The sequence below is a fragment of the Pseudocitrobacter sp. CD920760 genome, from assembly GCF_057782505.1.
Window position 1 is genome coordinate 1,383,718 of record NZ_CM173490.1, and the last position, 57,671, is coordinate 1,441,388.

General features: G+C 49.6%; 51 protein-coding genes, 1 tRNA gene, 9 pseudogenes and 1 riboswitch (2 of these 62 only partly in view). Of the genes and pseudogenes, 34 read left to right on the plus strand and 27 right to left on the minus strand.

Features of this window, described 5'->3' with window-relative positions:
* The 3 genes in view from AC1MKH_RS06185 to sfmF are tightly spaced (at most 10 nt apart) and all read left to right on the plus strand, a layout consistent with a single transcriptional unit that may run on beyond the window.
* Window positions 1-451: the 3' end of a fimbrial biogenesis usher protein gene (locus tag AC1MKH_RS06185; protein WP_276218593.1), read on the plus strand. 2,117 nt of this gene lie to the left of the window's left edge; 451 of the gene's 2,568 nt are visible here — the last part of the coding sequence; its start codon lies beyond the left edge, outside the window; it ends in the stop codon at window positions 449-451.
* Window positions 452-455: 4 nt separating this feature from the next.
* Window positions 456-1,460, plus strand: a complete 1,005-nt coding sequence (fimH, locus tag AC1MKH_RS06190; RefSeq protein ID WP_276218591.1) for a type 1 fimbria D-mannose specific adhesin FimH — start codon at window positions 456-458, stop codon at window positions 1,458-1,460.
* Between the two features lie 10 nt (window positions 1,461-1,470).
* Window positions 1,471-1,989 carry a fimbria assembly protein gene (gene sfmF, locus AC1MKH_RS06195; protein ID WP_327621806.1) on the plus strand — a complete coding sequence of 173 codons (519 nt, stop codon included), beginning with the start codon at window positions 1,471-1,473 and terminating at the stop codon, window positions 1,987-1,989.
* Between the two features lie 38 nt (window positions 1,990-2,027).
* Here sfmF and fimZ read toward each other — a convergent pair whose 3' ends face one another.
* Both fimZ and AC1MKH_RS06205 read right to left on the minus strand, forming a co-directional pair.
* Entirely contained in the window at window positions 2,028-2,660 is a 633-nt protein-coding gene (gene fimZ / locus AC1MKH_RS06200) for a fimbria biosynthesis transcriptional regulator FimZ (RefSeq protein WP_276218588.1), read from the minus strand.
* An 809-nt stretch (window positions 2,661-3,469) separates the two neighbouring features.
* The gene (locus AC1MKH_RS06205; RefSeq protein WP_276218586.1) at window positions 3,470-4,186 is read right to left on the minus strand and encodes a DNA-binding response regulator; all 717 of its coding nucleotides are present in this window, start codon (window positions 4,184-4,186) and stop codon (window positions 3,470-3,472) included.
* A 309-nt stretch (window positions 4,187-4,495) separates the two neighbouring features.
* Here AC1MKH_RS06205 and AC1MKH_RS06210 point away from each other — a divergent pair.
* From AC1MKH_RS06210 to AC1MKH_RS06245, 8 genes and pseudogenes are all read left to right on the plus strand, one after another.
* Window positions 4,496-4,572 (plus strand) — tRNA-Arg (locus tag AC1MKH_RS06210).
* 174 nt (window positions 4,573-4,746) lie between these two features.
* Window positions 4,747-5,958 (plus strand): tyrosine-type recombinase/integrase, encoded by a 1,212-nt coding sequence (locus AC1MKH_RS06215; RefSeq protein WP_065806339.1) that lies wholly within the window; start codon window positions 4,747-4,749, stop codon window positions 5,956-5,958.
* Between the two features lie 859 nt (window positions 5,959-6,817).
* Window positions 6,818-6,979: a hypothetical protein gene (locus AC1MKH_RS06220; protein ID WP_040216727.1), complete on the plus strand. Its 162-nt coding sequence runs from the start codon at window positions 6,818-6,820 to the stop codon at window positions 6,977-6,979.
* 234 nt (window positions 6,980-7,213) lie between these two features.
* Window positions 7,214-7,993, plus strand: a complete 780-nt coding sequence (locus tag AC1MKH_RS06225; RefSeq protein ID WP_080490680.1) for a hypothetical protein — start codon at window positions 7,214-7,216, stop codon at window positions 7,991-7,993.
* Window positions 7,994-8,067: 74 nt separating this feature from the next.
* Window positions 8,068-8,550: a hypothetical protein gene (locus AC1MKH_RS06230; protein WP_047683739.1), complete on the plus strand. Its 483-nt coding sequence runs from the start codon at window positions 8,068-8,070 to the stop codon at window positions 8,548-8,550.
* 465 nt (window positions 8,551-9,015) lie between these two features.
* Window positions 9,016-9,114: pseudogene (locus AC1MKH_RS06235) on the plus strand (IS5/IS1182 family transposase); the annotation flags it as partial.
* 426 nt (window positions 9,115-9,540) lie between these two features.
* Window positions 9,541-10,623, plus strand: coding sequence for a hypothetical protein (locus tag AC1MKH_RS06240; protein ID WP_014837235.1), 1,083 nt, complete (start codon window positions 9,541-9,543; stop codon window positions 10,621-10,623).
* An 88-nt stretch (window positions 10,624-10,711) separates the two neighbouring features.
* Window positions 10,712-11,923: pseudogene (locus tag AC1MKH_RS06245) on the plus strand (IS3 family transposase).
* A gap of 96 nt (window positions 11,924-12,019) precedes the next feature.
* On the opposite strand, the gene glgC reads toward AC1MKH_RS06245, so the two are convergent.
* Window positions 12,020-13,300, minus strand: a complete 1,281-nt coding sequence (gene glgC, locus AC1MKH_RS06250; protein ID WP_021314389.1) for a glucose-1-phosphate adenylyltransferase — start codon at window positions 13,298-13,300, stop codon at window positions 12,020-12,022.
* 166 nt (window positions 13,301-13,466) lie between these two features.
* Window positions 13,467-15,650, minus strand: a complete 2,184-nt coding sequence (gene glgB, locus AC1MKH_RS06255; protein ID WP_031285560.1) for a 1,4-alpha-glucan branching enzyme — start codon at window positions 15,648-15,650, stop codon at window positions 13,467-13,469.
* Between the two features lie 235 nt (window positions 15,651-15,885).
* Between glgB and AC1MKH_RS06260 the strand changes: the two are divergent.
* Window positions 15,886-16,208: pseudogene (locus AC1MKH_RS06260) on the plus strand (transposase); the annotation flags it as partial.
* 211 nt (window positions 16,209-16,419) lie between these two features.
* Here AC1MKH_RS06260 and AC1MKH_RS06265 read toward each other — a convergent pair.
* The 6 genes and pseudogenes from AC1MKH_RS06265 to AC1MKH_RS06290 form a co-directional block, all read right to left on the minus strand.
* A pseudogene (locus tag AC1MKH_RS06265) lies at window positions 16,420-16,624 on the minus strand (IS3 family transposase); the annotation flags it as partial.
* Window positions 16,621-17,745 (minus strand): ABC transporter permease, encoded by a 1,125-nt coding sequence (locus tag AC1MKH_RS06270; RefSeq protein WP_021314392.1) that lies wholly within the window; start codon window positions 17,743-17,745, stop codon window positions 16,621-16,623. The pseudogene AC1MKH_RS06265 and the gene AC1MKH_RS06270, both read right to left, overlap by 4 nt.
* On the minus strand, window positions 17,745-20,474 hold the full coding sequence (rbbA, locus tag AC1MKH_RS06275; RefSeq protein WP_021314393.1) for a ribosome-associated ATPase/putative transporter RbbA: 2,730 nt from the start codon (window positions 20,472-20,474) through the stop codon (window positions 17,745-17,747). Before rbbA ends, AC1MKH_RS06270 begins: the two co-directional genes overlap by 1 nt.
* Entirely contained in the window at window positions 20,471-21,538 is a 1,068-nt protein-coding gene (locus AC1MKH_RS06280) for an HlyD family secretion protein (protein WP_028016386.1), read from the minus strand. The genes rbbA and AC1MKH_RS06280 overlap by 4 nt, the downstream gene beginning before the upstream one ends.
* 385 nt (window positions 21,539-21,923) lie before the next feature.
* Window positions 21,924-22,727, minus strand: a pseudogene (locus AC1MKH_RS06285) (IS5 family transposase).
* A gap of 347 nt (window positions 22,728-23,074) precedes the next feature.
* Window positions 23,075-23,242: pseudogene (locus tag AC1MKH_RS06290) on the minus strand (integrase); the annotation flags it as partial.
* 95 nt (window positions 23,243-23,337) lie between these two features.
* Between AC1MKH_RS06290 and AC1MKH_RS06295 the strand changes: the two are divergent.
* Window positions 23,338-23,901, plus strand: coding sequence for a DUF6387 family protein (locus AC1MKH_RS06295; protein ID WP_021314398.1), 564 nt, complete (start codon window positions 23,338-23,340; stop codon window positions 23,899-23,901).
* On the opposite strand, the gene AC1MKH_RS06300 is transcribed toward AC1MKH_RS06295, so the two are convergent.
* A protein-coding gene (locus AC1MKH_RS06300) for an IS5 family transposase (protein ID WP_115723444.1) occupies window positions 23,898-24,742 on the minus strand; the annotation gives its coding sequence in 2 pieces (ribosomal slippage) (window positions 23,898-24,400 and window positions 24,400-24,742; 846 coding nt in all). The two genes, AC1MKH_RS06295 and AC1MKH_RS06300, sit on opposite strands and share 4 nt — an antisense overlap.
* A 233-nt stretch (window positions 24,743-24,975) precedes the next feature.
* Between AC1MKH_RS06300 and AC1MKH_RS06305 the strand changes: the two genes are divergently transcribed.
* Window positions 24,976-25,206, plus strand: coding sequence for a YgdI/YgdR family lipoprotein (locus AC1MKH_RS06305; RefSeq protein ID WP_021314400.1), 231 nt, complete (start codon window positions 24,976-24,978; stop codon window positions 25,204-25,206).
* 287 nt (window positions 25,207-25,493) lie between these two features.
* Here AC1MKH_RS06305 and AC1MKH_RS06310 read toward each other — a convergent pair whose 3' ends face one another.
* The 3 genes and pseudogenes from AC1MKH_RS06310 to AC1MKH_RS06320 form a co-directional block, all read right to left on the minus strand.
* Complete coding sequence (locus AC1MKH_RS06310; protein ID WP_021314401.1) at window positions 25,494-25,736, minus strand: YfdY family protein; 243 nt, start codon at window positions 25,734-25,736, stop codon at window positions 25,494-25,496.
* 160 nt (window positions 25,737-25,896) lie between these two features.
* A pseudogene (locus tag AC1MKH_RS06315) lies at window positions 25,897-26,079 on the minus strand (IS3 family transposase); the annotation flags it as partial.
* A 164-nt stretch (window positions 26,080-26,243) separates the two neighbouring features.
* On the minus strand, window positions 26,244-27,275 hold the full coding sequence (locus AC1MKH_RS06320) for an IS630 family transposase (protein WP_031285562.1): 1,032 nt from the start codon (window positions 27,273-27,275) through the stop codon (window positions 26,244-26,246).
* A gap of 244 nt (window positions 27,276-27,519) precedes the next feature.
* Here AC1MKH_RS06320 and AC1MKH_RS06325 point away from each other — a divergent pair.
* Window positions 27,520-28,214: pseudogene (locus AC1MKH_RS06325) on the plus strand (IS5 family transposase); the annotation flags it as partial.
* 166 nt (window positions 28,215-28,380) lie between these two features.
* Here AC1MKH_RS06325 and AC1MKH_RS06330 read toward each other — a convergent pair.
* From AC1MKH_RS06330 to AC1MKH_RS06345, 4 genes and pseudogenes are all read right to left on the minus strand, one after another.
* Window positions 28,381-28,797, minus strand: coding sequence for a site-specific integrase (locus AC1MKH_RS06330; RefSeq protein ID WP_228258689.1), 417 nt, complete (start codon window positions 28,795-28,797; stop codon window positions 28,381-28,383).
* Between the two features lie 294 nt (window positions 28,798-29,091).
* A pseudogene (locus AC1MKH_RS06335) lies at window positions 29,092-29,214 on the minus strand (transposase); the annotation flags it as partial.
* Between the two features lie 260 nt (window positions 29,215-29,474).
* Window positions 29,475-29,681: a helix-turn-helix transcriptional regulator gene (locus tag AC1MKH_RS06340; protein ID WP_080491308.1), complete on the minus strand. Its 207-nt coding sequence runs from the start codon at window positions 29,679-29,681 to the stop codon at window positions 29,475-29,477.
* 303 nt (window positions 29,682-29,984) lie between these two features.
* Complete coding sequence (locus AC1MKH_RS06345) at window positions 29,985-30,194, minus strand: helix-turn-helix transcriptional regulator (RefSeq protein WP_080491305.1); 210 nt, start codon at window positions 30,192-30,194, stop codon at window positions 29,985-29,987.
* Between the two features lie 124 nt (window positions 30,195-30,318).
* Between AC1MKH_RS06345 and AC1MKH_RS06350 the strand changes: the two genes are divergently transcribed.
* Window positions 30,319-31,041, plus strand: a complete 723-nt coding sequence (locus tag AC1MKH_RS06350) for a hypothetical protein (protein WP_080491304.1) — start codon at window positions 30,319-30,321, stop codon at window positions 31,039-31,041.
* 344 nt (window positions 31,042-31,385) lie between these two features.
* Here AC1MKH_RS06350 and AC1MKH_RS06355 read toward each other — a convergent pair whose 3' ends face one another.
* Entirely contained in the window at window positions 31,386-32,831 is a 1,446-nt protein-coding gene (locus AC1MKH_RS06355; RefSeq protein ID WP_080491303.1) for a YfjI family protein, read from the minus strand.
* Between the two features lie 235 nt (window positions 32,832-33,066).
* Window positions 33,067-33,699, minus strand: a complete 633-nt coding sequence (locus tag AC1MKH_RS06360; protein WP_072032909.1) for an inovirus Gp2 family protein — start codon at window positions 33,697-33,699, stop codon at window positions 33,067-33,069.
* A 537-nt stretch (window positions 33,700-34,236) separates the two neighbouring features.
* Here AC1MKH_RS06360 and AC1MKH_RS06365 point away from each other — a divergent pair.
* The 8 genes from AC1MKH_RS06365 (at window position 34,237) to AC1MKH_RS06400 (ending at window position 38,326) form a co-directional block, all read left to right on the plus strand.
* Entirely contained in the window at window positions 34,237-35,061 is an 825-nt protein-coding gene (locus AC1MKH_RS06365; protein ID WP_065805884.1) for a DUF932 domain-containing protein, read from the plus strand.
* Entirely contained in the window at window positions 35,058-35,315 is a 258-nt protein-coding gene (locus tag AC1MKH_RS06370; RefSeq protein WP_044349282.1) for a DUF905 domain-containing protein, read from the plus strand. The genes AC1MKH_RS06365 and AC1MKH_RS06370 overlap by 4 nt, the downstream gene beginning before the upstream one ends.
* A 79-nt stretch (window positions 35,316-35,394) precedes the next feature.
* Entirely contained in the window at window positions 35,395-35,838 is a 444-nt protein-coding gene (locus tag AC1MKH_RS06375; protein WP_065805885.1) for an antirestriction protein, read from the plus strand.
* A gap of 11 nt (window positions 35,839-35,849) precedes the next feature.
* Window positions 35,850-36,329, plus strand: coding sequence for a RadC family protein (gene radC, locus AC1MKH_RS06380; RefSeq protein ID WP_065805886.1), 480 nt, complete (start codon window positions 35,850-35,852; stop codon window positions 36,327-36,329).
* A gap of 13 nt (window positions 36,330-36,342) precedes the next feature.
* Window positions 36,343-36,564 carry a DUF987 domain-containing protein gene (locus tag AC1MKH_RS06385; protein WP_065805887.1) on the plus strand — a complete coding sequence of 74 codons (222 nt, stop codon included), beginning with the start codon at window positions 36,343-36,345 and terminating at the stop codon, window positions 36,562-36,564.
* A gap of 24 nt (window positions 36,565-36,588) precedes the next feature.
* On the plus strand, window positions 36,589-36,948 hold the full coding sequence (locus AC1MKH_RS06390; protein ID WP_065805888.1) for a type IV toxin-antitoxin system YeeU family antitoxin: 360 nt from the start codon (window positions 36,589-36,591) through the stop codon (window positions 36,946-36,948).
* A 56-nt stretch (window positions 36,949-37,004) separates the two neighbouring features.
* A complete protein-coding gene (locus AC1MKH_RS06395; RefSeq protein ID WP_065805889.1) occupies window positions 37,005-37,394 on the plus strand; it encodes a TA system toxin CbtA family protein in 390 nt (129 codons plus the stop codon).
* A gap of 86 nt (window positions 37,395-37,480) precedes the next feature.
* A complete protein-coding gene (locus tag AC1MKH_RS06400) occupies window positions 37,481-38,326 on the plus strand; it encodes a DUF4942 domain-containing protein (RefSeq protein ID WP_065805890.1) in 846 nt (281 codons plus the stop codon).
* A gap of 170 nt (window positions 38,327-38,496) precedes the next feature.
* On the opposite strand, the gene AC1MKH_RS06405 is transcribed toward AC1MKH_RS06400, so the two are convergent.
* Window positions 38,497-39,399: a DHHA2 domain-containing protein gene (locus AC1MKH_RS06405; RefSeq protein ID WP_276218584.1), complete on the minus strand. Its 903-nt coding sequence runs from the start codon at window positions 39,397-39,399 to the stop codon at window positions 38,497-38,499.
* A gap of 75 nt (window positions 39,400-39,474) precedes the next feature.
* A riboswitch (Fluoride riboswitch) is annotated at window positions 39,475-39,544 on the minus strand.
* Window positions 39,545-40,061: 517 nt separating this feature from the next.
* Here AC1MKH_RS06405 and AC1MKH_RS06410 point away from each other — a divergent pair.
* The 5 genes from AC1MKH_RS06410 (at window position 40,062) to AC1MKH_RS06430 (ending at window position 45,434) form a co-directional block, all read left to right on the plus strand.
* Complete coding sequence (locus tag AC1MKH_RS06410; RefSeq protein ID WP_276218582.1) at window positions 40,062-40,727, plus strand: helix-turn-helix transcriptional regulator; 666 nt, start codon at window positions 40,062-40,064, stop codon at window positions 40,725-40,727.
* Between the two features lie 463 nt (window positions 40,728-41,190).
* The gene (locus AC1MKH_RS06415; RefSeq protein WP_276218581.1) at window positions 41,191-42,927 is read left to right on the plus strand and encodes an FAD-dependent oxidoreductase; all 1,737 of its coding nucleotides are present in this window, start codon (window positions 41,191-41,193) and stop codon (window positions 42,925-42,927) included.
* Between the two features lie 14 nt (window positions 42,928-42,941).
* Window positions 42,942-44,057: an NADH:flavin oxidoreductase/NADH oxidase gene (locus AC1MKH_RS06420; RefSeq protein ID WP_276218579.1), complete on the plus strand. Its 1,116-nt coding sequence runs from the start codon at window positions 42,942-42,944 to the stop codon at window positions 44,055-44,057.
* The gene (locus AC1MKH_RS06425) at window positions 44,054-44,377 is read left to right on the plus strand and encodes an NIPSNAP family protein (RefSeq protein WP_276218577.1); all 324 of its coding nucleotides are present in this window, start codon (window positions 44,054-44,056) and stop codon (window positions 44,375-44,377) included. The genes AC1MKH_RS06420 and AC1MKH_RS06425 overlap by 4 nt, the downstream gene beginning before the upstream one ends.
* A 160-nt stretch (window positions 44,378-44,537) precedes the next feature.
* Window positions 44,538-45,434 carry a helix-turn-helix domain-containing protein gene (locus AC1MKH_RS06430; RefSeq protein WP_276218574.1) on the plus strand — a complete coding sequence of 299 codons (897 nt, stop codon included), beginning with the start codon at window positions 44,538-44,540 and terminating at the stop codon, window positions 45,432-45,434.
* A 20-nt stretch (window positions 45,435-45,454) separates the two neighbouring features.
* Here the strand turns inward: AC1MKH_RS06430 and AC1MKH_RS06435 are convergent, their stop codons facing one another.
* Window positions 45,455-46,273: an SDR family NAD(P)-dependent oxidoreductase gene (locus tag AC1MKH_RS06435; RefSeq protein WP_276218572.1), complete on the minus strand. Its 819-nt coding sequence runs from the start codon at window positions 46,271-46,273 to the stop codon at window positions 45,455-45,457.
* Between the two features lie 223 nt (window positions 46,274-46,496).
* Here AC1MKH_RS06435 and AC1MKH_RS06440 point away from each other — a divergent pair, with 223 nt between their 5' ends.
* Genes AC1MKH_RS06440 through AC1MKH_RS06450 form a run of 3 tightly spaced genes read left to right on the plus strand, consistent with a single transcriptional unit; the run spans window position 46,497 to window position 48,777 of the window.
* A complete protein-coding gene (locus AC1MKH_RS06440) occupies window positions 46,497-47,264 on the plus strand; it encodes a basic amino acid ABC transporter substrate-binding protein (RefSeq protein ID WP_015965461.1) in 768 nt (255 codons plus the stop codon).
* Window positions 47,265-47,303: 39 nt separating this feature from the next.
* Window positions 47,304-48,068 (plus strand): amino acid ABC transporter permease, encoded by a 765-nt coding sequence (locus AC1MKH_RS06445; protein ID WP_015965460.1) that lies wholly within the window; start codon window positions 47,304-47,306, stop codon window positions 48,066-48,068.
* Window positions 48,055-48,777, plus strand: coding sequence for an amino acid ABC transporter ATP-binding protein (locus AC1MKH_RS06450; RefSeq protein ID WP_276218569.1), 723 nt, complete (start codon window positions 48,055-48,057; stop codon window positions 48,775-48,777). The genes AC1MKH_RS06445 and AC1MKH_RS06450 overlap by 14 nt, the downstream gene beginning before the upstream one ends.
* Window positions 48,778-48,807: 30 nt before the next feature.
* Here the strand turns inward: AC1MKH_RS06450 and AC1MKH_RS06455 are convergent, their stop codons facing one another.
* The 4 genes from AC1MKH_RS06455 to AC1MKH_RS06470 are packed head-to-tail and all read right to left on the minus strand — an operon-like array spanning window position 48,808 to window position 52,800.
* Window positions 48,808-49,581 carry an ABC transporter ATP-binding protein gene (locus tag AC1MKH_RS06455; protein WP_276218567.1) on the minus strand — a complete coding sequence of 258 codons (774 nt, stop codon included), beginning with the start codon at window positions 49,579-49,581 and terminating at the stop codon, window positions 48,808-48,810.
* Window positions 49,582-49,591: 10 nt separating this feature from the next.
* A complete protein-coding gene (locus AC1MKH_RS06460; protein ID WP_276218565.1) occupies window positions 49,592-50,554 on the minus strand; it encodes an ABC transporter substrate-binding protein in 963 nt (320 codons plus the stop codon).
* 52 nt (window positions 50,555-50,606) lie between these two features.
* Complete coding sequence (locus AC1MKH_RS06465) at window positions 50,607-51,443, minus strand: ABC transporter permease (RefSeq protein ID WP_276218564.1); 837 nt, start codon at window positions 51,441-51,443, stop codon at window positions 50,607-50,609.
* 10 nt (window positions 51,444-51,453) lie between these two features.
* Window positions 51,454-52,800: an LLM class flavin-dependent oxidoreductase gene (locus AC1MKH_RS06470; RefSeq protein WP_276218562.1), complete on the minus strand. Its 1,347-nt coding sequence runs from the start codon at window positions 52,798-52,800 to the stop codon at window positions 51,454-51,456.
* Between the two features lie 461 nt (window positions 52,801-53,261).
* On the opposite strand from AC1MKH_RS06470, the gene AC1MKH_RS06475 reads away from it, so the two are divergent.
* Entirely contained in the window at window positions 53,262-54,482 is a 1,221-nt protein-coding gene (locus tag AC1MKH_RS06475) for an HD domain-containing phosphohydrolase (protein ID WP_276218560.1), read from the plus strand.
* Here the strand turns inward: AC1MKH_RS06475 and AC1MKH_RS06480 are convergent.
* Window positions 54,472-55,311: a DMT family transporter gene (locus tag AC1MKH_RS06480; RefSeq protein ID WP_276218558.1), complete on the minus strand. Its 840-nt coding sequence runs from the start codon at window positions 55,309-55,311 to the stop codon at window positions 54,472-54,474. The genes AC1MKH_RS06475 and AC1MKH_RS06480 overlap by 11 nt on opposite strands.
* Window positions 55,312-55,532: 221 nt before the next feature.
* Here AC1MKH_RS06480 and AC1MKH_RS06485 point away from each other — a divergent pair, with 221 nt between their 5' ends.
* Window positions 55,533-57,671 carry the 5' portion of a TonB-dependent receptor gene (locus AC1MKH_RS06485; RefSeq protein ID WP_276218556.1) on the plus strand. 66 nt of this gene lie beyond the right edge of the window, so only the first 2,139 of its 2,205 coding nucleotides appear in the window; its start codon is at window positions 55,533-55,535; the stop codon falls past the right edge of the window.

Sequence of the window (57,671 nt, forward strand, 5' to 3'; positions counted from 1 at the left end):
CGAAAACCAGACCGGGGTGAAAACCGACTGGCGCGGTTACGCCGTCATGCCCTACGCCACGGTGTATCGCTATAACCGCGTGGCGCTCGATACCAACTCTATGAATGACCATACGGACGTGGAAAACAACGTCAGCAGCGTGGTGCCAACCCGTGGCGCGCTGGTGCGTGCAGCGTTTGATACGCGAATCGGCGTGCGTGCGTTGATCACCGTACGCCGAGGCGATCGCGTGGTGCCATTTGGCGCGATTGTGCGTGAAGTCAACAGCGGCGTCACCAGCATGGCGGGAGAAGAGGGGCAAATTTACCTTAGCGGCCTGCCATTGAGCGGCGAGTTGCTTATTCAATGGGGCGACAGTGCGCAGGAACGCTGCCGGGCGACCTATACGCTCCCGCAGGAGAGTTTAAATCAGGCGATTACCATGATGGGAGCACGCTGTGAACGTGAATAAGAGTATGAAAAGCACCCTTGCACTGGCGGTGGCGTGTCTGGGAATGACGGCGCTTCCTGCCTGGGCAACGGTGTGCGCGAACTCGGATGGTATCTCAAAGGATATTGCCTATGATCTGACCGATGTTTTTACGAGTGCGAATAATCAGGTGGGGCAAGTGGTGACGCTATCGCAAAAAACAGGGCTGGTGGGAGTGAAAGCCACCTGTCCAAAGGGCACTAGCGGTAATACAACGATGCGAAGCTATCGCACGGATTTACCTATCACCAGCGTTGAAGACCGCTTTCAGTATGTAAAGCTGAATGAATATCTCGACGGCGCGATGAAAATCAACGATGACTACGCTGGTGATTTTTATCCGCCAGCCGATTACATCCAGATGGGGACACACCCTAATGTCTCCAAAAATCAGCCCTTCCCGGTGAATGACTCCAAGTTGGTTTTCCGCCTTAAAGTGACGCGTCGCTTTATCAATATGGTGGTGATTCCGCAGCAGACAATGTTCCGGGTATACGTCACCACCACAAAATCGGACCCGCTTACCACCGTCGTTTACACCATCAGCTATAGCGGCACCATTGAAGTGCCGCAAAGCTGTGAAATTAACGCCGGGAATGTGGTCGAATTTGATTTTGGCGACATTGGCGCATCGCTCTTTTCGCAGGCGGGTGCCGGGCAGCGTCCGCCGAGCGTACCTGCGCAGAGCAAAACTATTGGGATTAAATGTACCAACGTGGAAGCCAATGCGTACCTGACGATGCGTATTGAGGCTGAAAAAGTGTCGGGTAATGCATTGGTTTCCGATAATCCGGATTTAGGTTTCGTGGTAGCCGATGCAAGCGGCAATCCGCTAACGCCGAATACGCTAGGCAGCACCATTCCGTTCCGTCTGGATGATGCCGCGCAGGCGCAGGTAGGCATTCGGGCCTGGCCGGTCAGCATTACCGGTAATAAACCAGCAGAAGGGATATTTACATCGCGAGGCTATCTGCGTGTTGATTACGATTAAGAGAGGCAAGATGCCACGTCATTTCACCTATGCCCTGTCATTGCTGGCGATGATGAGTACTGTGCAGGCGGCAACGCCGTTGGGTGAAATCAACATCGAGTTGCACGGTAATATCGTGGACTTAAGCTGTGTGGTAAACGCCAGTGACAGCGCGAAAGAAGTGCAGTTGGGATCGTGGCCAACGAAACAGTTGCAAACCGCGGGCAGCAAAACCCAGGCGATGCCGTTTTCGATTCGCTTAACCGGCTGCCCGCCAGGTGCCGTATCGATAACTTTTGCCGGAACGCCCGACGATCAGGACAACACCCTGCTGGCGCTGAATGGCGCAAGCCAGGCCAGTCGTGTTGCGGTGGAGATCCTCGATGAGGACAAAACTCGCTTACCGTTACAACAGGAGAGTAAAGAGGTGGCTATTGACGCACAAGGGGATGCCACACTGGCGTTTTACGCTAATTACATCTCCACGGCAGATAACCCTCAGCCGGGCAGCGCCGATGCGGATGCGACCTTTACGCTTAACTATAACTGACTTCCCGGGCCCGTTTCGGGGCCGGGATTCATGAAAGGCTAAAGTAATTCGTGGGCTTTCGCATAATCAATCAATTCAACGATAGTATGTACGCCAAGCTTGGTGAAAATATTTGATTTATGCGCGCTAATAGTTTTATTGCTCAACAATAGTTGGGCTGCTATCTCTTTATTAGATAAACCATTAGCAAGATAACGTAGTACGGTAATTTCTCGGTTAGATAACGGCATGTCGGTAAACTTATTACTACGCATGTTCCCGCCACCGAAGATATTCATAGAGTCTGCCGGGAAGAACGAATATCCGGCGAGAAGCATCTCCACCGCTTTATAGATATCACACAGATCCTTCCGTTTGCTGACGAAACCATTTGCGCCAGCCCTGATCGCCCGACACGCATAGAACGACTCAGATTTGGATGACAAGAAAAGAACCTTAGTGCTTTCACTGATGTTCTTTATCCGCTTAAGTAATGAAAACCCGTCTGAACCGGAAAGTTCGATATCGAGTATCACCATATCTACATTATTATTTCTAATATATTCAATGACTTCATGACTGTTGTCTGACTTCAGAACAACCTGTACCTGTAGGTTTTTTTGCAGCAGGACCTCGATCGACATTCTGACTATAGGGTGTTCGTCCATAATGATAACGGATGCCGGTTTCATCTTTATATGCCTCAGACTGGTGGAATAGTTACGTGGGATTCCTTTACGGAAACTATTACAAGTCGAATGGATAAATAAAAAGTTTTAATTTTTAGCTTACTTCCAGAGGAGTTATCTATCCCTACTTGTACCATTATAAAGTGACAATTCTGTCCGGTACTTAAACAATGCCTCAACCCTTGAAAAAGGCTTTTCTTATAACACGATAAGTACATGGCTATTATACTTGCTATGAATTGTCCGAAAAGCATTATTAAAGTCGCAACAATCAGTAATTAATATGATGTTCTAGTCAGAAAGTTTATTCAAATTATTTTTGGTATTTACCTCCAGGTGTTTAAAATCCTGTAGAGGAGTTAACTTTTTTCTCTGGCATAAATATAAATAGATGCTAAATGTTGAAAACGTGTTAATTGATATGGCGCAATTATTGGGGAATAATCGATCGGTAAACATATCCGGAATGGCGCAATTCAACGATTATTCCACAAAAAATTCCTTTTGATCTCAACTCAAGCTATGGGGAGGGCTTAAGGAAAATATTTTATCAGCACAATGCAAAACCCTACTATATCTGGTGGTTACCGACTGACAGCCCTACAAATAGCGCTAATCAGGAGGTTCCTGCCTGAATGTGCGACAGAGTAATGCTCTTTAGAGACCTTTTTCCATAGTGATTTTTGCTATCCAAATCCGGGTCTTAGGAATAGTTATAAACTTTGCAATATTGTTTAAATTTAACAAAAAAAGATCATTTTGATTAAGTAATTTCTTAAAACAATCTAAGATTTAAGAGGTTAATGAAATTGTCAGTTTGAACTAGCAGAAAGATTTTGCAGCAAGTGAATAAGTTCTGAGCGATGCTGAAGCTTGAGCCGTTCCACCATGCGCCCCAGACGATAGATAATCCTGTGGTAATCTTTGTCGTGATCGCTGGCAATAGATTTCAACGAACGCCCCTGGGTCAGCGCCATCAGAATAAGCCACTCATCGCGCGAAAAATGGCTTTTCCGGTTGAACTGTATCGGCTGAGGCATGAGCAGTTTTTTACGCAGGGTACGAAACGGCGAATGTCGACTGATTATCCGAAGTGCCGTCACTGCTTTCATAAAGCGCAGGGCTTTTTTATCCTGTGTCGGCGCAATCAGATGAATATAATTTTGTGGATACTCGAAACTGATGCGGCGCAAGCGATCCAACGTTTCGATGGCTGGCGCATCGGTGTAGTAAATATCGACCAGCAACTGCACGCCCGGTGCTTTGGGGAGCAGGTCCAGCGCATTATCCAGCGTTGACGTTACCCAGCCGTTGCTTAACGGATAAGGGGCGAAACGAAATCCTTGCCGCAAGAATTGATCGCTGCTGACCAGAATAAAATGAGGGGAGTCGGTTTTGTGCGTGAGGGCAAGTGAGTGAGTCAGGCGTTCGAGTCTATCAAAAAACGGGGGCCAGGCGTGTGGATTCTTAAATCCGGGGTGATCGGTGCCTGAACGACGCCTCCTTTCTCTGCGAATTGCGATGCGCATGCTTCTCTTCCTGGCGCCGTCACGCGCGTCTTCACTTATAGCTTATCTAACGATGCGGTCAAACAGCCAGTTGCAGACATTGTGACACCAGAGGCAGGTTCTTCTCTAAGGCAATACTTAAAGTTAGGTAAGGGTTTTCGCAGCGCCAGGGCTGCTATAAGAAGAGTGGTTAAAAAAAAGACAAGGGCTGTTCGCGTTATGCTCATCCTAACGAACAACCCTGATTTCACATTGAAATGGATTGACTCACCGCCCGGTGACCGTATAATTCCTCGCGTTTCACCCCCATGAAGTAACAACTTCTTCAGTGCGCCCTTAGCTCAGTTGGATAGAGCAACGACCTTCTAAGTCGTGGGTCACAGGTTCGAATCCTGTAGGGCGTACCATTTTCAAGTCAACACACCTCTACTGAATTCTCTTTTTATCCTTTATAATCCCTGATATTACTGGATTTTTCTGTCACGAGTTCTATCGAAGTCAACTCAGTTCTACCTAAATCAAGTGGTAGCTGGGGGCCTTTGAGGGGGCTCATCTCGTTCAATGGAAATTAGGGGCCCCATATGCCACTAAATGCACGACAGATAGACACTGCAAAACCAAAGGAGAAGGAATACAAACTTACTGATGGTGGTGGGTTGTATTTGCTGGTAAAACCTAACGGCGCAAAGTATTGGCGTTTGAAGTACCGATTTTTTGGGAAAGAGAAAAAGCTTTCTATCGGTGTTTACCCAGATATCTCTTTGGCTGATGCTCGCCTGAAGCGAGAAGAAGCACGGAAGGTTATTGCTTTGGGTGGTGACCCGGGAGAAGAAAAGAAAGCAGAAAAATTGGCTAAAAAAGCCAGTGTTGAAAATACCTTCAAAGCGATTGCGCTGGAATGGCATGAATACAAGCGTCCTAACTGGTCGAAAGGCTACGCTGAAGATCTGATGGAAGCGTTTGAGAACGATATTTTTCCTGATATCGGTAAACGACCCATTGCTGAGATTACGCCGCTAGAAGTGCTCAATTCGCTCCGTAAATTAGAAAAGCGAGGCGTCCTCGATAAGTTGCGTAAAATTCGTCAGGCCTGCAATCAGGTTTTTCGCTATGCCATTGTCACTGGCAGGGCTGAAACAAACCCAGCCTCTGAACTAGCCAGCGCACTGACTGCGCCTAAGTCTACCAATTATCCCCACCTGCTAGCTGGTGAATTACCTGATTTCTTACAAGCTCTTGCTGCGTATTCAGGTAGCCCGATAACTCGGCTTGCCACACGCATTTTGATGCTGACTGGCGTTCGCACTATCGAGCTTCGTCAGGCAGAGTGGAAGGAGTTTGATTTCGGTAAGCGAGTGTGGGAGGTGCCAGTAGAAAGGATGAAGATGCGCCGCCCGCATTTGGTCCCCTTATCTGATCAAGTTGTGGCGTCACTTCGTGAAATTCAGGCAGTTACTGGTCGTTACAATCTGGTTTTCCCTGGTCGTAACGACATCACAAAACCAATGAGTGAAGCGAGCATCAATCAAGTACTAAAAAGAGTTGGTTATCACGGAAGGGCTACCGGGCATGGTTTCAGGCATACGATGAGTACGATCTTGCACGAAAAGGGCTATAACACGGCGTGGATCGAGTTACAGCTTGCACATGTTGATAAGAACACTATCCGTGGTACTTACAACCATGCTCAATATCTGGAGCAGCGTAGGGAGATGTTGCAGTGGTATGCAAATTATATTGACTCTTTAGCAAACAGGACTGTGATGCAAGGAGTGTTTGATAAAACAGCGTGAAAACCCAATTGATTATTTAATTACTAAATAACCATTAACGATAAAATTACCTATGAGAAGGCATCCGTTCAGTAACGTTCGGATGCCTTTTTGCTTTTAACAACTGTAAATCAGGAGAATAAGAAATGACTACGATATGCCCGGAATGTGGTTCTGACCGTGTAAGTGAACGTAATATTGGGAGGAAGGCAGGAAGTATCGCTGGAGGTGTGGCTGGAGCACTTAGCGGCGCAGGTACAGGGGCTGCAATCGGCTCTGTTGTGCCAGTTCTGGGGACTGCGGCCGGGGCCGTTATTGGTGCTGTGTTTGGGAGATTTGTGGCTGGTGCAACTGCAGGAGCAGTTACCGGCTCAGCCCTTGATGGACTCGTGTTTGACAGATATGAGTGTGGCGATTGTGGTCATACCTTTGACTAGAAGGTTATGAGAAATGTCATATCCTTATGTTTTTAATGAATAAAAAATACCCACTACTTGCCTCATCAATTTTAATACACCACATGCCCCGCATAAACCGATCTACAAAAACGATCGATATCATTATAATGATAGTTGCAAGCTATCAAATATATAAAATTGATCGTTTATATCGATAGATTACGCAGATCAATTATTGAAATTCGATCGGTAATAACAATTTTACCTGCACTCGTAACCTCCCTATCTTAGAAAGGATTTGATTAGAATCAGGCCAGGATTCTCATCGGGTGACAATTAGGAGATGCACCATGCGCCTATAGCAAGGATGTTTCAATGCGGCAGGTATAAGTCTGCCCATCCATTCAACATGTTTATCGGACAAAGTGACGGCATTAAACCACCACTTCAATCATTTATTGCTATTTTTCAAGGAGCCAACGATGGCATTTATTCTTTTACTTTTGTGGATCGGAGCATCGATAGTTATTGGTAAATTGGCTCAGGCCAGTGGCCGTTCGTTCTTCATATGGTTTGTTATCAGTATGCTTATAGACCCCATATTTGGTGCGATTCTTTTTGCTGTAGTCGTGAGGTCAAAATGAAGCCAGAAAGAATTAAGAGGCTTTTTAAAGCCTATCTAGGCATTGGTGTTTTATTCATGTTGCTTGTTTGTATAGGGATTGTTGTTTTGTTATGTTTATAAGGGAAGTGATTACGTATTTTAATAATTCTTTTATATCTACCGCTATACTCACTTCCTGTTCAACACTCTTGAAGTATATCAGTTTAACGTTCTCTGTAATATTTTGGCTATTATGTAAAGATAAGGAATTATCATGATAAACTATTATGAATATCTTGAGCTGGATATGAATGTCAGCTTTGATGAATTAAACCATGCGATACAAAAAGTAAGTGAGCGTGATGATGCAGATTTAAAATTAATCCGTGAAATGAAGTCCATTTTGTTAAACGATGAAGCCAGGGTACTGTATAATAATAAATTGATTTCTTTTATTGTTGGCGATAGAAAAAAGTCTGATTTTGTAAGCGCTGAGAATATCCGTAAATTATTAAATATAGACAGCTCGTCTTTACATGAAAAATATATCTGGATTGCAACGGGATTGTTTGTTGTCGGCGTTTTATCCGCATGTTTGTTTAGTTTAGCTGTCAACTATACGGTTAATCTGTTCGTTATGATTGCCCTGGTTATTTTGTTCTATATGGACTGGAAGCTACTGGATAAACATGGTAAGGCAAGTTTTTCAAAATGGTGGATTCTTTTTTCGCCAGTTTATATTGCTAAACGTTGTAAAGCCGTTGGTCAGGGGAAAATGCTGTTGCTGGTCTGGCTTGGGATCTGGGTTGTATATGGCATCGGGAACTTTGCGTTCAATGGTAGCAAAGCGATGCTGGAACGTACAGCATGCGAGGTGGTAACGGATATCTATCATAAACAGTTACGTCAATACTCACAGCAATGTGAGAACGTAACGTTAACTGAAAGTGAAGGGAAACAGCACTATGGATTTGCTCAACTTAGTGATGGTACAACTAAAGATATTACCGTGACAGAACAATCAGATGGTAAGATTGTTGTATATATTGAATAGGCATTTTTGAGGCAAAGTACTTACCTTTGGGGTAAGTGCTTTTTATTTATTATTTATTTTTAGAGGGGATTTGTATGAGGTTTTTAAATGGAATTAAATATGTGACTGCTCTGGGAGTAATTACTATCTCCTGTTCAGTAATGGCATCACCTTATGGAGATTCAGATGTTCTGTTCGGATGTGTCATAAAAGGTAAAACCACTAAAGAGGTGGCTGTGTTAAGAAATAATAATGAGGTCGCTTATTTATTCGGTAAGTCGGATATTAACGGAGATGGTGGGGTTATTCCTGAAATCACTTTGGTGAAAAATGTGAGCCAGTTAAGTCAGGCCTGGAATTACAGTAGGGCTGAGGGTGTGTCGATACATACATTGAACATACCAGAAAACGAGTATACTTACTCTGTTTCCTATATCGATGATGGAAAAAATACTGATGGGGAAATAACTGTTTTAAAACAGGGAAAAGAAATCAGTACGATAAAATGCGATGATGTCTGGGAACAACATCTGGGTGACAGCAATATGATGCATGGTATCCCCGATGAGTCAGAGTGATGTATCTGATATGTACTGTACCAGTTCACATGAGTGTTAACTGGTACAAAATATAGAAATATCAACTTAGGTAACGGTTTAATAGTGGCAATTAATAACCACCTCCTATGGAGGTGGTCAAGAAAACTAAAAGGGTAACTGACCATTCTATCAGCATTTTTCAACTATCGAAGAAAGAAATCCACAGTCATGTGGCTTATCAAAACCAGAGCTACTTTTCAGATATTCAGTAATCAGCGCTCCAATAATCTTAACCGACTTTTTGTTAGTTGTTATAAAGCCCAATGGCATAGTCACTGGCAAAGTTTCAGGTTGAGAAATATGGTAGATAACAACAGATAATTCATTCTCGAGATGGAGGATCCCATTGTTTACCTTGACTGTATCGTCGGCTTTGTTGAATAAATCGAACTTTCAGGAGATGGGCGGATCTGATCGTTACAGACGTTTCAGCATCAGGTCCCCATGGCAAAGCAAAAGTTTAAAATCACCAACTGGTCTGCCTACAACAAAGTGCTCAGGCAGCGCGGTTCGCTGACGGTCTGGCTTGATGAGTCTGCCATTACTGATCTTGCCCAGCAACGGCAGACACAATCTTGGACAGACTGGTGCATAACGCGCAAAGAGTGGTTCTGCAGGGTAAATTTACGAGAAAAAACCGCCAGTAGTGGAAAGCGGCGAAAAAACAGGTTAAAAAGTAGAATGAAAAGTTAAGTTCCCAGTTGATAGAATGGATGAGAAACTCTGATAGAACTTCAATGCCAATCCGTAACCGAATAGAGCGAAATACTCAGTGAGAAGCACTGATCGGAAAAATGTATCAATATTAGTCTATTGTATTAGACTGAACCTTCCTTTTAAATGATTTGCGCATTCCTAAAATCATTATTTAGTGATAATATTAGGGGCATGGCATAGAGAAGATTCGTGGTCCTAGCTATTAGTCGCACTCAGGTTTACTGGATGAGAGGTATTTTTAGGAGGAGTAAAATGGAAAAAAAATCCTTAAGAAAAATAAAAAAATGGATAATCGCGGCTGCAATATTTACTCAGACTTTAGGGTCTGCATATGGAAATTTAAACTTCCAAGCAGGAGCAATGGAGGATGGAACGTTTCTACTTACCGTAAATGGAAGTATTTCTTCAGGAGATGCATACATTTTCGCAAAACAAATCGACTCATTTAAGCAAGATAACATGCCACTCAGTCAGATTTGGTTAAATAGTCTTGGTGGTAATGTTGCCGACGCCTTAAAGATGTCATTGATTATATCAAGTAATAATTTAACAACGGTAGTGCCAAATAGATGGGAGTGTGTTAGTGCTTGCGTTCTTTTATTTGGCGCGGGAATACGACGCCATGCTTTTCCCGAAAGTATAATTGGTGTTCATCGTATAAGCATTAATGAAATTGATAATGACCAAGCAAGATCATTATCACTTGATATGGACACTGTATACACCGCAATGAACTTCCCAGAAAACATTAAATACAAAATGTTAACGACGCCCCCTAATGACGTATATTATCTAACAACAATAGACAAAAAGAACATATCAACGACATACTCAAATACTAAGCAGGTTGATACATCGTATAGAAACTCTGGAATCTCAGCACCACGGGTAATAATCACTAAAAAAGATCGTTCAGAATCAAGAGCGCTAAATCAAAAGGCTATTATACAAATTAGGTCAAATCAGTTCATTTCTGCTATAGCTAATCTTGAAACAGCAAAAAAAATATACCCGTCAGATGCTGAAGTATTAGGGAACCTTGGATATGCATATTACATGATCGGCGATTATACTGCAGCACAAATGAATCTGACATCATCACTTAAACTAGCTCCACGTAGAGGTTCATCATGGAATAACCTTGGATTAGTTTTAGCATCGACTAATCAAATAGAATGGGCCGTAAATTGCTTTATAAATTACTGGAACTTTTCAAAAAATAAAAAAGCGGCAACAAATCAGTTCTTTTCATGGGAGCAAGAACGTCCAGGAACTGGTATTGATATAGCATCAAAAAGAGCTCGTTCTACCCTTGGGATTTATTCACCCGAGTGATGTCGCCCCCTGAAACCCCAGACTGTAGCTGTATCCCCAGATAAGAGATAGGCTTGAATATATGTCTAACACTAACGCCAATTTTGAGATGACCAGAATCCTGTTAGGGCAAGAAGTCCGTAAACGTAAACTCCTCAGGAGAAGATCGCCATTATCCAGCAGACGATGGAGCCGGGCATGAATGTCTCCCACGTCACACGCCTGCACGGTATTCAGCCCAGTTTGCTGTTCAAGTGGAAGAAGCAATACCAGGAAGGCAGCCTTACCCCCGTTGCGGCCGGAGAGGAAGTCGTTCCAGCTTCAGAGCTTACTGCTGCTCTGAAGCAGGTCCGGGAGCTTCAGCGCCTTCTGGGCAGGAAGACGATGGAAGTTGAGATCATGAAAGAAGCCGTGGAGTACGGTGTATCCCGAAAATGGATAGCGCATGCGCCCTTGTTGCCAAAGGACAAGGAATAGCACAGGTCAGCCGCACCATGGGCGTGTCGCGTGCGCAATTATCACTTCGGGTTAATCGTTCCGCCGACTGGCAGGATGGGCGGTGTAACCAGCGCGATGAAGAAGCGGATGCGGCGCTGCTATGGCGCATACTGGTGGTTATCGCCGATATGCCGTGTTATGGCTACCGCCGGGTCTGGGCGGTGCTGCGGCGTCAGGCCCGCGATGAGGGGCTTGCGCCGGTGAATGCTAAACGGGTTTATCGGGTGATGAGCGAAAACAGCCTGTTGTTGCTGCATGACAGGCCGCCGCGCCCGGTGCCGGGTCGGGAACACAACGGTAAGGTGGCGGTGGCGCAGAGCGATCAGCGCTGGTGCTCTGACGGCTTCGAGTTCGGCTGCGACAATGGCGAGAAACTGCGGGTAACGTTCGCGCTGGACTGTTGCGACAGAGAAGCCATAGACTGGGCGGCGAGTACCGGTGGCTACGACAGTTCGACCGTGCAGGATGTAATGCTGAGGTCGGTAGAAAAGCGCTTCGGCGATAAGTTGCCGGACACAGCGGTGCAGTGGCTGGCGGACAACGGTTCCGCGTATACCGCGCATGAAACGCGGAGGTTCGCCTGAGAGCTGAATCTGGAGCCCTGCACAACAGCGGTGAGCAGCCCGCAGAGTAATGGCATGGCCGAACAGTTCGTGAAGACGATGAAGGAAGACTATATCGCGTTCATGCCAAAACCGAATGTGAGAACAGCCCTGCAAAACCCTGCAGCAGCAGCGTTCACGCATTACAATGAACCCCGCACAGTGCGCTGGGATATTACTCCCCTGGGGAATACCGGCGACAGCGGGCATCGTTAACTTAAGATACAAAAGCTGTCCGGGGATGGCAGGGTAAGATCAGTCCGGGCTAGAGATTGTCACCATGATCTCTGCGGAATGCCTTTCAGGAGATCCGTTCATTATTCAGGCCTCCTCAGCATTTCTTTAGTGACAAGAACGATCCCTTCTTCAGAACGATAAAAACGACGGGCGTCCTCGACAGCATTCTCACCAATGACCGTTCCTTCAGGGATCACACATCCACGATCAATCACACAGCGTCGTAACCGACAGGAACGTTCTACCCACACACCGGGTAATAAAACAACCGAATCAATATTGCAAAAAGAGTTAATCCGTACGCTGGAGAATAAAACTGAATGAACAACGACAGAACCAGATATAATGCAGCCGCCGGAGACCAGTGAATTCATGGTCATTCCATGACTGCCTGTGCGGTCCTGAACAAATTTTGCGCTCGGTAAAGACTCTACATAAGTATGGATCGGCCAGTTGCGATCATAAACATCTAGTTCAGGTACCACGGAAGCTAAATCAAGGTTCGCTTTCCAGTAGGCCTCCAGAGTTCCGACATCACGCCAGTACGGTTCTGCATTATTATCTGTCTGCACACAGGAGCGCGGGAAAGGATGTGCCCAGGCTTCTCCGGATACCGTAATTGCTGGAATAATATCTTTGCCGAAATCGTGGCTGGACTGTTCATCCCGACCATCTTCATCCAGTAGCTGATAGAGGTATTCAGCATCAAATACATAGATCCCCATACTGGCAAGCGATTTGGTTTTATCCCCCGGCACAGTAGGAGGATTAGAAGGTTTTTCAATAAAATCAATGATTTTATCATTTTCATCCACAGCCATGACACCAAAAGCACTTGCGTATTCCACAGGTACAGGAAGGCAGGCCACAGTACACCGGGCTCCTTTTTTAACATGGTCAATCAGCATCCGGGAATAATCCTGTTTATAGATATGATCACCCGCTAGAATAACGACATATTCCGCACCATAGCGTCGAATAATATCCAGGTTCTGTGTGACAGCATCGGCAGTACCCCGGTACCAGTTCTCACCATGCACGCGTTGCTGGGCGGGTAATAAATCGACGAATTCATTCATCTCTTCATTGAGGAAAGACCAACCGCGCTGGATATGCTGAACCAGGGAATGTGATTGATATTGTGTAATGACCCCAATCCGTCTTATCCCGGAATTAATACAGTTTGATAAAGCAAAATCAATAATCCTGAACTTGCCACCAAAATGTACCGCCGGTTTTGCCCGGGTTGCTGTCAGGTCTTTTAATCGTGTCCCTCGACCTCCCGCTAGGATCAGCGCCACAGATTTAAGCGGTAACTGGCGTGCCAGCATGACATTGTCATTATATTCATGTTTACTCATAGTGATGTCCTGCCATTAAAATAAAAACAACAAAAGGAAACAGCGAATAAAAAATATTCTTCTGTAAATTAATTCAGAAGAGACCACCTCCGGGAATAACTCAACTACCATGGCACTACTATTTAAATGAATAACCCCACCGCCGGGTAGTAGAAACCTCCGAAGTTTATTGATTATCAGGCACCCTTGTAAGCCAGATCGTCGCCAGCGGCGGTAGCGTAATGGAGAGGGAATGCTCGCGACCATGGCTGGCAATGACATCGCTTTCAACGATGCCGCCATTACCGGTATTGCTGCCATGATAGTGCATTGAGTCAGTGTTCAGCTCTTCGCGCCAGCGGCCAGGCTGGTTGATGCCGAAACGATAATCATGGCGCGGTACCGGGGTGAAGTTGCTGACGACGATAATTTCGTTACCCTCCCTGTCGCGACGCACAAAGACAAACACCGAGTGCTCATGATCGTCGACCACCAGCCATTCGAAACCGTAGTGGTCGAAATCCAGCTCATGCAGCGCTTTGTGGCGACAATAGGTATGGTTGAGATCGCGCACCAGTCGCTGAACGCCGTGGTGCCAGCTGTCTACGCCCTCAAGCAGACGCCAGTCGAGGCTTCCGTCGTGATTCCACTCACGTCCTTGTGCAAACTCATTGCCCATAAACAGCAGCTTTTTACCCGGGAAGGCGAACAGCCATCCGTAGTAGGCTCGCAGGTTAGCGAACTTCTGCCAGGCATCGCCCGGCATGCGGTCGAGAATGGATTTTTTGCCGTGCACCACTTCATCATGAGAGAGTGGCAGGACAAAGTTTTCGGTGTAGTTGTAGAGCATACCGAAGGTCATCTTGTTGTGATGAAAACGACGGTATACCGGATCCAGTTTCATATAGTCGAGGGTATCATGCATCCAGCCCATGTTCCACTTGAACCAGAACCCCAGACCGCCAGTGGAGGAAGGACGAGAAACGCCAGCAAAATCGGTCGACTCTTCCGCCATCGTTACCGCCCCCGGCGTCTGTTCGCCCAGCACGCGGTTGGTATTACGCAGGAACTCAATGGCTTCAAGGTTTTCCCGGCCGCCAAATTCGTTCGGTACCCACTCACCTTCTTTGCGGCTGTAGTCGCGATAAATCATTGATGCCACCGCATCGACCCGCAGCGCATCAATGCCAAAGCGTTCAATCCAGTACAGCGCATTACCAACCAGGAAGTTGCTGACCTCGCGGCGGCCGTAGTTGTAAATCAGGGTGTTCCAGTCCTGGTGGTAGCCTTCGCGCGGGTCGCAGTGTTCATACAGCGAGGTGCCGTCAAACGAGGCGAGCGCAAAGTCATCCGCCGGAAAATGGCCTGGCACCCAGTCCAGAATAACGTTAAGCCCCGCGGCGTGCGCGGCGTTGATAAAGTAGCGGAAATCCTCCCGGGTGCCGAAGCGACGGGTGGGCGCGTACAGCCCGGTCGGCTGATAGCCCCAACTGCCGTCAAACGGATGTTCGTTAACCGGCAGCAGCTCCAGATGAGTAAAGCCCATCCATTTGGCATACGGGACCAACTGGTCGGCAAGCTCGCGATAGCTCAGCCAGAAGTTATTATCGGTGTGGCGGCGCCAGGAGCCGAGGTGCACTTCATAAATCGATATAGGCGCATCAAACTGGTTAGCCTGCTTGCGCGCTGGAGGCTGCTCGACCTTTTCCGGCAACCCGCAGATAAGCGAGGCGCTTTCCGGGCGCATTTGCGCTTCGAAGGCGTAAGGGTCGGACTTCACCCGCAGATTGCCGTGGGCATCAATAAGCTCGAATTTGTACAACTGACCGTTAAACGCGCCGGGAACAAACAGCTCCCAGATGCCGGACTCTTTACGTAGTCGCATCAGATGGCGACGACCATCCCAGTAGTTAAACTGGCCAACGACCGACACCCGGCGGGCATTAGGTGCCCAGACCGAGAAGCGCGTACCGACAACATCGTCTATCGTATCGGGATGCGCGCCCAGCGTTTCATAGGGGCGAAGATGCGTGCCTTCCGACAGCAGCCAAATGTCCAGTTCCTGTAACAGTGGGCCAAAACGGTACGGGTCATCAATCAGATGCTGCTGTCCGTGCCAGGTGGCGGCCAGCTGATAGCGAAAAGGATTTTTACGACGCGGCAGAACGCCGCTAAAGAAACCGCGCAAATCAAGGCATTCCAGCTTGCCGACTTTGCGCCCGTTTTTTGGTTCAATGACCCACACATCGGTGGCATCAGGTAATAATGCACGAACTTCCAGTCCGGCGTCGGTACAATGCATACCAAGTGTAGAGAATGGATCCGAACAGCAACCAGTAAAAAGTGCTTCAATCACTTTTTTTTTCATCATGCCTCCCTACTATCATCTCTTATCGGCTATCTGTAAATATATGGCTGCTAACAGCCTGCGTGAACAACCCCAATAAGTAAATGATGTTTTTAATATTTATCTTTAGATTAATTATCTCTTAATCTTTTTCTGTGAGTAAACCGTCACTTTTGGGTCGTAATGCAGATTAGACTGGCCCCATGAATCACCAGACACTTCGACCCACTTTAAATTAATGACTAGTCGGGAGATAAGCATGATCGAAGAGTTGCTGGGACCAGAGCGCCACAGGCGCCGTTGTCCACAGGAAAAGATTGCCATCGTTCAGGAAACGCATCGCCTAGCATGACCATTTCCCATGTTGCACGGCTTCATAGTGTGAATGCAAACCAGATCTTCGCCTGGCGAAAGCAGTACAAGGAAGGTAGTCTCACCGCGATCATGGCTGGCGAAGATGTTGTTCCCGCCTCAGAACTTGCGGCGACGGTGAAACAAATCAAAGAGCTACAGCGCTTGCTGGGTAAAAAGACCATGGAGAATGCGCTGCTGAAGGAAGCCGTTGAGTATGGTCGGCAAAAATGAACCACCCCGTGAATCCTGGAGAGATTTCAGGCTGACAACTTTTCCTGAAGAACCAGCAGCGCTGCCATTTGCGCCAGTGCTTTATCTTTCCGGCGTAACTCTTTTTCAAGCGCCCGGATGCGGCTTTTCTCTGTGCGGGTCGCTCGTTGCTCGTCGACCAACTGGCGATGCTTCGGCTGGTTGGCGATCAGACAGTTTGGCTTCCATTCAGCGACATGTTCAGGATAAAGGCCATTTTTACGGCAGTATTCAGACAGCTCATGCTTAGAAAGTGCAGCTGTTTCAAGCAGAATAGTAAAAATTTGCTCTGCCTATTGTTCCACACCGGGTTTCACTTTTCGGATGATCAAGCCCTCAAGTTCCAGTTGTTTTCGCCAGCCATGTACCGTGGCAGTTCCAACGGCATCGTTCAAGCCATCTCTCCAATCGTCTTACGAAAACGTAGCAGTGCAATCGTAAAAAATACGCCACCGATAGCCAGCAGCGTCAGAAACTGCGGCCAGACAATCGCAAAATCTGCGCCTCGATATAGAATTGCCTGCGCCAGGCTGACGAAATGAGTTGTCGGCATGGTGAGCATGATGTCCTGCACCGCCTGCGGCATACTTTCTCGTGGCGTTGATCCCCCGGATAGCATCTGAAGTGGTAGCAGCACTAGAATCATCAACAGCCCTAACTGCGGCATCGAGCGGGCCACGGTTCCCATAAATATTCCAATTGAGGTAGTAGCAAACAGGCTCAGGGCTACTCCAAGCATAAACAGCGGTATAGAGCCTTCAATCGGCACCTGCAACACTCCCTGGACCATCAATATAAGCGATAATCCAGAAACGACCAGCACCACCAAACCCATTGACCAGATCTTTGCCATCATAATTTCAAACGGCGTCACCGGCATCACCAGCAGGTGCTCCACGGTTCCATGCTCTCGTTCACGTATCAACGCCGAACCGGTAAGCACGATGGCCAGCATAGTAATATTGTTGATAATCGCCATTACGGCCCCGAAACGTTCCTGTTCCAGATTCGGGTTAAAACGCATCCTGACGGCTAGCTCGACTGGCAACGAGCTGTTATCCCGATAGCGGGCGACAAAGCTATTTACCTCACCAGTGACGATATTCTGGATATAGCTATTGCCGGTAAACGCCTGGCTCATTCGCGTCGCATCAACGTTTACCTGCAGCTCCGGCTGGCGTCCGGCTAAAACATCACGCTGGAAGTTAGGGGGAATATTGATCGCGAATGTATATCGCCCGGCATCCAGCCCTGCGTCCATTTCATCAGCGGTAATCAGCTCAGGGGGTAAAAACCAGGGGCGATAAAAACCGTTGATAATGCGCGATGAGAGCTGCGATTTATCCATATCCGCAATAGCGATAGGGGCTAAATGTAACGACCCCGGCATAACGGTAGCGGAGGAGTAAACCGAGACGGTAAAGGCGAAGACAATTAATGTCAGCATCGCCTTATCGCCAAGCAGGCTGCGTAGCTCTTTCATGCCTAAATTATAAATATTGCGTAATCCGCGCATTATCCCTCCTGTTTTTTCAGCAGCCACACGCTCAGGCCCAGCACCAGCGGAACCGCAATAAGCAGTGGTATGAAGGATGCCCACAGGTCCGTCAGATTTAGCGCTTTGGAAAACGTTCCTCGCGCAATGGTCAGAAAGTGGCTGGTTGGATAAATCTGGCCAATCCAGCGGCCCGGCCCTTCCAGAGAAGCGACGGGATCGATCATCCCCGAGAACTGCGTCGCCGGGATAAGCGTAATAATCGCGGTACCGAAAATCGCCGCAATCTGGCTTTTCATAAAGGTTGAGATCAGTAGGCCAAGCCCGGTGGCAATCGTGACATAGAGCAGTGCGGCCAGCATAAGCGTCAGGAAGCTCCCTTTATGCGGTACGCCAAAGACAAACACCGACAGTGCACATAGTAGAAAGAAGTTAAACATCCCCAGCACGATATACGGCACCTGTTTGCCCAGAAGAAATTCACTGCGGGTGGTCGGCGTCACGTACAGATTGATGATCGAGCCCAGCTCTTTCTCACGCACTACGCTGAGCGCGCTGAGCATTGCCGGGATCATCATCAACAGCAGCGGAATAACTGCTGGAACAATCGCTGGCAGACTCTTCACGTCCGGGTTATAGCGATAGCGGGTTTCAATAGAAATCAGTGAGGTATCGCGATTGGGGCTGGCCTGGCGACCGGCCATCTCCTGAAGCCAGGCCAAATGCATCGCCTGCACGTAGCCGCGCACCGTTTCCGCCCGGTTTGGCATTGCGCCATCCACCCACACGCCGATTTGCGCTGGCGTTCCCCGAGCGATGTCGCGGCCAAAATTAGGCGGAATTTCGATAGCCACCGCCAGCTCGCCGTTGCGCATCCGCCGGTCCAGTTCACTGTAGCTTTGCAGCGGCGGCTGTTCGATAAAATAGCGTGAACCGGCGATATTCTGCGACCAGCCCTGGCTGCTGACGGTTTGATCGCGGTCGAGTACCGCAAATCGCAGATCCTCGACGTCCATACTGATCCCATATCCCATAATAAACATCAGGATCACCGTGCCCAGCAATGCCAGAGTCGATCGTACCGGATCGCGACGTAGCTCCAGCGCTTCGCGACGGCTGTAGCTAAACAGGCGGCGCAAGCTAAACGCCTGACGCGGAGCAATGGTTTCGGTTTTGTGTTCAATCATGGGAATCGGCGCAGCCTCAGCAGCAGGCGGCTGTGCGGCATCTGCTGCCTCCTGTAGCCAGGCGATAAAGGCCTCTTCGAGGCTGGCCGACCCGCGCTGTTCGACCAGCGCCTGCGGCGTATCGCTGGCCAGCACTTTGCCAGCATGCATCAGTGAAATGCGATCGCAGCGCTCGGCTTCATTCATAAAGTGGGTGGAGATAAAAATCGTCACCCGATCCTGGCGGGCCAGATTGACCATCAATTGCCAGAACATGTCCCGGGCCACGGGATCGACGCCGGAGGTGGGTTCATCAAGAATTAACATTTCCGGACGGTGAATGACCGCGACCGCCAGCGATAGCCGCTGACGAATACCTAACGGCAGCGAGGCGGGCAGGGTGTCTTCAACCTCTTCCAGCATAAAGCGCTGACTCATCTCGGCGACCCGACCGGGGATCTCCGCATCCGGAATATGGAACAGACGGGCATGTAGATCGAGGTTTTGCCTAACGGTCAGTTCACTGTAGAGGGAAAAGGCCTGCGACATATAGCCAACGCGGCGGCGGGTTTCAATATCCTTCGGGTCGACCGGTTGGCCAAATAGCCAGGCCTCGCCTTCGCTGGCCGGTAACAGCCCGGTCAGCATTTTCATGGTTGTTGATTTACCACAGCCGTTGGAGCCGAGGAAACCGAAGATTTCGCCACGGGCGATACGAAAGTTCACGTGATCAACGGCGACAAAATTGCCAAAGCGCATCGTCAGGCCGCGAGCTTCAATGGCGATTTCGCTCTCCTCTGCGTTGCGCGGTGGAATGATCACCTCTTTATGCGCCAGGCGCTGGGCTTCAGGAAGCAGGGCGATAAACGCCTGTTCCAGCGTCTGGCTCTTCGTTTGCGCCCTGAGTTCGTCTGCGCTGCCGGTCGCCAGTACTTCCCCCGCATTCATGGCGACCAGCCAGTCAAAACGTTCCGCTTCTTCCATATAGGCGGTGGCGACCAGCACGCTCATCTCCGGCTGGCGCTGACGAATGCTGTCGATCAGATCCCAAAACTGTGCCCGGGAGAGAGGATCAACGCCCGTGGTCGGTTCATCAAGGATTAACAGCTGCGGATCGTGAATGAGCGCGCAGCACAGGCCGAGCTTTTGCTTCATCCCGCCGGAAAGTTTCCCCGCCGGACGGTCGCGAAACGGCGCGAGTCCGGTGCTCTGGAGCAGCTCATTGATTCTGCTCTCACGCTCGGCCTTATCATGGCCGAACAGGCGGGCAAAGAAGTCGACGTTTTCATAGACCGACAGGGTATGGTAGAGGTTCTTCCCTAGCCCCTGAGGCATCCAGGCAATTTTCGGGCACACATCCTGGCGGTGGCGAACATCGCTCATGTCGCCGCCGAGCACGACCACATTGCCGTGCTCAATGACCCGTGCGCCGGAAATTAATGACAGCAGGCTGGACTTGCCGACGCCGTCTGGCCCGATCAGGCCCACCATACAGCGGGCGGGAATGCTCAGCGTAATGTCTTTTAGCGCGGTGGTTGCGCCAAAGTGCTGACTGACGTTCTCCAGGCGGGCGATCGTGTTCATTGTGGCAACCTCACCGTCAGCGCTTCAGGCCACGCCTGCTGGTTATCCAGACGCACCCAGGCCATACCTGGCAGGCCGGTTTTCACATACTCAAGGTGCTGTTCCAGCAGCTCCGGCGGAATGCGGGCTTTGACGCGGAACATCAGCTTCAGCCGTTCATCGCTGGTTTCCACCGTTTTGGGGGTAAACTGCGCCACGCTGGCGACAAAACTGATATTGGCAGGAATGGCCAGATTGGGTGCGGCATCAAGGATAATTCGCGCTTCGCTGCCCAGCGCCAGCAGGCCAGCTTGTTCAGTAGGCAGGAAGAAGGTCATGTAGACATCGGACAAGTCGACCATATTCAGCACCCGCCCGCCTGCCGCCAGCACTTCTCCCGGTTCAGCAACGCGATACTGAATACGACCATCGCGGGGCGCTTTCAGTTCGCTATCATCGATATCGGCGATAATCCGACGCTCCGTGGCCTGAGCTGCTTCAACGCGGGTTTGTGCCTGAATAATGCTGGTTCTTGACGCCTCAATAGCCGCTCTGGCGGCAGAGACCTGGGCTTTTGCTGATTCCAGCACTGCTCTGGCGCTTTCCGCCGCCGCCAGGTCGTCATCAAGCTGCTGAGCGGAGACCGCGCCGCGCTGTGAGAGTGTGCTGGAACGGCCGTAGCGTTTGGCGGCGGAGTTTAATTCAGCCTGCCGCTGCTTCACGACCGCCTCAGCGGCGCGCATTTCGCCTTGACGCTGATCGAGCAGCGCTTTCGCTGCGGCAATCGAACTTTCAGCTTCTTTAATTTGTGCGGCGGCTTCCAGCCGTTGTTCGTTGAGCACCCGGATATCCATGCGGGCTAAGACTTCACCCTGGCGGACAAACTGCCCTTCTTTGACCAGAATGGTATCGATACGTCCGGCGGTTTTGGTGGCGATATCGACCTCTGTGGCTTCAATTCTACCGTTGCTGCTGGCAAAGCCTGCCGGGAGTCCCGGTGGGCGCAGCATCCACCATGCGGCGGCGGCAATCACCACCAGTAAACCAATAACGTAGACTGCCCAACGCCGTTTGATTTTGTCCATACGCGACTCGCTTTGTTCCATTTGCTGAGTGGTGCGCGTTTCTCCTCCGCATAGCGAAGTATCGTCTCTCCAGGAAAGGAAGGTATGGGGGATAAGGCCAACCGGCGCATGACGCCTTCAGCGCTGCTAACCGGTCAGAAAGAGGTGCGATTAATGTGGTCATCATCAGCAATCCTCGCCTTAAATGAAACACGCATATTTATTGCTACTGTCAATGCAATACTAACACCCGCAACAAATATGTCCATATACAAAACATGGACTTGTCGTAGAGTTAACATAAAAAAACAGCTGAGGCACGGTGAGGCAATATTACCCATGATGCTTATTGGGTTTAATGCTCCGGGCCTTGCTCATACAATCTTCATCGTTTTTCATTAAGAGCCTATCCCAGTCGGATTTTATTCCAGACAATGACGCCGCAGGAAAAATATAGCATCGCTTCATAATTTTCGATTTTCTGTTCCCTGCGCGTCAGGACGCGGCGGTAGCAATTCATCCAGCAGTGTGTTCTCTCCACACCCCAGCGATGAGCCTTAAAATCTGTGTTTTTAATGGTTTCTGCTCCCTCTTTCCGTGACCGGATATGAGGTTCATAGCACCGGATTTTCAGATACGCCTCCAGCTATCCGGCTTCATACCCCTTATCCATGCAAAGGCGGAGTCTTCTGCCGGGTCTGCCCGCCTGAAGAGCGTCGAGGGTATCTGCAACCAGCTTTATGTCGTGGGTATTTGCACCGGCGACAGCCAGTGCAAGCGGAAGCCCGTTCGCGTCAGTCATCAGGCTGCGTTTTACTCCCTGTTTACCGCGGTCTGTGGGGTTGCGGCCTGTTTTTTTGAACCAGCCAGTGGTGATTTGGTCATACATCCATCGAGCGACAGCCACGACCAGTCAATAGCATCCAGATGTTCACAGGCAAGCAGGCCGTTCTGCCAGAAGCGTTCAAATACTCCGGCATCCCGCCATTCCTGAAAGCGCCGGTGAGCGGAGTTGGACGAACAAATCCCTGTGGCATTCAGGGCATTCCACTGGCAATCTTTCTGAACATAAAGAAAATGGCATTCATGCCGCACGATTATCAACGCGCTTGCGATGCGTACACAGTGGGGGGTGAATTTTGCGTTCCAAGATGAGTCGGGCCATTTTCTCCCAGAGTTCATCGCTGATCTGCCACTTGTTGCCCGCCATACTTTGATCTCAGAAATTTCCATCATTTATTACCTGACAATCCCTTTTGGGATAGGCTCTTAGCATCATTAACACTTTGTTAACTTGAGCTGGTTTAAGTTAATTTAAATTTGATAAAAAGATAAGGGTGCATGGCCTGTATGGACGCTAACCCGGTAACGTCTTTTGACGAATAATGCAGCAGTATTTTTTATGTTTTTTAACACATTGATTTAAAATAGGAATAATATTTGTAAGGAAGTTTGAGTTACTTATGGGTTACTTCTTGTGGGATTAAAAAACGTACAGAATGAAGGAGAGATTTAAAGTAACACTCGAACAAAACAATGTCGAGTGTTAACGAGGCGTATACTTTCTCTGAAAAGCCTTGCTTGCCTGATATCTTTCGTGGCTATGGATTTCATGTTGTAGCGCTTACAGTTGAAGTAAGGCTTCATGTAGGACGGTATAACGATTCGCACCATGTAAACCCCGCAATGAGCGAGAAGCAGATATCTGTCGCGCTTGTAAGTCATGTAAACCCCTAATATTTTGTCGGGACAGTTGACCATTGGCTGAAATCCGGTTGTTGCATATAGTGATTACCTGTCTGTTGATCATGAGATCGTTGATGCCAAAGATAACCCAAAAACAAAAGGTAGAGTTGACCAGGTGGTTTAAACCTGGCAACTATCTGGCGCTGAAAGACCTGACCCTCCGGGAACTGTACTATGAGTTCGTTCTTCGGCGTGAAATGCACGAACGCTATCAGGAAGCGGCTGAGTCCCCGGATGCTGAGTGGCTGCTGCCAGATGTGAACAAGAGTCAGGAAAAGCTGATTTTTGGTGGTAACCCGATACTTATCAAAAATGTTGATTTCATTGAGTCAGAGGATTTGCTTGAGGATTTTCATGTAAAACCGCTTACAGTTAAGCGGGTAAATTTGTTGATACGCAATATCAAAAAAGTGGCGGGTGTGCAATCCGACAAGCACAATACCCTGGCACCAGAACAAACAGACATGCTTGAAATGTCGTTTACCCGATTTAACCTGGAAAGTTTAAAAAAAGGGGCTGAACAATCAGCCAACACAGGTCGTGAGATTAATCCTGCGCTTAAAAACATGTGGGAACGCCGGATAAAAAAGGCCAGGGAACAGATCTACCTGCAAATCGATTTAGGCTGTGTCCCTTAATTACGTAACCGTTGATAAAAGAGTCGGATGCAGCCCAGTTTCACCATTGCCAGATAATTTCTCGCCGTTTTGTCGTAACGAGTAGCGATGCGACGATATTCTTTCAGGCGGCCAAAGCACCGTTCAACGACGTTACGATTTCGGTACGCATCACGATCAAGCTTCGCACGTCCATCCGATGCCATTTTCTCATTTGATTTTCGGAGGATAACTGCCTTTATGCCGTTGTTTTTCAGCTCATTGCGTAATGCGTGTCCGGAGTACGCTTTGTCGGCCAGTACTGCATGACCACGGCGTTTCATGCTGCCGTTCTGACGCTGAACGCCAATACCGTCCAGAAGTCGTTGCGCGAACAGGCTTTCATGAGCCTGCCCGGGGCTTAACACGATATTTAACGGGAGACCGCTTCCGTCTGTTGCCAGATGGATTTTGGTGCCGAAACCGCCGCGAGAGCGACCCAGCCCATTATCTCCGTCGATATCAGGATGCTTTTTTGAGCACCAGCGGCACATTTCAGCGCCCGGATATTACTGCCATCCAGCGCGGTGGCAGACCAGTCAACAAAGCCGTTCGCATCAAGTAGTGAAAGTAACCTGTTGAAAATAATGTTAATCACGCCTGACTTTGACCACCGGTTAAAGCGGTTATAAACCGTTTTCCATGGCCCATATCGTTCGGGCAAATCACGCCATGGAGCACCGGAACACAACACCCAGAACATGCCATTAATAATTTTACGATGCTCAGCCCATGGGCGTCCGGCTGGTCGTGTAGCAGGTTCAGGAGGCAACAGGGGCTTGATGATGGTCCATGCTTCATCGGGAAGGTCGTAGCGAGCCATAGTTCAATATGTCGTGGAAACAGACAGTTACTATAGCTCAGATGATTAAGGGACACAGCCTAGTCTCAGCATATGCTAATCAATGGGGAGCAGGTCAAATAGTTTCCGTTGTTGATTAAGTCCGGACGGATTGAATGAGTTAGATCAATTTTTTTAAACTTAGGTCTTTTAAGGTCAGAAAACAAGCTACACTAAATATGCTGCACGATGACAGACTGATACAAGGAGTTTTTATGAAAAAAGTTATGCTGGCCATTTTTTTAGCTTCATTTACTATTTTCGCCATAACAGCCTGCTCTTCTAATCAGGCTATAAAGACTACCGATGGGCGTACTATCGTAACCAACGGAAAACCAAGTATTGATAACGATACAGGACTGGTTTCTTACAAGGATGCCCAGACAGGGAAAACCGAGCAGATAAATCGTGATCAGATTACTAACATGAGTGAGCTGGATAATTAAAGAAGGATTAGTTATGAATAAAAAATTCCAGTGAAATACCACATTAACTGAGGTTTCTGCTCAGGACCTGTAATTATAGGCTCCGGGCAGACAACCATCTAAACGGGGAAAACTGCTCCAGAAATGATTTATTCAATAACGCAAAAATGAACATTAAATCCTGCCGGGAGGAGTAAAGGGGATGCAAGCCGTAAAAATCAGGTGGAGCAGCACTTAACTCAATGAATCTTGAAATAATAAAGGAGACAAGCAGTGGCTGAATGCTTTACCAGGCTGCAGCACTCATTTTACCGCTTACCATATCCCACCATAAACCGGAAAATCAAACCACAGGCTGGTGACAGGAAAAGGAAAAAACCCGTGATCATTTCATTTCCATCAGTCAACCATAAGGTAGTATAATATATTAATATTGCCAGAATGACCATTCCAATAAAAGAGCTGACAGATGCGACAACCCCCATGACCTGCCAGACGTAGCCACTCACGGACAATATACTAATTGTAAGAAAAGTCCATAGATAGATCATCATGTCCTCCTTCTGTTTACTCTAAGATTATACCAGATTTCATATTGTTAACCTATTTGGTTTATTACAAAACTCACAGACTGAAAAGAAAATCCGTGATGAAAGAATACTTTTAAACACAGGGTGCTGATTTTTCGAATGTAACTCAGCGGATTGGCCCCTATATTTCCATAGATCTTTTATCACTTAACCCAGTACTGGTCCGACGCTGTATATATTCCCGTGGCGAACGATATCCCGGCGCACTGGGCGGATGCCATTCGTTATAGTGTTCGAAGGTTTCCGCAAGGTGCTTCACTGCCGTTAACCTGTCAGGTTTCGGCATGATACTGGTACAGGTTCGAAAGAAAAGCGGCGATCATCACATGATTCTCGCTCAATATCCGTAACCAGTAAGCACATATCCTGAATCACTTCAAAGTGTAATTCCCAGGGTGCAAATGATTATATCTCGCTCATAGCGGATCCAACAGCCATTCTGAGTCTAAATAAGTGATCCTAATATCGCTACACTTTTACCAGTCCGTGTTTGCCACCGGGAAATGGACTGACGGTTTCCATAAAGTGGCGTACTTTTTTCAACAGTTTCCACATTGACCGGCACTGATGATTCCGGGTGATGGTTTCGTGCAGCGCCTGCCATAGCCTTTCAATGTGATTAACCCACGGCGAGTAAACAGGTTGATAAATGACTCTGAACTTCGGGTTGCACTTCAGCCAACGCAGCGTTTCTCTGCTCTTGTGAATAATATAGTTATCAACGATTAACGTGATGGTTTTTGCCCGCCGGTAAGTCGCTTTCAGGTGTTTTAGTAGGGCGATGAACAGCACCGAACTTTTACTGCTGCCACCCACATAACTGACCCGGCCGCTACTGCTGTGGAGTGCTCCCGCTAGATAATATTTTTCGTTCTGCCCCGGTGTGGCAACGCGTTTCTGATGGCCCCGTCTCTGCCAGTCTGCACCGATTTTAGGATTGAGATGGATATCCACCTCATCTTCGTAAAACACCGGATGCTCTGCACTACATTCGTCCAGCGCTTTGTGGATTGCCGCCATTTTTTCATCTTTGTGCGGGTCGCGAATATGCAGTGTGGGCGCGGTTCTGCGCCACACCAGACCGGCGGCGGGTAACCAGCGACGCACCGTCGAAGCATGCAGGCAGCAGCCTGTTATCTCTCTGATTTTTATTGCCATCAGTTCCGTACTCCAACGGGAACGCTGATAACCAAAATCGCCCGGCGTGTGTTTTATCAGTTCACGTAATAATGTGCATATATGCTCAAATGGCCAGCGACGGGAACGTCCTGCGGGTAATGATTTCAGGCCTTCAACTCCCGACAGCGTGAACCAGTTAATCCAGCGGCCGACGGATGAACGGGCACAACAGAGTGTTCTGGCTACGTCACTGACACGATCGCCCCGGTGCAACATCAGCAGAGCAGTGAGTCTGCGCGCATGATTTTTGTCACGCGTTTTATGGATAGTTTTCTGCATCAGGCGTCGTTCAGCGCGGGGGATGGGTGCTATGATCGGCATCGCTCAGTCCGGTTGGTGGTTTGTTTCTTTTTGGCAATTGATCAGATCGCACAATCCGGGCTGAGTTCCCCTAAAGTGATCTACTATTTGGAACGCTTATTTAGGATGAGCGTCAGTAGGCGTTCATTGTCTTTATCGTGTCCGGAAACAGGGTTATGCAACGACGGCAGCAGTATCGAGAGTCACAGGAAGTAGCTGAAGACTCTCTGAAGAAGATAATAGCAGCTTTCCCTCGCGCCATTGCTGGCGCGATTTGCCTGAGCGATATGGCCCAAGGAAGACCTTTTATAACCGTTTTAACCGATGGTCTAAATCGGGAGCAATTAACATTATTTTCAACAGATTACTTTCTTCTCTTGATGCTCATGGTCTCGTTGACTGGTCCACGACTGCGCTGGATGGCAGTAATATCCGGGTACTCAGGTGCGCCGCCGGTGCAAAAATAAACATTCCGATATCGCCGGAGATAATGGGCTGGGTCGCTCTCGCGGTGGTTTTGGCACCAAAATCCATTTGGCGACAGACGGAAGTGGTCTGCCGTTAAATATCATACTGAGTCCCGGTCAGGCTCACGAAAGCCAGCTTGCACAACGTCTTCTGGACGGTATTGGTATACAACACCAGAACGGCAGCATGAAGCGTCATGGCCATGCAGTGCTGGCTGACAAAGCTTACTCCGAACATATATTACATCAAGAACTGAAAAGAAAGGGGATAAAAAACGGTCTCCCCCGAAAAACCAATAAAATAATGGCAGCAGATAGTCGTTCACAACTTAATCGAGATGCCTACCGCAATCGCAACGTTGTTGAGCGGTGTTTTGGGTGCCTGAAAGAATACCGCTGCATTGCCACACGTTACGTCAAAATGGCGAGGAATTATCTGGCGATGGTGAAACAGGGGTGTATCCGGCTGTTTTACAGAAGGTTATGTAATTAAGGGATACAGCCTCGTTTGATGTTCATTTTGCTCTCCCCGAGCGGTAAAAGAACATCTGAATTACGCTCTCATAAACTGCTGGGTGTCCTGGCACAAATTACCTTGCATGAGCATACTTAATCACTCCTTGCTCGGTATTTTTTGCATGCGCTATCGGGTGAGGCGATCAAACGACAACCTTACGAGCATTTTTACTACTGACAAGTTCACCAGTAGCTAACTTGCTAACCTTTCTTAAAGCAGCATTAAAAGCAATCACGGTAACTGGGCTGTCACGGTTTTTAACGCGGTTTGAATGGCTCTGAAACACAAAAACATCTTGAGGATACGTCTCTCTTCTACGTTCCAGTATCGCGCAAACAGGCGCGCTTAACTCAATCCGTTTTGCTTTTATTCTTCCTTTCACTCGCAGATAAGCAGAACCTCTTTCAATGTCTGTATAACGAAGATCAATCAATCTACCAACACTTTGACCAGTATAAAAAATTACCGCCCATAAATCAGACCAGGTATCCGATACATGAACCAGATTGCTATTAATAGTTAAAAATTTCTTGAAACTTATTGCTTTCTTGCCTTTCACAACCAGACCATTCCCATAACCAAAACGCTTATTATCCTAAACATCGTACCTCTGCAAAACTACCTATGTTTTGGATGGCTAATGGTCGCCGTAAAGTATTTGTAAACCGTCTTTACCCCTAACTGAGAAGGATGGCAGTACCGTTGGCGAGTGCCGGTAACCTCCGCTGTCAGTTTGGTGTAGTGCCACTGACGGCAGCAACACTAGGGACAATTGCAGGTGACAACCCCGAACGCATGAAAAACGAACCTGCATTAGCATCATTCTGTGGCGTTGAAGGTGCCTCTTTATCTAGGCGTGAAAACTTTGGGTGGTGATACCGAGACGTATTGCAACGTCGGAAATAGAATGACCGCTATTAACAACCTGTCTGACTGCTTCAACTTTAAACTATTCTGGATAACGCTTAATACTCACAGGTATTTATATTTGAGCCATCTTGAATGACACCTCAGATGTATGTTAAACCTATTGTGATTAAGTGTTGGGCTGCTTAGTGGGCATCAAAGGAATTTAGTGAGATTCTCCTATTATCCGATAACAAAATGGGCAGGGCTTAGCCCCACAATACTGACGTTTGCATTGGTTACAGATACAACGGGACCGTTTGTTTGCGGTAGTATCTTGAGTGGAGTGAGTCCGTCGGTTAGTGTAGTCAATACGTTTTGCATGCATGGTTAGTTTCCTCTTGATTTTTCCATACGCTGTTTTAACCACGACTTTACTTCGCTTTCAGTCCAGCGAGAGCTGCTGCCCAATTTAATCGGCTTCGGGAATTCACCGTCCTTGATGAGTTTATAAAACCATTTGTCTGTTAATCCAGTGTAAGCAGTAATAAAGGTCATATTAACGAGGCGATCTTTTGTGAGGTCTGTATCTGACATGTGATTATTATTTTTATGATTAAATACTGATGCATGTTCTTTCATTATTAACTCTCTTTCGGTAAATATACAATATCTGGATTTGTTTGAAGCTTAGACTGATTTTTTTCTAAACTTTACCTTTAAAATATAACTGTGCGAAGAAAAATAATATTCGGATATTATAAATCTCATCATTCATGATGGATTATGAATTAACAGTTATTTTTGTATCTAGCCTTAATCTACCCATATGCTGACGTGAGTTGCTCTGACAACAGCAATAAAAATTGAATAGATTGTGTAAGCATTACATCTACAATATCAGATTGATATCGGGCGATTATTTAGCCAGTCGTCCAGTTCTGACTCCAGCCAGCCCACTGATTTAGTGCCCAGCCGACGCTGGATTGGAAAAGTTGGATCATATCGCGGTGATTTTGGATTCAGCCAGTCGTATATGGTGGATCTTTTGATCCCGGCTTTCTCGACTACTTCAGGTAACCTTAAAATCTTCATATCTTGTGTAGACATGGTTCATTGCTCTTGATTGCTTTAGATTGGTTCTTATATTAATGCGAGGGTTAGTATCGAAAAAGCTGTCTTCATAAAGTATTTTTTTAGCTTTACTACTTCACATTCACTTTTTGGTAACTAAATGAAAAATAACGACTTTGATATCCTTTTTGAAGAGGTTTTAAATGAGTTTGAGAAAGCGGTAGTGAAAGTGAAAACTTCCACTCACTTTGAGCCGTGTTCTGGCGAAGAGATGGTGCGTAAGCTCGAGAAAGATGCCCATACTGCCATTACTGATTACCAAAAATGCAGGATTCAGCCTTACAAACATGCTTACAGGGAACGTACTGTTGAAGAGTACATAAGCAGTATGAAGTCTCAAGCTATGTGGACGGGTACACCCAGCAAGCTTCTGGAATGCGCTTTTGCATCGCATAAATGGGGAATATCTCGGTACAGACAGGGCCGCAAAGCTGAAGGCCGTAAATATGTTTTGATGGCACTAAATTTGATAAACATGTGGAATGGAGCCTGCTGGGCTCTGGAAATGGTAGAATTTAAAGAAGAGTCTAATAAGTTAAAACGAGAAGCAGCAAGCCTCGGTGGTAAAAGAAAGTCGCAGAACTACAGGCCAGTCAAGGATGAAGTCATTAGGCTATTAAAGAAAAATAAGCCTGAAGACGGGTGGAAAAGTAAAGCTGCTGCTATTAATTCTTTAGAGGAAGAGATTTCTAAGTTTATTGAACTTGATTTCCATAAAAATAGTAATTGGACATCATGGGATAAATTATATAGGACCATTAGCGACTGGTCTAGAAATGACATCGAATTGAAGAATGCTTTCGCTGATGTTGTAAAGAGATAACTGATGAAAATAAGCGAATGAAAATGATTTTCAGAGTGTTAGATGTGGAGCCTGTCCGTAATTCTGTGTAACTGCCATCGTATTAAAGGTGATTGCTCGGGCGGTCACCGAACTCGATAATAAAACGACTCATTGTCAGCTGTCATTTGAGGCCTATTATTCAATGATGAAAATAAATGAGTTGAAAGGAGGGGGTTGAGAAAATAGAACATATAAATATCAACACCTCAATGCTGGGGAGTCACTAAGAGTCAAATGTTTATAACTGGTGATGTTTTTTATATGAGTGAATTACTGCTATTGTCTGCTACCAGTAGCAGACAATAGCAGCCCTTTATCTGTGGTTATCGATTGATAACGATTGTTTCGCCCATAGTTCCATTGTTGTTTCTCAATTTCTGAATACCCACTTTTCCTTCTTGTTCAAGGAATTCTAAAGCGGCGTTGAGTTTGATTTTATTTCTCAATTTATAAGGTCCTTTTCTTCTTATTTCCATTTTGTTTATATGGGTGGTATAACTATAGTAGTTATCTTTGCGAGAGACCAGCCAGGCATAGAGTAAATCAGCATTCTGATCCACTGTTTCACTACGTAAACCACCCGAAGTTAGTAAGTAAGAATAATAAAAAATCACAATCTTTGAGGCGTTTACAACATTCTTTGAGGAAATAACTCCTGAATTGTCACCGTCGAAATATTCAAATAAGGCAGCCACTCTTATAAGGTTTTCTGAGAATTTAGAAAACATGCCTTCAAAAAGAGGGGATTTGTCTTTGTGTTGAATTATAGCGTCTTCAGCCTTTTTCTGGTACTCGGATAAAGCAGTCTGAGCTTGTTCTGAGAGTGTATAGTAATCATGTGTAACAGTACCACTGTTACACATTTCTTCAAAACTGGATAGCGCCTCTTCGATTTTTTCATGAAATAATCTCAGGCTATCTCCTCCTGCATTTTGTACTGTCTTCGTGTCCCTGCGCCCTTGCATAGAGGTGACTCCGGTAATCATGAATCGAGAGAAAAAACCGGAACCCACTGCATAATCCCCTTGTTTTTTAACATATTTTTCGAATTCATCTGTCTGGATCATTAGTAAGATGGTGAACATGCAATCATCTACAGTGAAACTGCCTGTTTTGCGTTCTACATCGAATGAAGAGCCATCCCATAACTGGTTTAAAAAACCTAAATTACTCTTAGCTCTTCCCTTAAAGAATACCCCTGCTTCATCTGACATCAGGCTCGCAGAAGGTATATTGTTGTATAATCCCGACTGTAAAGCCTCAGGGGTAGTATCGTTGTAAATCATCTTAGGCAGAACAGGACTTTTCGGTTTTATTCTGTAATGGAGCTTCAGCCGCTCATTTTCACTTTCAATGCTGACACCTTTCTCCGTTTTCTTGCGGATACTCTTCAATATGGATTGTTCCTGTACCTTCCATGATTGAAGTTCTGCATTGTAATCAACTATTAGCATTTCATGTTTCTTTCGGCAGGCTTTCTCAAATGCAAAGACAGGTTGACCTACCACGTTATATACAGCAGTTTTCCGCTCTCCTGAGTCTGCAATCACGGTAAGATATAAGGAGAGGGGCCTGACTCGCCCGTCAGGATAACGAATTTTTTTTAACCCCTGCAACGCAAGTGATGCAATACCCAATATAGCGGTACCCACAAGTTCCGGAGGAGCCTGAACATCCCTTACTACAGATTCAATTGCATTCCGCATTATTTGAGGGAAGTATTCTACTGGGTAAGTAGCCTTTTTGTCTTTTACAACTCCAACACTCATATTCGACCTCTCATATGTTAATTTTTACTGGCAGGTACACTGCAGGACCAAGAATATGATACCCATCTGCTATTTGGAATACTCCGGCAGACCATTGGACTAAATTGGTTTTATTTGGATTGATATTATTTTTAGTCAGGATTGCTTTGCTACCTGATACTGTACAGATATGAGTCATGAACAGCTCTGTTCTGGTCTGTTTTACCCATGGGGAAATAGATAATTTGTGATGCCATTATTTAAAGCTACATCCAAAATTACGTTCACCATCTGTAAAGCATTTGCTTTTCTTTTTTGCAAAGTAACTTGTCCGGTAAATCAGTGAGCCATATGACTCACTTTTCTTGCCATCCTTTGCATTCAGGTAATAACAAGGATTGCTGGGTGTGTGGACTAACTCTTTATCGGGGGGATAAATGAAACTGACAGCACTCATCCATGACTCACGTATAAGGCGGAGGAGTGTACCTTTTTTACTATCGTACGCTCCCAGTGTATTGAAAGTGTCCCCGTTGAGTAAAAGTAATACGTGATAATGTTTTTTATGTGAATCAGGTGCAAACTCTCTGGCCCAGACAACGCGTAATGATGTCTTACGAACTCGCTTTCCCTCTTTCTCCCGCTTGTTAAGATAATGTGAAATTTTTGCTTTCAGAGAATCCGTAAAGCGGGATATTACTGATGAATCTGTCCTTGCGAAATTAGCCTCATCAGGCATGTCATTTAATGGCTTGAGAGCAGGAGTATGTAAATCTATTCTTACAGCCAATACTCTTGGGTGTTCACTCAATGCTTTATCAATAGTTTGTTCTATTTTCTTTAAATGGTATTGATTCAATTTTCCGTGAGAGGTGATATATTCGTACATACTATTTGTTTCCTTTTTTATATTTCGAAAGTGTTAGTCGTAGTAGAGCTGATTATTTAATTAAATCACTTTCTCTACGCTTGTATTGTTCATATGCATTATACATACGGTATATGTTTACTTGCCGAGTTATATGCATGAGCGTTGTTTTATTAGTGATGGAATGTTTGTTGGTTTCAATGTATTGAATTACATATGTTCTCATGTTTATTAATCTACAGGCATTGGTTTATATGTGTCGATATGTATCATTAACCTATATACACATCTATATACATACATAGACAAACGCCACTGTTCTTTAGTCAGGGGTTGAAATTGCAATAAAGGAAGGAATTAACGATATTCATGATTTTTATACCTTTTTAGCCATCAAATTGCTCTGGACTTATCACATATAATGTTTGGGCTTTTTATTAAGTTATGGATGAGTTTGAACCTATATTACTTTGGCGAAAATCCGTTATCCCTCGAAGGATATATCTATTCTTGAAGGTTAAGCGGTTTGGTACAAACAGATAAATTAAGGAGCTCATCATGAAACTAGCCAGTCGTTTTGGACGGGTAAATCAGGTACGGCGCGACCGCCCGTTAACCCGTGAAGAATTGATGCATTACGTCCCCAGTGTTTTTAGTGAGAATAAACACGAATCCCGCAGTGACCGATATACCTGGATACCGACCATCACTATTCTTGATAATCTGCAGCGGGAAGGTTTTGAGCCTTTTTTTGCCTGCCAGACCCGCGTACGTGACCAGAGCAGACGGGAGCACACCAAACACATGTTGCGCCTGCGTCGTGCCGGACAACTCACCGGCCAGCAGGTTCCCGAAATTATCCTCCTCAATTCACACGATGGCTCATCCAGCTATCAGATGTTGCCGGGACTGTTTCGTGGCGTCTGTACCAACGGACTGGTCTGCGGGCAGTCATTCGGCGAAGTACGGGTGCCGCATAAAGGGGATGTGGTGGAGAAAGTTATTGAAGGGGCTTACGAGGTACTGGGGATATTTGACCGGGTTGAGGAGAAACGTGATGCCATGCAGTCGGCTCTGTTACCACCACCAGCGCAGCAGGCGATGGCGAGGGCTGCTCTCCACTATCGTTTTGGTGAAGACCACCAGCCCGTCACTACCGATCAGATACTGACGCCACGACGTTACGAAGACCGCAGTGACGACCTCTGGACGGTGTACCAGCGGGTGCAGGAGAACCTGATGAAGGGAGGACTGGCGGGACGCACTGCACAAGGACGAAGCAACCGTACCCGTGCTGTGAACGGTATCGACGGCGATGTGAAACTTAATCGTGCGCTGTGGGTGATGGCAGAGAATATGCTCGAACTGCTGGGACAGGAATGACTTCGACGAGGAGAGACATACCCGTGAACACCGAAACTCACCCACACCTTCCCTCCGGCCCGTTTACGCGTGAGCAGGCCTCAGGCATCGCAGCGCAATATGACAACGTCGCCATTGAAGACGACCAGGGAACGCATTTTCGTCTGGTTATTCGTTGCGAAGGTGTGATGGTCTGGCGGGCATGGAACTTTGAACCTGAAGCCGGAGTGATGCTGAATCGCTACATCGCACGTTATGGCATCCGCAGGTCCTGACCAACCTTACCAGACTTCAGTCTCAGCCTTTCCCGCCAGCCCTGACCGGCTGGCTTTTTTATTTCCGGAGTCATTAATCATGAACAACGCATTAACGGATAACACCATTCCGACAGACACTCTTTGTGCCATACCTGTTAAAGATGAACAGCGCCTTCGTTTCTGGCCTCAGCATTTTGGTCGTATCCCGCAGTGGATAACCCTCGAACCCCGCATCTTTGCCTGGATGGACCGGTTGTGTGCGGATTACAGCGGTGGCGTCTGGGCTTTTTACACTCTCAGCAACGGTGGTGCTTTCATGGCTCCGGAAGAGAGTGACGGTCCCTGGTCGCTGTTCAATATCCTGAATGGTAACGGCGCTGAAATGAGTGCTGAAGCTGCGGGTATTGCGGCCTGTCTGATGGCTTACAGCCACCATGCCTGCCGCACGGAGTGCGATGCCATGACAGAGCATTATTACCGTCTGCGCGACTATGCGCTGAACCACCCTGAGTGCAACGCCATTATGCACATCATCGACTGAGGTCCTGCACCATGGAAAAACAGTTACCGTTGTTTGCATATGAACTGACAGCCTCCGCACAACAGACCATCCGCGAGGCGTTGACTCTTCTGGAGCGCCAGTTACGCGAGCCCGGCGCATCGTTTACGTCCAGCAGTTCAGTACGTGACTGGTTACGGCTTCAACTGACCATGGAGGAAAGAGAGACATTTGTTCTGCTGCTGCTGGACAACCAGCACCGCATGATTACGCACGAAACGCTGTTCAAAGGCACCATCAGCCATACCGAAGTCCATCCACGGGAAGTGGTGAAAGCCTCCCTGAAATACAATGCGGCAGCGGTGATTGTCGCGCACTGCCATCCCTCAGGCCATGCCGAACCCAGTCAGGCTGACAGACGGGTGACAGAGCGTCTGAAGAATGCTCTGGACCTTGTGGGGGTGCGTCTCCTGGACCACCTCGTTATCGGCGGAATGGATATCGTCTCGTTTGCCGAACGGGGCTGGTTATAAGGGAGGAGTATTAATGAAAATTATCAGTAAACGTCAGGCAATGGCGATATACCGACAGCATTCGCAGTCCAGGCTGTTTCGCTTCTGTACCGGCAAATATAAATGGTCCGGCAGCATCTGCCACTATGCCGGTCGCGAGGTGGAAGATATCAGCGGTGTACTGGCCGTATTCGCAGAGCGCCGCCAGGACCGCAACGGCCCGTATGTCGTATTACGCAGCGTAAGCCTGAATTAATTCACGATTAAGGAGAGCGACATTTTGTCGAAGAACACCACGATAGCAACGCATGATATCAGCGAACCCTGGTGGGGGCTCAGGCGAAGTGTCTCCCCGTGTTTTGGGGCCCGTCTGGTCCAGGAGGGAAACCGCCTGCATTACCTGGCTGACCGGGCGAATGTTAGCGGACAGTTCTGTGATGCGGATTTACGCCATCTTGACCAGGCTTTCCCGATATTGCTCAAACAGCTGGAGTTAATGCTCACCAGCGGTGAACTGAATCCCCGTCATCAGCACTGCGTCACGCTGTATGCAAAAGGTCTGACCTGCGAGGCCGATACGCTCGGTTCGCACGGCTATGTTTATATCGCGATTTATCCCACTCCTGTCGCCACGGCATAACACCGTAATACTTCGCACTTCAGCGCACATATCTTCCCACTAAAGAGATAACGCTTATGCAAACCAAATCATCCCCCCTCATGCGGGCGGCATCGTCACGTCCGTCTCCGGTGAGTGTCTGGCAGACCCTGCTGACCAGCCTGCTGGCACAACACTATGGCCTCACGCTTAGCGATACGCCGTTCAGTGATGAACAGGTCATTCAGCAACATATTGATGCCGGTATCTCGCTGGTTGATGCCCTGAATTTTATCGTTGAGAAGTATGAACTGGTCCGCACTGACCGCCCAGGCTTCAGCATCCTGACGCAGTCTCCGTTTATCACACCCATAGATATCCTCCGGGCCAGGAAAGCAACGGGGCTGATGAACCGTGACACGTATAAAGAGGTGACGGCTATTACCAGAGGGCAACATCCGCAGGTCAGCGCTCCAGGCAAGCGATGAGCTGGACGAAACAAACCGCGTCCCGCAAGCACATAAACACCAGCCCTGACCGGCTGGTATTTTTCTGACTATAAAGGAGAGAAATAATGTCCGGAAATAATATTAATGAACCCGAAGTATTAACCGGGCACACCGGTGTGATTTGTTCCACCAGCATTGAACGTATTGTCACTGGCCGTAATGCTGCGCTGACACGGATTGAGGCGCTAATTCGTCAGCTTGATGACGTTTCCCAACTTACTTTCGGGATTGGTGGCGACGTAGCTAATCATTGGGCGATGCGGCAGGGCCATTCTTTCGACTGCTGGTTGGTGCAACCTGTAGATAAAGCGATGCCAGTCATCACCCGCAATATCGACTGCAGCATCTGGCGCGATCTGATGTTGAAGTCAGGGATGCTGACATTGATGGATGCTGAGGCGCGTAGCCAGTGGGCTAAAAACCTCGAAGAGGGCGATCTCCCGGCAATCAGCGAAGCGAATATCCTGAGTACCTTTGAGCAACTTCATCTCAACAAACAGGAGGTCTTCGAGCGTGGCATCATCAATGTGTTCAGGGGATTAAGCTGGGATTACAAAACCAATAACCCCTGTTACTTCGGCAAGAAGATTATCGTTAACAATCTGGTGAAGTACGATAAATGGCGCTATAGCCTGAGCTGGGGCTGGCGGCGTGACCAGTTAGCCGATCTGGAGCGCATGTTGTTCCTGCTGGATGGTAAAACCATTCCCGATAACCGGCACGATGTGACTATCCGACTGATGGATTTCATTCGCGATAATCCACTACTGCAGGTATTCGGAGATGATCTCTTCACTATTCGCCTTTTCCAAAAGGGTAGTGGTCATATCTCGTTTAAGCGTATGGATCTGGTAGATAAGATGAACAACATCGTAGCGAAGCACTATCCGGGGATGCTGGCAGCACAGTGATTTACAGTTATAATCATCAGATTCGAAATCGTTTGTTTTTTCAGCGAAATACGATTGGGGGCCTAATTGGGGGCTCCTGAGTTTTTCGAACAGAAAAATATCCAGTTATAGCAAGGGTTGCAAGGCTTATATTCGAATCCTGTAGGGGCGTACCATTTCACTGCAAACCGTCATTTTCCCTTAGCAAGATAGTTCTCAAGCCACGGTAACAGCTGTTTTTTACGGCTCAGCATCCCTTCGACTAAGCAGGGTGCGTTTGCTTGCTGGCCTTTCGGCACGGCAAAGTAGAGCGTCGAATACCCGGCATTGATATCCGTCAGCATGACCACCACCAGTTGCGCGCCGGTTTCCTGGATATTCAGTGCCATCTCTTCCTGCAACTCATCCAGTACAGCATCCACCTGATTTAATGAAAACAGCTCAATCTGTGCGGCGTTAACCTTCACGCCCTGAATCTGGAACGTTTTAATATCTTTATTCAACAGCGCTTTCCCGCTTAACCCCTCAATGCTGGTTTTCGCGGTCAGTAGCCCGGCGATAAAGGCATCTTTCTCGATACCGGCGAGGGTTGACAGTTCTTCAACGGCAAGCTTGTCATCAGGCGTCGTGGTGGGGGAGCGAAGCGCGACGGTGTCGCTGATCACGGCTCCCAGCATTAATAGCGCTTCGGCGGGTGTTATCATGCGGCGGATCTCTGGCGTCATCAATTGCCACAGTAGCGTACTGCTGCTGCCCACCGGCTTCACCCACACTTCCGGCGGCAGGCGCGTCACCAGGCCGCCAAGACGGTGGTGGTCGATGATGCCGACAACGTTACTCTCAGCTAAAGAGGCAGGGCCCTGAGTGGGCTCGGTAAAATCGACCAGCCAGACATCGCGATCGGCGAGAGAGTCGGTGAGTAAGGCGGGAACCGGCAGTGCTGCCTGTTCAAATATAAACCGGGTTTCACGGTTAATTTCCCCACAACGCCAGGCCTGTGCCTGAAGACCGCGCAGCGTAAGCCAGCGGCTTGCCATATACGCGGTGCAAACGGCGTCGCTATCCGGGTGGAGGTGGCCAAGTACATTTATCATTGCTTAAACCTTTTCAGGGAAGCATGTTGAGCTGGAGAAGAAAGACCAGCCTGACACGCCCCATCGTGAATGAGAGTCATATCAGGCGTCATTAGCCTCAGAACGAGGCGGTTGGGGAAGGTGGAACGCCATCACCTTACGTGTAGTGTGAACCAGGGCGCGCTGGCTTTCAAGCGCTTGCGCGGCAGTAAAAATTTTTTGCGCAACAATGCAAAAAAAACGCAAAGCGGTTTAAAGGCAGAAATTAATTTTGAATTTGAGATTGTAGTTAGATGAAAATCTCACGCGATAGTGATAATAACAAATGATAATCAATTTCCACTTACATGTGGAAACAATATTTCATTTTTATTTTGTGGTCATTTCAGTCTTTTACAAATAACCTCTATATTAAAATAATTATCATTAGGTATTACCTCTGATATAAGAAGTGGTATCACATATTTGATACTTTTTTCTCGTGGTAAAATTCTTAGTGATAGCCGCAATTGTCCTGGATGATGTCTGTGTTATAAGAATGTTTATTATTTAAGTGTTGATTTTTAAAGCGTGTTTTTTTTGCGTTTATTTATTAAACCAGGAATATTGTCGTATATGTTGGTTTTAGCTGTATTGGTATGCTTCTGGCCGGGCAGGGAAGCCGTTGACAAGGATTTATGTCAATGGAACTATATATTTACAAAAGGGAGGAGGGTGGCAAAATGTTATCTGAAGTTAATTTAAACAAATTAAGCTGTATTACATGCCCTTTAAATTGTGAGATAAAACCTACAACATCTGTACGCATTTCTTTTTGCCAGAGCTTTTGTTTTAGCACCTGGCCAGAAGGCAGTCGATTTTTTGCACTGGGCATAGCAGAGGGGGTGTTGAAAAAAAGCCACACCTGGATCTACTCTGGTTGTGTTTTTGTTGATTTTTCAATAAGTTATTTCAGGAGTTATTTAGACAGAGTCTGGCTGGAGACGTTGATAGAAACCAAGCTTAAAATAATTCTTGTTTGTGACAGGCATCTGCAGGCATTGGCTAACTATTGGTTTAAAAACGACGATAATATTTTTTTGATTTTGTATCCTGGAGACAAAATCGATGCTGTCGCTGAAAAAATCAAAAGGAAGTTTCTCGGGCATCATGCAATGTCCGTTCGTGGTGAAGTTTTATCCAGACTTGAATTTAACATCCTGCATGATTTAAGCGCGGGCCAGGATTGTGTCGTGGTGGCTGAGGCATTTAATCTGGGGGTACGTAGCGTCTATGCGGCAAAGCAGCGGGTGGAGAAAAAAATGGGCGCTGATATTAATGATCTTTTCCGTTATTCCTATGCGGTGTAAATGTTTTCTATTCTGTTTTGACATTTTTTAACGATAGTTTCTATAACATTTAACGTTATCATTGTAAGTCTGGGACTTTTTATAAAAAGTATTATTTATCATATGCATGACGGGTTTGCGTTATATGGCTTCTTATTGATTATCGCGTTGATGAACATTTTTATATTGGTGTTTATTTTCTAATCTCTGTTTATTTTTTCGTTCCGATCGCACCGATCGGAACTCTCACCTGGTCGTGCTCCTCATCACTGTCAAAACTTTGATTCACTCCACACTTCTGCGTCATTGTCGAAAAGTGCAAGTTTTACTTACAAACTGGCCTTCTTTTTCGCTTTCAGCCTGTCAAAAATGCAGATGAAACAAAATTAAAACATAAATTAAACAAATTAAAACATTCATCTGCGAGGTACCCTATGAACAATCCTGGCGAGTGTCTTCTTCTTAGGGATAAGGGGAGGGGCTTATGACGATGAAGCAACCGGCACGTGAGTGTGACGTTCTGGTGGTTGGCAGCGGGGTAGGCGGTCTCTCGGCTGCGGTGACGGCGGGCCTGAATGGGCTGGATGTACAGGTCATTGAAAAAGATTCTGTTTTCGGCGGCACGACGGCGTTTTCCGGCGGCGTGCTGTGGATACCAAACAATCATCTGGCGCAGCAACAGGGCATTGAGGACTCTACCGATGCGGCGCGTACCTATTTGCGTAGCGAAGCGGGCGAAAGCTATCGCCCGGAGCTGGTGGACGCTTTCCTGCAACAGGCCCCGCAGATGCTGCGCGTTTTTGAAGAGAAAACCCGTTTTTGCTGCAACCTCTATCAATATCCCGATTACCATCCGGATACGCCGGGCGGCGTGATGCGCGGGCGCTCGGTGGTACCGGAAGCGTTCGATATCCGCCAGTTGGGCGATGACATGAAACGTCTGCGTAAACCGTTACGCACCATCACCTTTATGGGAATGATGTTCAGCTCATCAAACAACGATCTCAAACACTTCTTTAATGCCACCCGTTCGCTCAAATCTTTCGTCTATGTGGTGAAACGGCTGAGTCGCCATCTGCTGGAAATTGCTCGCTATGGTCGCGGAATTACCGCGAACGGCGGCAATGCGGTGGTCGCACGGCTGGCGTGCTCGGCGCGTGATCTGGGCGTGCCGATTCATACCGGGATGGCCGTCAAAGAGCTGATTGTGGAAAACGGCGTGGTACGCGGCGTAGTGGCTGAGCGCGACGGCGAGCGGGTGTCTCTGTATGCGAAGCGCGGCGTGGTGCTGGCTTCTGGCGGTTTTGCCCGCGATGATGAACGCCTGAAAAATCTTTATCCGCACGTTAAACGCGGCGGCATTCAGCTGTCGCCAACGCCGCCGGGCGCGGACACCGGCGATGGCATTGCGATGGCCGAACGCATTGGCGCGCGTTTTGATAACAGTTATCCGAACGGTGCAGCATGGATCCCGGCATCGAAAGTGCAGATTGGTCGCCAGCAATTTGTCTTCCCGCATCTGGTCGATCGCTACAAGCCGGGTTTTATCATGGTCAATCGACACGGTGTGCGTTTTTGCAATGAAGCGGACTCCTATCATGACGTCGGCATCGCCATGATTGAAACCTGCCGCGACGATAATGAAACCTTTGCGTGGCAAATCTGCGACCACAAAGCCTTGCGTAAATATGGCATGGGATTCGCCAAGCCTGCGCCGTTGCCCGTTTCGCTGTATACCCGCAACGGTTATCTGCTGAAGGGCAAAACGCTGACGGAACTGGCAGAGAAGATGGGGGTCCCCGTTGCCGCGTTAAATCATACGGTTACCGCCTTTAATGCCGATGCACGGCGCGGGAAAGATACCCAATTTGGCCGTGGCGAGTCGGCGTATAACCGCTATCTCGGGGATGCCAATCATCAGCCTAATCCCTGCGTTGCGCCCATTGAACAAGGGCCGTTTTACGCCGTGAAGCTGTTTATGGGCGACCTTGGCACGTTCCATGGTCTGAAAACCGATGGTGAAGCGCGCGTGCTCGACTTACAGGGCTTGCCCATTCCCGGCCTGTACGCCGCCGGAAATGAGATGGCAAGCATCATGGGCGGCAGTTATCCGGGCGCAGGTATCACCCTTGGCCCTGCCGCTACCTTCGGGTATATCGCCGCCAACTCCCTTGCCGCACGCGGTGAAACCACAGCGCTGCCTCAGCGTGAAGCATCCTGAATTCGGAGATAATTATGTCTGCACTCTTTACGCCCCTTACCGTAGGGCCGTTAACGCTGACCAACCGTATTGTCGTCCCGCCGATGTCGCAATATTCCGCCGCCAGCGATGGCATCGCTACGCCGTGGCACGCCCAGCATATTGGCGGCCTGGCGATTTCCGGCGCCGGGCTGGTGATTTGTGAAGCGAACGGCGTCACGCCGGATGGACGTATTACGCCGCACTGCCTCGGCCTGTGGAACGACGAACAGGCGCAGGCACTGAAAAAGCTGCTGGCGGATATTCGCACCTACAGCGCCACGCCAATTGGCGTGCAGCTTAACCATGCGGGGCGCAAGGCGGGCACCAATCCGCCGTGGCGCAATCAGGGCGCCTCACTGTCTGACGAAGAGGGCGGCTGGCCGACGGTCGCGCCCTCTGCCATTCCTTACAAACCCGGCTGGCGCGTGCCGGAAGAACTCGACGAAGCTGGCATGACGCGCATTATCGACGGTTTTGTTGCTGCGGCGTCTCGTGCTCTGGAAGCGGGCGTCGATTTCGTTGAGCTGCACGCCGCCAACGGTTATTTACTGAATCAGTTCCTGTCGCCGCTTAGCAACCAGCGCAAGGATGAGTACGGCGGCAGTCCGGAAAACCGGATGCGTTTCCCGCTGCGGGTGGCAAAAGCGCTGCGTGATGCGTGGCCGAAAACGCACCTGTTGGGTGTGCGTTTCAACGGCGGCGAATTCGCGCAAGGGGGGTTAGGCCTGGAAGAGGTGGTGCAGTTTGCTCGCGAACTTCATGCGCTGGGCTATGATTATCTTCATGTTTCTGGCGGCTACAATATCTACAACCAAACGCCGCCGGCGGATAAGCCCGGTTACATGGTGCCGTTTGCGGCGGCGGTAAAAGAGGCATTGCCGGATGCGGTGGTGATCACCGTCGGCCTGATTTATGAAGCGCAGCAGGCGGAAGATATCCTGCAGGAGGGAAGGGCGGATCTGGTCGCTATCGGACGCGGGATGCTCGACGACCCGAACTGGCCGATTCATGCCGCGATTGCCCTCGGCGAAACGCCGCCCTGGCCGAAACCGTATGACCGCTTCGGGCCGCTTGGCTGGCCGACGCACCAGACCCAGGAGGCCAAATGAATACAATGCCAATTGTCGATCACCGCATTTACACCATCCGCCTGCGTAAGATGAACGAGTTCATCGAGGTTTTTGATTCGCTGGCGATGCCGATATTGCTGGAAACGCTGGGGCACCCGCTGGGATTCTACACAAGCTTTGTGGGCCCACAGAACCAGTTTGTTCACCTGTGGGGGTACGAAAGCCTGGCGGAGTATGAACGCCGTAGCCGGTTGCGCGACGCGCATCCAGGATTTGCCGCCTATTTAAAAGCGTCGGAACCGTTTATTGTGGCGCAGGAGACGCGGCTGATTCGGGCGACGATGGCATGTGCGCGCTGATGCCCTCACCCCGGCCCTCTCCCACGGGGAGAGGGTGAAAACCGGCGCAGGATTTGGCAACTGAGCACAATCGGTCCCCTCTCCCTTGAGGGAGAGGGCTAGGGTGAGGGGGAAATGCTCGCGCCAATGTTCCCCATGATTTCCATCCAATGGAGGCACCATGAACCTGAGCAACAGCATTCCGGTCTTTAAGCTCTACGGTGAAAGCCTGCACTGGCCGACGCCGGATTTGCTGCATTGTGAATCTATTCACAGCCGTAGCAGCCTCTATGACTGGTGTATCCGCGTGCATCAGCATACGGATCTCATCCAGCTTCTCTACGTCCACAAAGGGCAGGGTGAAATTGAAATCGAAGGCGTGACGCACACTTTCGCAGACGCCTGCATCCAGATAATTCCCGCGCTTTGCGTGCACGGTTTTCGTTTTTCACCCGGAACGGAAGGGTTTTCTCTCTCGCTTGCCGCGCCGCTGGTGGCGCAGTTCGAGCAGCAGTTTGGCCGCCCGCTACAGGTGTTAAATCAGGCCACCTGCGTCCCGGTCGGTAATTCGCGGGAAAAAATTCAGTCACTCTTCGAGACGCTCCAGCAGGAATATCAGTCTGATAACGATGCGCGCGATATGATGATCCACTCCCTGCTCAGCGCCCTGATGGTATGGCTGAACCGCCAGGCCGCACCGCAGCCGAGCGCCAGCGACAAAGTAGAGCGCAAGCGCGCCGCAATTCGTCGTTTCAATCAACTGGTGGAGAATCATTACCGGGAGCACTTCCCGGTGGCGCATTACGCCAGTGAAATTGGCATGTCAGGCGTTCATCTCAACACATTGTGCAGGGAGTTTCACGGCTGTAGTGCCCTGAGCGTAGTACATCAGCGCCTGCTGCTGGAGGCCAAACGTAGCCTGCTGTACACCAGCATGACGGTGAGTCAGATTTCAGATTATCTTGGCTTCAGCGATGCGACCTATTTTTCGCGCTTTTTCCGCCGCGCAACGGGGGCGTCCCCTCGAGGCTTTCGTGACAAACCGACCGCAGTCTGCGAGATACCTGCCCACGTATAGTCGCGAGCAGGCATTTGTTTTTATTTTCCGCTAAACCCTGGTCGCGGCAGTTTCCCCATCAGCATGGTGGGCAGGCCGCCATCGACGCCCAGTTCCGCGCCGTTGATATACCCTGATTTGTCGCTCAGCAGGAACAATACCGCATTCGCGATATCTTCCGGCTGGCCAATGCGCTGGCTGGCGGTAAAGGCTTCGCGGCTCTCGCGTACGCCCGGTTGCGCATAATAATCTGCGGTCAATGCCGTTTCGATCATCCCAGGCGCGACCACGTTACTGCGTATGCCATCGGTACCCCATTCCACGGCAATCTGTTGTGATAACAGGCCAACCGCCGCTTTGCCCGGGCTATACGCGCCGCTCCACGGCTGCGGAATGCGCCCGGAGATGGAGCCAATATGCACAATACTACCGCTACCCGCCTTGCGCATATCATGGGCAAACTCGCGCGCGCACAGCAGATAACCGGTCAGGTTGACCGCCAGTTGAGCTTGCCATTGCTCAACGCTAATATCCGCAAGCCCAGCCGGGCGCAATATCCCGGCAGCGTTCACCAGCCCGCGGCACGGCCCCAGTTTTTCTCGCACGCTCAACGCCGCCTCTTTGATTTGCGCTTCGCTGCTGACATCGCAGGCCACGACTAAACGCCGCCCCGGATATGCCGACAGTCGTTGTTTTACCCCTTCGCAGCCTTCGGGGTTACGGTCGAGCAGGGCGACATCCGCTCCCTGTTGCGCCAGTGCCGTGGCGATGGCTTCGCCAATTCCGCTTGCCGCGCCGCTAACGGCAAATATATGTCCGGCAAGGCCTAACCAGTCGTGAGTTTGATGTGATTCGCGCATGGGGTTACTCCCTTGTTATGTGATGAAGGCAGGTGTCAGAAGTCAGTTAATTGTTTGATGCGCACGGGAAAAAGGGAATGGACGAAAAGAAAGCAGACTGACACTTTTCGATGTGAAAAGTCTTTTTGCGAACCCGCGCATGGTTGAGTTCATAAAACTGTTAGTGTATTTTTATTCACTAAAATCGCATAATTAACAAAATTGATTATTTAGGGGATGAATCATGTTGAAGAAAATCGCACTGGCGGGATGTTTACTGGCGGCGCTGGCAGCGCAAACTGTCGCGGCGGCACAAACCTATGTGGTGGGCTCTGGCGGAACCTATCGCCCATTTGAGTTTGAAAATAGCCAAAAACAGCTGGAAGGCTTTGATATTGACATCATCAAAGCGATCGCCAAAGCGGAAGGTTTTGACATTAAGCTGGTGAATACGCCGTGGGAAGGAATTTTCGCCACCCTGAACTCCGGCGATCGTGACATCATTATTTCCGGCATTACCATCACCGACAAACGTCAGCAAATGGTCGATTTCTCTGCGCCTTATTTCCCGGCGGATCAGTCCATTGTGGTGGCGAAAGATTCTGCGGTGAATTCCCTCGCCGCGCTGAAAGGCCAGAAAGTGGGCGTGGTGAACTCCAGCACCGGCGATATCGTGGTTTCGGATGTATTGGGTAAAAACAGCACCGATATCAAACGTTTTGATAATACCCCGCTGATGTTGCAGGAGCTGTATGAAGACGGCCTTGGCGCGGCGGTAGGCGATGTGGGTGTTGTGAAGTATTACATCAAAAATCACCCGGAAAAAGCCTTCAAACTGGTGCAGGATGATAAATTCCAGCGTCAATATTTTGGTATCGCGGTCGCCAAAGGGAACGATGAACTGCTGGGCAAAATCAACGCTGGCCTGAAGAAAATCGTCGCCGACGGCACTTATGCCAAAATTTACACCCAGTGGTTTGATGCTGATGTGCCTGTCTTACCTGCGCAATAACAACGCGGATACTTATTTTAAAAACGGACAGGATGTGTCATGACCGGATTTCGTTGGGAAATCATCCAGGAGTATGCGCCGCTCTTTGTTGAAGGCGCGTGGATGACCATTAAGTGTACCATTATCTGCGTGATTTTGGGCACCTTGTGGGGGTTATTACTGGGCCTCGGGCGGATGGCGAAAGCCGAACATGGCCCATGGCGTTTTATTCTGCGCTACTTTGTGCAGTTGCCGGTGCGCGTTTACGTCAGCGCATTTCGCGGTACGCCGCTGTTTGTGCAGATTATGGTCGTGCACTTCGCGCTGGTGCCGCTGCTCATCAACCCGCGCGACGGCGTGCTGGTGACGAGCGGCATCATGTCGGTCGATTTCGCCCGTATGCTGCGCTCGGACTACGGCGCGTTTCTCTCCTGTATTGTGGCGATTACCCTCAATGCCGGGGCGTATGTCTCGGAGATCTTCCGCGCGGGCATTCAGTCTATCGACCGTGGGCAGATGGAAGCCTCACGCGCGCTGGGAATGACGTGGGGCAAAACCATGCGCAAGGTCATCCTGCCGCAGGCGTTTAAACGTATTCTGCCGCCGCTTGGCAATAACGCGATTGCCATTGTGAAAGATTCTTCGCTGGCTTCGGCGATTGGCCTGGCCGATCTCGCCTACGCCGCGCGGACGGTTTCTGGTGCGTATGCCACCTATTGGGAACCGTATCTGGCGATCTCGATTATTTACTGGGTGCTGACGTTTATCTTGTCGCTGCTGGTCCAGCATATGGAAAAGAGGTTGAGCAAAAGTGATTCACATTGAAAATCTGCAAAAACGTTTTGGTGCGACTCACGTGCTGCGCGGGATCTCCTGCGAGATTAAGCCTCAGGAAGTGGTGTGCGTTATCGGCCCCTCCGGCTCCGGGAAAAGTACGTTCCTGCGCTGTCTGAATGCGCTGGAAACACCCGATGACGGCAAGGTGTCGGTGAATGGTTTTGATATTCATGAGCCCAAAACCAACCTCAACAAGATGCGCGAAAGCGTCGGCATGGTGTTTCAGCGTTTTAATCTTTTCCCGCACATGACGGTGCTGGAAAACCTGATTATGGCGCCCATGTCGGTGAAAGGGCTGTCGCGTTCCGAGGCGATTAGCCGTGCGGAATTGCTGTTACAGAAAGTCGGGCTGCTCGACAAAATCGACGCCTGGCCCTCCAGCCTTTCCGGCGGTCAGCAGCAGCGCGTGGCCATTGCGCGTTCTATGGCCATGGAACCGTCGATTATTCTGTTCGATGAACCGACCTCCGCGCTGGACCCTGAGCTGGTGGGCGAAGTGCTGGAAGTGATGAAAAATCTTGCCCAGGAGGGGATGACGATGGTGATCGTCACCCATGAAATGGGCTTTGCGCGGGAAGTGGCTGACCGCGTGCTGTTTATCGATCAGGGCATTATTCAGGAAGAGGGAACGCCGGAGCAGATCTTTACCGCGCCGCAAAACCCGCGCACGGCAGCATTTCTGAGTAAAGTGTTGTGAGGTTCGCCCGGCCTTTTGCCGGGCGTTATTTCAGTGCAGGCCAAACTCCGCCATCAACTGTTGGCGCAGTTCCACAAATGCGCCGTCGCTGCGTTCGCGCGGGCGGGGGAGATTCACATCGATAATTCTGATGGGGTTGCCTTTCACTTTCGGCAAAATTAACACCCGGTCAGCCAGATAAATCGCCTCTTCCAGGTCGTGCGTCACCAGTACCATGGTGATATTTTCCGTGGTGCGGATGCGTTCCAGCTCTTCCTGCATGGTGATTTTGGTCATCGCGTCCAGCGCGCCGAGCGGTTCATCCAGCAGCAGAATTTCCGGGTCGATCGCCAGCGCACGGGCGATACCGACGCGCTGGGCCATGCCGCCGGAAAGCTGGCCGGGCAGGGCATTTTCATACTGACTCAAGCCGACCAGCTCAATAGATTGTTTCGCGCGAAGGCGCGACTGCGCTTTTGATTTTCCCTGCACGTCCAGGCTGAAGCTGACATTATCCAGCACCGACAGCCAGGGCAGCAGGCGCGGTTCCTGGAAAATCACCGCGCGCTCGCGGCTCATTCCCTGCACTGCGCGCCCGTCGATGGCCACCTCTCCGGCGTCGGGCTGTTCGAGCCCGGCAAGAATACGCAGCAGGGTGGTTTTACCGCAGCCGCTGGGCCCGACGATGGCAATGCTTTGCCCGCTTTCAATATGCAGATTCAAATCGCGAAATACATCAAACGGCTGGCCGTCGAGAGAGAATGCTTTATGCAGGCGGCGAATGGCGATATCGCCGCGCGGTAAATCAGTATGTGGCATCGTCATGGCGGTTTCCTCAGACTTTTAACAGAATATCGCTGGTTTTCAGCTGATCTTTTTGCAGCACGCCGCCGCGTTGCAGAACATCCAGCCAGAACTGCACGTCGTGATCTTCCGCCAGCCCACCTTTACGCACGCCGTAGCCGGTGAAATATTTCGCCAGCTCCGGATTTTCGCCGCGCTCTTTCAGCTTCTGTGCCAGAATTTCGCGCGTTTTTTCCGGATTCTCACGGGCGAAATCGAGCGCGCGCGCGGATTGCAGCACAAAGTCACGCGCCGCCTGCGGGTGCGCTTTTACGAAATCCGCGCGCAGAACGGTAAACCCGCCCGCGATAGGGCCAAGAACTTCCGTATCGTTAAGGATCGGGCGCAGGCCGCCGTGGCTACGGGCCACGCCTTCAAAGGTGGTTTGCCAGTAGCCAAATGCGGCAACATCCACCTGGCCGGAGCGCAGGGTTTGCTCAAGCTGCGGGCCCGGTACGGCCACCAGGCGCGCGGCTTTTTCCGGCAGCCCGACTTTATGCAGCGCTTCGCGAACCGTGTAATCGAGATGTGCACCTAAGGTATTGATAGCGATACTTTTCCCTGCCAAATCTTTCACTGATTTGATCGGGCTGTCCTCCCGAACATAGAAAATCGATTTGGTGGTGTTATCGATGCCGTTGGTCGGATACGCCGCGACAAATTGGTTGCCCCCGGCGATGGAGTTGATCACCGCAGGCGTTGCCGCAGAACCGATATCAATGCTGCCTGAAGCCAGCGCAAACAGCGACTCTGGCCCGCCGCTGGCGTAACCGGCGCTTTTAAACGTGATGCCCGTGTCTTTGAAATAACCTAACGCATCCGCCAGTTCATGGGCGGAAATGCCGCCGTGGCTGGTCATATAGCGCATCGTTACGGCATCCTGCGCCTGTGCTGCGGAGGAGGCGCCAATAAGCATCAGCGTGGTCGCCCAAAAAAGCGGAAGAATTTTTTTCATGATCTGTTCCTGTCTGCGATGAGTGTTTTCTTATAGTGGGTGGTGCAAAACGTTACTGGTCACGCGGATTCCAGCGACACAGGCGGCGTTGCAGGAACACCAGAATGGTGTTGGCGAGCAGCCCGGCCAGCGCCAGCAGGAAGATGGCGGCAAACATGAGCGGGATCTGGAAATTGTACTGGGCGTTCATCACCTGGAAGCCAATTCCGCGATTTGCGCCAATCATCTCGGCGGCAATCAGCAGCAGCAGGGCGGTAGTGGCGGATAGACGCAGGCCGACGAAAATGCCCGGGATCGACGCCGGAACGATCACCCGGCGGAACAGCGTCAGTTCGCCTGCGCCGAAAGTTCGCGCCATCTCCAGCAGCTTGCCATCGACCTGCTTCACGCCGCTAATGGTCGATAACAGCACCGGGAAGAGGGCGGCCCAGAAGATGACGAACACTTTCGAGGTTTCGCCAAGGCCGAACAGCAGAATAAAGACCGGATAGAGCGCCAGCGCGGAGGTCTGACGGAACAGTTGCAGAATCGGATCCAGCGCGCGTTCAATCGGGCGGATTTGCCCCATAAACAGGCCCAGCGGAATCCCGATAATCACCGCCGAGAAAAACGCCAACCCGGCGCGTTGCAGGCTGATGGAGATATCCCCCAACAGCGCGCCGGAATGGACGCCGTTCCATAATGCCAGCACCACTTTATCGAGCGGTGGGATCACCGCCGGGTTCAGCCAGCCGACGCTGCTGGCGACCTGCCAGCCCGCGAAGAAAAGCATCAACAGGCCGTAACGGGCGAAGAAATTCAGGCTGCGCTTTGACCAAAGCGCCGCGGTTTTCGCCGCCGCGCGCGGGCGGGAAAGGGCGGCCCCGGTGGAGGGATATAACATGCTCATGGTTCACTCCTCAGGCGACTTTGGCGCGGTTCAGGGTGGAATGCCGATTCTCGGCAAACGGCAGCCCGAGGTTTTCACGCAGCGTCGTCCCTTCGTACGCCGTGCGGAACAGCCCGCGCTGTTGCAGGATGGGCAGCACCAGTTCAATAAAGTCATCCAGCCCGCCAGGCAGCCACGGCGGCAGAATGTTAAACCCATCGGCGGCTTCGTTCTCGAACCACTCCTGGAGCGTATCTGCCACCTGTTCGGCACTGCCGACGATGGTAAAGTGACCGCGGGCGGTGGCGACCCACTGATAGAGCTCGCGAATGGTGAAGTTGTTTTCATCGGCGATCTGGCGGATCAGCTCCGGGCGCGATTTCATCCCTTCGGTCACTGGCAGCGGCGGCAGCGGCCCATCGAGATCGTACTCCGCCAGATTGATCGCTCCCCCGGCCAGCCCGTTTAACAAGGCGATACCGTCAGACTCGACAATCAGCGAGGTAATTTTGCGGTACTTTTCCTGCGCTTCTTCTTCCGTACGCCCGACGAACGGTGCGACACCCGGCATGATCAGCACGTGATCCGGGTTACGGCCTGCCGCTCTGGCGCGTGCTTTGATATCGCGGTAGAAGGCCTGCGCAGTGTGCAGATGCTGATGGGAAGTAAATATCACCTCGGCGGTGGCGGCGGCCAGCGCGCGTCCGCTCTCGGATTGGCCGGCCTGGACAATCACCGGTTGCCCCTGCGGCGAGCGTGGCACGTTCAGTGGGCCCTTCACCTTGAAGAATTTTCCCCGGTGATGTGTGGCATGCACCTTCTGCGCATCAAAGAAAACGCCGGAGGCTTTATCGCGGATGAATGCGTCGTCTTCGAAGCTGTCCCACAGCTTTTTCACTACATCAACATGCTCGGCCGCACGCTGGTAGCGATATTCATGAGGATGTTGCGTATCAAGATTGAAGTTGTGCGCGGCGGCGTCGGTCGCGGTCGTCACCACGTTCCAGCCCACGCGGCCGCCGGAAATGAGATCCAGCGAGGCGAATTTTCGCGCCAGGTTGTAGGGCTCTTCATAAGTGGTGGAGGCGGTGGCGATAAAGCCGATATTTTTGGTTAACGGGGCGAGGGCGCTGAATAAGGTGACGGGTTCAAAACCGGCCACTTTGGCGCTGCCGCCTTCGGTTCCTCCGGCTGCGGGGACCGCCAGACCGTCAGCCAGAAAATAGGCGTCAAACAAGCCGCGTTCGGCCGTTTGCGCGAGCTGTTTATGAAACTCGAAATTGGTCGCGCCATCTGCTGGCTGGTCCGGATGACGCCACGCGGCGATGTGTTGTCCACCGCCGGGCAGAAAAGCGCCGAGCTTTATCTGTTTAGTCATGTGCCTTACCTCCTGATGGGATGCGGAATGTTCCGCCTGGAGGCCAGAATAGCGAGGGAGTTCCGCTAATTTGAAATAACAAATGTTGAATAGATTATCTGTTTTTTGGTTATAGTCAGACGACGACAGCAAGAATGCAGGCTGGCTTGAGTGAACTTTGTATTAATTGTTACGCTAAATTAGCGATAACTTTACTTGTAATCGAGAGTACGCCTAAGTGGGTAGGTTATTATTTAGTTTTACCAATAGTTCGCCCGCTTTTAATTTGCGATAACGTATAATCAGCGGGGTGCACCAGGATAAAATAACTTAAAAAACACGATGATGGTTGGGTTTTACTGGATATACGCAATAATTATAATTAAAATCATCGTGGCATTTATAAATTGCAGGGTCTTCAATCCGCCACGGGGTGGAGCGGGTTTAACCTTGGGTAAAAGAGAGAAAAATAGAATCGTATCATGGATATATCCCTGCAATTATCAATCAAGTTTATTAACGAACTCATAAAAATCGTCTCTCCGGAGTTAGTCAAACACATGGAGCGGACGGCCATCGTCGCGATGGAGCTTTGCGATTATCTTGAACTGAGTAAAGAGCAGCAGAAGAATGTCTATATTGCTGCATTACTCCATGATATTGGGGAGCTAATCGATATACGCAGTCGCGAGTACGGTGATTTTCATTCTAATAATGAATTGCATCAACGTTATACTTATAACATGCTGAACGGTCTTGATATTTTTGAGCAGACCAAAGCGATTGTCTATACGCGTCGTGCGGGGTATGAAGACAAGCATCAGCAGGAAAAAGCCATCCTCTCTTTCTGCGATCGATTTGAGTACGATTTGCGCCTGTACCCGGATAACCTGGCTTCCTGTAGCGAGGATATCTGCAATGGGTTTGCTCAGCGTTACAGTGATTTTCCCGCTGAGTTTTATGATTTTCTGAATACTGTCAGCCAGCGGGAATATTTCTGGTTCCGTTTGCAAACCGATAATATTCCTCGGGTTGTTAATGTTATCTCGCCGATAAAAGTCATTCATCTGGATATCGATGACTTCCAGCAAATTTGTACGCTGATTGCCCGTATTGTCGATACCCATAGCGGATTTACAGCGGCCCACAGCATGACCGTAGGGCTTGTGGCGAGAGAGTTGGCATATTACAGCGGAATGACCAGCTACGATCAGCAGCGAATTGAAATTGCCGGTTATCTTCATGATATTGGCAAACTGTATGTTCCTATTAGTCTGCTTGAGAAAAAAAGTGCGCTGTCGAGGAAAGAGTACAGCATGCTGAAAGAGCACAGTTATAAAACCGCAGAAATTCTTAGCGTTGTGGCGGAATTAGGCGAGATTGCGGCATGGGCAGCGAACCATCATGAACGACTTGATGGTTCAGGATATCCTTACCATCTGAACCGTATTTATCTCGATATCCCCAGTCGTATTGTGGCGGTGGCAGACTTCTTTACCGCATTGACAGAAGTCCGGCCGTATCGCGGCCCACTGAGTATTCAGGATGCACTGGATATCATGGATAAAGCCGTAGAAGACGGCTCGATTGACGGTGAAATCGTCGCGCTGCTGTATCAGCATAAAGAGGCCTTTTACGGTATTGTAAACCAGGCTCGCGAAGGGGGCAGGTCGCTGGTGCGGGATGTGGCGTCTATTCCTTAATAGTTGGGCTGCGATCGGCATAGATAACCAGCCCAATCCCCGATAATGTCACCACGATCGACATAAGCATACGTGCGGTTAATGCCTCACCCAAAAACACCATTCCACCCAACGCCGCCAGACAAGGCACGCTCAGTTGCAGCGTGCTTGCCGTGGCCGGGCTGAGCCTCGGGAGCAGTGAATACCACAGTAAATAGGCGGCGCCTGACGCCAGCGCGCCCGAGGTGACCGCCAGCATAAGTCCGCTCGCATCCATATGGCCTGTCATTCCGTTCAGTAGAAAAACGACCAGCGCAATCGGCACTGCCAGAATAAAATTACCGGCGGTGGCCGCGGCGGCATTTTGTACCCGTTTCCCGGTAATGCAGTACGCCCCCCAGGCGGCGCCGGATGCGATCATCATCAACGCGGCGGTGAGCGGAGGGCGCGCTGCGCCAGGCAGCAGCAATAGCACCAGACCTGCCATTGCGGCGATGATACCGACGGTTTTCAGCGGCGTCAGGCGCTCGCCGCCCAGGAATCCCCACCCGGTCATGACCAGCTGTACCGTGCCGAATAACAGCAGTGCGCCCATTGCCGCGCCCATCGAGACATAAGCAATAGAAAATGCGAAAACGTAGAGCGCGAGCAGGCAAGCGTTCAGCCAGTTAAATTCTGGTTTCTTCTTAAGGGCGGGGAGCTGGAGCAAAAGAAAAAGCGCAATCGCGCCGCTGAGCAGGCGCACGCTGCTGAAAGAGACCGCATCCATATGCAGACCCTTTAATGCCAGACGGCAGAGCAGGGAATTTGCCGCGAACGCGACCATCGCCAGAATAATTTTCAACAGCACCGATATTCCCCCTCTGTATAAGCGATCCATTCTACAGGCTCTGCTTCGTGCGTCATCCCTTTCATTACCCGGCTAATTATGCTTGATTGCTAAATTTTAATGAGTATAGTTCTCGTTCTCTTTATCGTTTGCGGCGAGTTCTGACGCTGTTCATCGGGCGTACAGGCAAATAAATAAGCATCGCCGCAAACGTCATCTTCAGCGTCTTTCACGAGCGAATTATGCACAACACAAAGGGTTTCACTTCTCCATTACGCAAAACGCTGCTGGCGTTAGCGATAGGCAGCGTAGCGCACTCCGCCAGCGCGGCAACTACCACCGATACTCCGGCTAAAAAAGCCCAGGAAGAGACGATGGTGGTTCAGGCCGTTGAGGGCAGCGATTTTAAACCGGGCGGCGACCAGCCGGTTCCGGCCTACCTCGATGGACAAATCGCTCACGGCGGGCGTCTGGGAATGCTGGGCGAGCAGAAAGCGATGGATGTGCCGTTTAACGTCATTGGCTACACCTCAAAACTGATGGCCGATCAGCAGGCGAAAACCATCGCCGATGTGGTCAGCAATGATGCGGGCGTGCAGACGGTGCAGGGTTACGGTAACTTTGCGGAAACCTATCGTATTCGCGGCTTTAAGCTCGATGGTGATGACATGACCATGGGCGGCCTGGCCGGCGTGGTGCCACGTCAGGTAATGGATACCCAGATGCTGGAGCGCGTGGAAGTCTTCAAAGGCGCGAACGCCTTGCTGAATGGCGCGGCGAGCAGCGGTGTCGGTGGGATGATCAACCTTGAGCCGAAACGGGCTGAAGATACGCCAATCACCCGCGTGGGCGTGGACTACACCTCTGACTCTCAGGTGGGTGGTTCGCTGGATCTGGGGCGTCGCTTTGGTGATAACAACCAGTTCGGCGCGCGCGTGAACGTGCTGCACCGCGAAGGAGAGGGGGCGGTCGATAACGACAAACGCCGCACGACGCTGGCGTCGGTGGGGCTGGACTATCGCGGCGATCGATTCCGTTCATCTCTTGATTTTGGCTACCAGAAGAAAACCTTCCACGGCGGCACGATGGGCGTCAATATCAGCGGCGTCGATTTCGTTCCTTCCGTTCCGGATACCACCAAAAACTACAGCCAGAAATGGGGCTATAGCGATATCGAAAACGAATTCGGTATGGCGAAAGCCGAGTACGATCTCACCGATAACTGGACGACCTACGCGGCCTGGGGCATGCAGCATGGTCACGAGCAGGGGACCTACAGCGCGCCGAAGCTGGTCAATGCCAATGGTGATGCGACGGTTGGCCGTCTGGATACTAATCGTCTGATCGATACCTACAGCGGAATGGGCGGCGTGCGCGGTAACTTCGAGACCGGGCCGGTCAGTCATCAGGTGAATATCGGGTATGCTGCACAGGTGCGCAAAGATGCGACGGCATGGCGCATGTCATCCAATAACCCGACCACGAACATCTATGATAATCATGATGTTGCGATGCCAGATAACGCGTGGTTTGGCGGTAATTATACCGACCCGCTGACCACCTCGCGCAGCCGCGTTCAGGGCTGGCTGTTCAGCGATACGCTGGGCTTCTTTGACGACAGCGTGCTGCTGACGGCGGCAACGCGCTACCAGAAAGTGGTGGTACGTAACTACAGTAATGCCACAGGCAATGAAGACCTTTCTGGTCGCTACACGGAAAGCCGCTGGACGCCAACCGTGGGCCTGGTCTACAAGCCGTGGGAAGAAGTCTCGTTCTACGCTAACCATACCGAAGCACTGCAACCGGGCTCCAACGCACCGAGCACCGCCGCCAACGCCGGGCAAAGCACCGGTATCGCACATTCCAAACAGAATGAGCTGGGCGTGAAGGTGGATTACGGCAACGTCGGCGGCTCGCTGGCGTTGTTTGAAATCAAAAAACCAAACGCCATTTCCGATGCGCAGAATTATTACAAAATGGACGGCGAACAGCGCAACCGTGGCGTTGAGTTAAACGTCTTTGGCGAACCGATGCTGGGCCTGCGCCTGAACGGCAGCACCCAGTGGTTGAACGCGGAACAGCGTAAAACGGCTAATGGCGCAACCGACGGCAAAGATGCCGTGGGCGTGGCAAACTTCTACATGGTGCTGGGCGCTGAGTACGATATCAAACCGGTGGAGGGCTTAACCGCCACCGCACGCGTGAATCATACAGGCTCTCAATATGCCGATGCGGCAAACACCAAGAAACTGGATAGCTATACCACCCTCGATCTCGGTATGCGCTACCGCATGCGCCTGAACGCGGATCAAAACGAAATGGTCTGGCGCGTCGGTGTGAACAACGTGACCAACGAGAAGTACTGGTCTGGCGTGGATGAT

Bases quoted from the DNA above. Each gene is read 5' to 3' on its own strand.
- fimH (WP_276218591.1), top strand. From the start codon at position 456: ATGAAAAGCACCCTTGCACTGGCGGTGGCGTGTCTGGGAATGACGGCG.
- sfmF (WP_327621806.1), top strand. From the start codon at position 1,471: ATGCCACGTCATTTCACCTATGCCCTGTCATTGCTGGCGATGATGAGT.
- fimZ (WP_276218588.1), bottom strand. From the start codon at position 2,660: ATGAAACCGGCATCCGTTATCATTATGGACGAACACCCTATAGTCAGA.
- AC1MKH_RS06205 (WP_276218586.1), bottom strand. From the start codon at position 4,186: ATGCGCATCGCAATTCGCAGAGAAAGGAGGCGTCGTTCAGGCACCGAT.
- AC1MKH_RS06215 (WP_065806339.1), top strand. From the start codon at position 4,747: ATGCCACTAAATGCACGACAGATAGACACTGCAAAACCAAAGGAGAAG.
- AC1MKH_RS06220 (WP_040216727.1), top strand. From the start codon at position 6,818: ATGGCATTTATTCTTTTACTTTTGTGGATCGGAGCATCGATAGTTATT.
- AC1MKH_RS06225 (WP_080490680.1), top strand. From the start codon at position 7,214: ATGATAAACTATTATGAATATCTTGAGCTGGATATGAATGTCAGCTTT.
- AC1MKH_RS06230 (WP_047683739.1), top strand. From the start codon at position 8,068: ATGAGGTTTTTAAATGGAATTAAATATGTGACTGCTCTGGGAGTAATT.
- AC1MKH_RS06240 (WP_014837235.1), top strand. From the start codon at position 9,541: ATGGAAAAAAAATCCTTAAGAAAAATAAAAAAATGGATAATCGCGGCT.
- glgC (WP_021314389.1), bottom strand. From the start codon at position 13,300: ATGAGTAAACATGAATATAATGACAATGTCATGCTGGCACGCCAGTTA.
- glgB (WP_031285560.1), bottom strand. From the start codon at position 15,650: ATGATGAAAAAAAAAGTGATTGAAGCACTTTTTACTGGTTGCTGTTCG.
- AC1MKH_RS06270 (WP_021314392.1), bottom strand. From the start codon at position 17,745: ATGCGCGGATTACGCAATATTTATAATTTAGGCATGAAAGAGCTACGC.
- rbbA (WP_021314393.1), bottom strand. From the start codon at position 20,474: ATGAACACGATCGCCCGCCTGGAGAACGTCAGTCAGCACTTTGGCGCA.
- AC1MKH_RS06280 (WP_028016386.1), bottom strand. From the start codon at position 21,538: ATGGACAAAATCAAACGGCGTTGGGCAGTCTACGTTATTGGTTTACTG.
- AC1MKH_RS06295 (WP_021314398.1), top strand. From the start codon at position 23,338: ATGCCAAAGATAACCCAAAAACAAAAGGTAGAGTTGACCAGGTGGTTT.
- AC1MKH_RS06305 (WP_021314400.1), top strand. From the start codon at position 24,976: ATGAAAAAAGTTATGCTGGCCATTTTTTTAGCTTCATTTACTATTTTC.
- AC1MKH_RS06310 (WP_021314401.1), bottom strand. From the start codon at position 25,736: ATGATCTATCTATGGACTTTTCTTACAATTAGTATATTGTCCGTGAGT.
- AC1MKH_RS06320 (WP_031285562.1), bottom strand. From the start codon at position 27,275: ATGCCGATCATAGCACCCATCCCCCGCGCTGAACGACGCCTGATGCAG.
- AC1MKH_RS06340 (WP_080491308.1), bottom strand. From the start codon at position 29,681: ATGTCAGATACAGACCTCACAAAAGATCGCCTCGTTAATATGACCTTT.
- AC1MKH_RS06345 (WP_080491305.1), bottom strand. From the start codon at position 30,194: ATGTCTACACAAGATATGAAGATTTTAAGGTTACCTGAAGTAGTCGAG.
- AC1MKH_RS06350 (WP_080491304.1), top strand. From the start codon at position 30,319: ATGAAAAATAACGACTTTGATATCCTTTTTGAAGAGGTTTTAAATGAG.
- AC1MKH_RS06355 (WP_080491303.1), bottom strand. From the start codon at position 32,831: ATGAGTGTTGGAGTTGTAAAAGACAAAAAGGCTACTTACCCAGTAGAA.
- AC1MKH_RS06360 (WP_072032909.1), bottom strand. From the start codon at position 33,699: ATGTACGAATATATCACCTCTCACGGAAAATTGAATCAATACCATTTA.
- AC1MKH_RS06365 (WP_065805884.1), top strand. From the start codon at position 34,237: ATGAAACTAGCCAGTCGTTTTGGACGGGTAAATCAGGTACGGCGCGAC.
- AC1MKH_RS06370 (WP_044349282.1), top strand. From the start codon at position 35,058: ATGACTTCGACGAGGAGAGACATACCCGTGAACACCGAAACTCACCCA.
- AC1MKH_RS06375 (WP_065805885.1), top strand. From the start codon at position 35,395: ATGAACAACGCATTAACGGATAACACCATTCCGACAGACACTCTTTGT.
- radC (WP_065805886.1), top strand. From the start codon at position 35,850: ATGGAAAAACAGTTACCGTTGTTTGCATATGAACTGACAGCCTCCGCA.
- AC1MKH_RS06385 (WP_065805887.1), top strand. From the start codon at position 36,343: ATGAAAATTATCAGTAAACGTCAGGCAATGGCGATATACCGACAGCAT.
- AC1MKH_RS06395 (WP_065805889.1), top strand. From the start codon at position 37,005: ATGCAAACCAAATCATCCCCCCTCATGCGGGCGGCATCGTCACGTCCG.
- AC1MKH_RS06400 (WP_065805890.1), top strand. From the start codon at position 37,481: ATGTCCGGAAATAATATTAATGAACCCGAAGTATTAACCGGGCACACC.
- AC1MKH_RS06405 (WP_276218584.1), bottom strand. From the start codon at position 39,399: ATGATAAATGTACTTGGCCACCTCCACCCGGATAGCGACGCCGTTTGC.
- AC1MKH_RS06410 (WP_276218582.1), top strand. From the start codon at position 40,062: ATGGAACTATATATTTACAAAAGGGAGGAGGGTGGCAAAATGTTATCT.
- AC1MKH_RS06415 (WP_276218581.1), top strand. From the start codon at position 41,191: ATGACGATGAAGCAACCGGCACGTGAGTGTGACGTTCTGGTGGTTGGC.
- AC1MKH_RS06420 (WP_276218579.1), top strand. From the start codon at position 42,942: ATGTCTGCACTCTTTACGCCCCTTACCGTAGGGCCGTTAACGCTGACC.
- AC1MKH_RS06425 (WP_276218577.1), top strand. From the start codon at position 44,054: ATGAATACAATGCCAATTGTCGATCACCGCATTTACACCATCCGCCTG.
- AC1MKH_RS06430 (WP_276218574.1), top strand. From the start codon at position 44,538: ATGAACCTGAGCAACAGCATTCCGGTCTTTAAGCTCTACGGTGAAAGC.
- AC1MKH_RS06435 (WP_276218572.1), bottom strand. From the start codon at position 46,273: ATGCGCGAATCACATCAAACTCACGACTGGTTAGGCCTTGCCGGACAT.
- AC1MKH_RS06440 (WP_015965461.1), top strand. From the start codon at position 46,497: ATGTTGAAGAAAATCGCACTGGCGGGATGTTTACTGGCGGCGCTGGCA.
- AC1MKH_RS06445 (WP_015965460.1), top strand. From the start codon at position 47,304: ATGACCGGATTTCGTTGGGAAATCATCCAGGAGTATGCGCCGCTCTTT.
- AC1MKH_RS06455 (WP_276218567.1), bottom strand. From the start codon at position 49,581: ATGACGATGCCACATACTGATTTACCGCGCGGCGATATCGCCATTCGC.
- AC1MKH_RS06460 (WP_276218565.1), bottom strand. From the start codon at position 50,554: ATGAAAAAAATTCTTCCGCTTTTTTGGGCGACCACGCTGATGCTTATT.
- AC1MKH_RS06465 (WP_276218564.1), bottom strand. From the start codon at position 51,443: ATGAGCATGTTATATCCCTCCACCGGGGCCGCCCTTTCCCGCCCGCGC.
- AC1MKH_RS06470 (WP_276218562.1), bottom strand. From the start codon at position 52,800: ATGACTAAACAGATAAAGCTCGGCGCTTTTCTGCCCGGCGGTGGACAA.
- AC1MKH_RS06475 (WP_276218560.1), top strand. From the start codon at position 53,262: ATGGATATATCCCTGCAATTATCAATCAAGTTTATTAACGAACTCATA.